The 57,222-nt window shown below is 47.2% G+C and carries 58 protein-coding genes, 2 tRNA genes and 1 rRNA gene (1 of these 61 only partly in view); 28 read left to right on the top strand and 33 right to left on the bottom strand.

From position 1 onward, the window contains the following. Nucleotides 1-18: the end of a PTS glucose transporter subunit IIA gene (gene crr, locus L4D06_RS00315; protein ID WP_429737478.1), read on the top strand. Its footprint begins 492 nt before the window's first position; the window shows 18 of its 510 coding nt (coding positions 493-510); its start codon lies off the left edge, out of view; its stop codon occupies nucleotides 16-18. Nucleotides 19-147: 129 nt separating this feature from the next. On the opposite strand, the gene L4D06_RS00310 is transcribed toward crr, so the two are convergent. Next, nucleotides 148-1,038 carry a helix-turn-helix transcriptional regulator gene (locus L4D06_RS00310; RefSeq protein WP_429737477.1) on the bottom strand — a complete coding sequence of 297 codons (891 nt, stop codon included), beginning with the start codon at nucleotides 1,036-1,038 and terminating at the stop codon, nucleotides 148-150. A 232-nt stretch (nucleotides 1,039-1,270) separates the two neighbouring features. On the opposite strand from L4D06_RS00310, the gene L4D06_RS00305 reads away from it, so the two are divergent. From L4D06_RS00305 to L4D06_RS00290, 4 genes are all read left to right on the top strand, one after another. Continuing rightward, on the top strand, nucleotides 1,271-2,833 hold the full coding sequence (locus L4D06_RS00305; RefSeq protein ID WP_429737476.1) for a PTS fructose transporter subunit IIC: 1,563 nt from the start codon (nucleotides 1,271-1,273) through the stop codon (nucleotides 2,831-2,833). A 5-nt stretch (nucleotides 2,834-2,838) separates the two neighbouring features. Further along, nucleotides 2,839-3,285: a PTS sugar transporter subunit IIA gene (locus tag L4D06_RS00300; RefSeq protein WP_429737475.1), complete on the top strand. Its 447-nt coding sequence runs from the start codon at nucleotides 2,839-2,841 to the stop codon at nucleotides 3,283-3,285. An 85-nt stretch (nucleotides 3,286-3,370) separates the two neighbouring features. Continuing rightward, nucleotides 3,371-6,034: a glycoside hydrolase family 38 N-terminal domain-containing protein gene (locus L4D06_RS00295; RefSeq protein ID WP_429737474.1), complete on the top strand. Its 2,664-nt coding sequence runs from the start codon at nucleotides 3,371-3,373 to the stop codon at nucleotides 6,032-6,034. Nucleotides 6,035-6,088: 54 nt separating this feature from the next. Beyond that, nucleotides 6,089-6,883, top strand: coding sequence for a MurR/RpiR family transcriptional regulator (locus L4D06_RS00290; protein WP_429737472.1), 795 nt, complete (start codon nucleotides 6,089-6,091; stop codon nucleotides 6,881-6,883). Nucleotides 6,884-6,992: 109 nt separating this feature from the next. On the opposite strand, the gene L4D06_RS00285 is transcribed toward L4D06_RS00290, so the two are convergent. The 13 genes from L4D06_RS00285 to L4D06_RS00225 form a co-directional block, all read right to left on the bottom strand. Then, nucleotides 6,993-7,919, bottom strand: coding sequence for a glycosylasparaginase (locus L4D06_RS00285; RefSeq protein ID WP_429737471.1), 927 nt, complete (start codon nucleotides 7,917-7,919; stop codon nucleotides 6,993-6,995). A 10-nt stretch (nucleotides 7,920-7,929) separates the two neighbouring features. Continuing rightward, complete coding sequence (locus tag L4D06_RS00280) at nucleotides 7,930-9,321, bottom strand: M17 family metallopeptidase (RefSeq protein ID WP_429737470.1); 1,392 nt, start codon at nucleotides 9,319-9,321, stop codon at nucleotides 7,930-7,932. Nucleotides 9,322-9,348: 27 nt separating this feature from the next. Further along, nucleotides 9,349-10,341, bottom strand: a complete 993-nt coding sequence (locus tag L4D06_RS00275; protein WP_274163460.1) for an ABC transporter ATP-binding protein — start codon at nucleotides 10,339-10,341, stop codon at nucleotides 9,349-9,351. Between the two features lie 10 nt (nucleotides 10,342-10,351). After that, nucleotides 10,352-11,332: an ABC transporter ATP-binding protein gene (locus tag L4D06_RS00270; RefSeq protein WP_429737469.1), complete on the bottom strand. Its 981-nt coding sequence runs from the start codon at nucleotides 11,330-11,332 to the stop codon at nucleotides 10,352-10,354. Then, nucleotides 11,329-12,348, bottom strand: coding sequence for an ABC transporter permease (locus L4D06_RS00265; RefSeq protein WP_274163462.1), 1,020 nt, complete (start codon nucleotides 12,346-12,348; stop codon nucleotides 11,329-11,331). The genes L4D06_RS00270 and L4D06_RS00265 overlap by 4 nt, the downstream gene beginning before the upstream one ends. A 2-nt stretch (nucleotides 12,349-12,350) precedes the next feature. Next, nucleotides 12,351-13,337 carry an ABC transporter permease gene (locus L4D06_RS00260; RefSeq protein ID WP_274163463.1) on the bottom strand — a complete coding sequence of 329 codons (987 nt, stop codon included), beginning with the start codon at nucleotides 13,335-13,337 and terminating at the stop codon, nucleotides 12,351-12,353. A gap of 138 nt (nucleotides 13,338-13,475) precedes the next feature. Continuing rightward, entirely contained in the window at nucleotides 13,476-15,134 is a 1,659-nt protein-coding gene (locus L4D06_RS00255; RefSeq protein WP_274163464.1) for an ABC transporter substrate-binding protein, read from the bottom strand. Nucleotides 15,135-15,307: 173 nt separating this feature from the next. After that, nucleotides 15,308-17,779, bottom strand: coding sequence for a beta-mannosidase (locus tag L4D06_RS00250; RefSeq protein WP_429737468.1), 2,472 nt, complete (start codon nucleotides 17,777-17,779; stop codon nucleotides 15,308-15,310). 2 nt (nucleotides 17,780-17,781) lie between these two features. After that, the gene (locus L4D06_RS00245) at nucleotides 17,782-18,093 is read right to left on the bottom strand and encodes a PTS fructose transporter subunit IIB (protein WP_429737467.1); all 312 of its coding nucleotides are present in this window, start codon (nucleotides 18,091-18,093) and stop codon (nucleotides 17,782-17,784) included. 282 nt (nucleotides 18,094-18,375) lie between these two features. Beyond that, nucleotides 18,376-19,275 (bottom strand): Dyp-type peroxidase, encoded by a 900-nt coding sequence (locus tag L4D06_RS00240; protein WP_274163466.1) that lies wholly within the window; start codon nucleotides 19,273-19,275, stop codon nucleotides 18,376-18,378. A 123-nt stretch (nucleotides 19,276-19,398) separates the two neighbouring features. Beyond that, nucleotides 19,399-19,794 (bottom strand): hypothetical protein, encoded by a 396-nt coding sequence (locus L4D06_RS00235; protein WP_274163467.1) that lies wholly within the window; start codon nucleotides 19,792-19,794, stop codon nucleotides 19,399-19,401. Next, the gene (locus tag L4D06_RS00230) at nucleotides 19,791-20,270 is read right to left on the bottom strand and encodes a DUF2919 domain-containing protein (protein WP_274163468.1); all 480 of its coding nucleotides are present in this window, start codon (nucleotides 20,268-20,270) and stop codon (nucleotides 19,791-19,793) included. The genes L4D06_RS00235 and L4D06_RS00230 overlap by 4 nt, the downstream gene beginning before the upstream one ends. A gap of 191 nt (nucleotides 20,271-20,461) precedes the next feature. Further along, nucleotides 20,462-20,782 carry a heavy metal-binding domain-containing protein gene (locus tag L4D06_RS00225; RefSeq protein WP_429737466.1) on the bottom strand — a complete coding sequence of 107 codons (321 nt, stop codon included), beginning with the start codon at nucleotides 20,780-20,782 and terminating at the stop codon, nucleotides 20,462-20,464. A gap of 124 nt (nucleotides 20,783-20,906) precedes the next feature. Here L4D06_RS00225 and L4D06_RS00220 point away from each other — a divergent pair, with 124 nt between their 5' ends. From L4D06_RS00220 to L4D06_RS00210, 3 genes are all read left to right on the top strand, one after another. Continuing rightward, the gene (locus L4D06_RS00220; protein ID WP_274163470.1) at nucleotides 20,907-21,245 is read left to right on the top strand and encodes a DUF2956 domain-containing protein; all 339 of its coding nucleotides are present in this window, start codon (nucleotides 20,907-20,909) and stop codon (nucleotides 21,243-21,245) included. Nucleotides 21,246-21,324: 79 nt separating this feature from the next. Then, a complete protein-coding gene (locus L4D06_RS00215) occupies nucleotides 21,325-21,765 on the top strand; it encodes a DUF1499 domain-containing protein (RefSeq protein ID WP_274163471.1) in 441 nt (146 codons plus the stop codon). Beyond that, nucleotides 21,766-22,146: an MmcQ/YjbR family DNA-binding protein gene (locus tag L4D06_RS00210; RefSeq protein WP_429737465.1), complete on the top strand. Its 381-nt coding sequence runs from the start codon at nucleotides 21,766-21,768 to the stop codon at nucleotides 22,144-22,146. Nucleotides 22,147-22,165: 19 nt separating this feature from the next. Here the strand turns inward: L4D06_RS00210 and L4D06_RS00205 are convergent, their stop codons facing one another. Further along, nucleotides 22,166-22,447, bottom strand: a complete 282-nt coding sequence (locus tag L4D06_RS00205) for a winged helix-turn-helix domain-containing protein (RefSeq protein ID WP_028024704.1) — start codon at nucleotides 22,445-22,447, stop codon at nucleotides 22,166-22,168. Nucleotides 22,448-22,545: 98 nt separating this feature from the next. Further along, on the bottom strand, nucleotides 22,546-22,869 hold the full coding sequence (locus L4D06_RS00200) for an ArsR/SmtB family transcription factor (protein ID WP_420791193.1): 324 nt from the start codon (nucleotides 22,867-22,869) through the stop codon (nucleotides 22,546-22,548). A gap of 195 nt (nucleotides 22,870-23,064) precedes the next feature. Between L4D06_RS00200 and L4D06_RS00195 the strand changes: the two genes are divergently transcribed. The 5 genes from L4D06_RS00195 (at nucleotide 23,065) to L4D06_RS00175 (ending at nucleotide 26,819) form a co-directional block, all read left to right on the top strand. After that, entirely contained in the window at nucleotides 23,065-23,415 is a 351-nt protein-coding gene (locus tag L4D06_RS00195; RefSeq protein WP_274163474.1) for an ArsC family reductase, read from the top strand. Nucleotides 23,416-23,454: 39 nt separating this feature from the next. Next, nucleotides 23,455-24,588 carry a succinyl-diaminopimelate desuccinylase gene (dapE, locus tag L4D06_RS00190; RefSeq protein WP_429737464.1) on the top strand — a complete coding sequence of 378 codons (1,134 nt, stop codon included), beginning with the start codon at nucleotides 23,455-23,457 and terminating at the stop codon, nucleotides 24,586-24,588. Further along, complete coding sequence (locus L4D06_RS00185) at nucleotides 24,588-25,259, top strand: M15 family metallopeptidase (RefSeq protein ID WP_429737463.1); 672 nt, start codon at nucleotides 24,588-24,590, stop codon at nucleotides 25,257-25,259. The genes dapE and L4D06_RS00185 overlap by 1 nt, the downstream gene beginning before the upstream one ends. A 2-nt stretch (nucleotides 25,260-25,261) precedes the next feature. Continuing rightward, nucleotides 25,262-25,474: a DUF2897 family protein gene (locus L4D06_RS00180; protein WP_274163477.1), complete on the top strand. Its 213-nt coding sequence runs from the start codon at nucleotides 25,262-25,264 to the stop codon at nucleotides 25,472-25,474. A gap of 241 nt (nucleotides 25,475-25,715) precedes the next feature. Next, nucleotides 25,716-26,819 carry a phosphoribosylaminoimidazolesuccinocarboxamide synthase gene (locus L4D06_RS00175; RefSeq protein WP_429737462.1) on the top strand — a complete coding sequence of 368 codons (1,104 nt, stop codon included), beginning with the start codon at nucleotides 25,716-25,718 and terminating at the stop codon, nucleotides 26,817-26,819. A gap of 113 nt (nucleotides 26,820-26,932) precedes the next feature. Here the strand turns inward: L4D06_RS00175 and bamC are convergent, their stop codons facing one another. Then, on the bottom strand, nucleotides 26,933-27,958 hold the full coding sequence (gene bamC / locus L4D06_RS00170) for an NlpB/DapX family lipoprotein (RefSeq protein ID WP_429737461.1): 1,026 nt from the start codon (nucleotides 27,956-27,958) through the stop codon (nucleotides 26,933-26,935). An 18-nt stretch (nucleotides 27,959-27,976) separates the two neighbouring features. Beyond that, on the bottom strand, nucleotides 27,977-28,855 hold the full coding sequence (dapA, locus tag L4D06_RS00165; RefSeq protein WP_274163480.1) for a 4-hydroxy-tetrahydrodipicolinate synthase: 879 nt from the start codon (nucleotides 28,853-28,855) through the stop codon (nucleotides 27,977-27,979). A gap of 369 nt (nucleotides 28,856-29,224) precedes the next feature. Here dapA and bcp point away from each other — a divergent pair, with 369 nt between their 5' ends. Then, nucleotides 29,225-29,695 carry a thioredoxin-dependent thiol peroxidase gene (bcp, locus tag L4D06_RS00160; RefSeq protein WP_429737460.1) on the top strand — a complete coding sequence of 157 codons (471 nt, stop codon included), beginning with the start codon at nucleotides 29,225-29,227 and terminating at the stop codon, nucleotides 29,693-29,695. 110 nt (nucleotides 29,696-29,805) lie between these two features. Here the strand turns inward: bcp and L4D06_RS00155 are convergent, their stop codons facing one another. From L4D06_RS00155 to L4D06_RS00145, 3 genes are all read right to left on the bottom strand, one after another. Further along, entirely contained in the window at nucleotides 29,806-31,266 is a 1,461-nt protein-coding gene (locus L4D06_RS00155) for an FAD-dependent oxidoreductase (RefSeq protein WP_429737719.1), read from the bottom strand. Nucleotides 31,267-31,383: 117 nt separating this feature from the next. Then, nucleotides 31,384-32,466, bottom strand: coding sequence for an AI-2E family transporter (locus L4D06_RS00150; protein ID WP_274163482.1), 1,083 nt, complete (start codon nucleotides 32,464-32,466; stop codon nucleotides 31,384-31,386). Between the two features lie 12 nt (nucleotides 32,467-32,478). After that, a complete protein-coding gene (locus L4D06_RS00145) occupies nucleotides 32,479-32,700 on the bottom strand; it encodes a sulfurtransferase TusA family protein (protein WP_274163483.1) in 222 nt (73 codons plus the stop codon). A gap of 173 nt (nucleotides 32,701-32,873) precedes the next feature. Between L4D06_RS00145 and bepA the strand changes: the two genes are divergently transcribed. The 4 genes from bepA (at nucleotide 32,874) to L4D06_RS00125 (ending at nucleotide 35,838) form a co-directional block, all read left to right on the top strand. Beyond that, on the top strand, nucleotides 32,874-34,331 hold the full coding sequence (gene bepA, locus L4D06_RS00140) for a beta-barrel assembly-enhancing protease (protein ID WP_274163484.1): 1,458 nt from the start codon (nucleotides 32,874-32,876) through the stop codon (nucleotides 34,329-34,331). A gap of 102 nt (nucleotides 34,332-34,433) precedes the next feature. Further along, nucleotides 34,434-34,784 (top strand): arsenate reductase (glutaredoxin), encoded by a 351-nt coding sequence (arsC, locus tag L4D06_RS00135; RefSeq protein ID WP_429737459.1) that lies wholly within the window; start codon nucleotides 34,434-34,436, stop codon nucleotides 34,782-34,784. Further along, nucleotides 34,784-35,380, top strand: a complete 597-nt coding sequence (wrbA, locus tag L4D06_RS00130; RefSeq protein ID WP_429737458.1) for an NAD(P)H:quinone oxidoreductase — start codon at nucleotides 34,784-34,786, stop codon at nucleotides 35,378-35,380. Before arsC ends, wrbA begins: the two co-directional genes overlap by 1 nt. A 44-nt stretch (nucleotides 35,381-35,424) precedes the next feature. After that, entirely contained in the window at nucleotides 35,425-35,838 is a 414-nt protein-coding gene (locus tag L4D06_RS00125) for a DUF2069 domain-containing protein (RefSeq protein ID WP_274163487.1), read from the top strand. Nucleotides 35,839-35,934: 96 nt separating this feature from the next. On the opposite strand, the gene L4D06_RS00120 is transcribed toward L4D06_RS00125, so the two are convergent. Continuing rightward, the gene (locus L4D06_RS00120) at nucleotides 35,935-37,098 is read right to left on the bottom strand and encodes a DUF2066 domain-containing protein (RefSeq protein ID WP_429737457.1); all 1,164 of its coding nucleotides are present in this window, start codon (nucleotides 37,096-37,098) and stop codon (nucleotides 35,935-35,937) included. Between the two features lie 316 nt (nucleotides 37,099-37,414). On the opposite strand from L4D06_RS00120, the gene L4D06_RS00115 reads away from it, so the two are divergent. Further along, nucleotides 37,415-38,656 (top strand): uracil-xanthine permease family protein, encoded by a 1,242-nt coding sequence (locus tag L4D06_RS00115; RefSeq protein ID WP_274163489.1) that lies wholly within the window; start codon nucleotides 37,415-37,417, stop codon nucleotides 38,654-38,656. 78 nt (nucleotides 38,657-38,734) lie between these two features. Here L4D06_RS00115 and upp read toward each other — a convergent pair whose 3' ends face one another. Further along, nucleotides 38,735-39,361, bottom strand: coding sequence for a uracil phosphoribosyltransferase (upp, locus tag L4D06_RS00110; RefSeq protein WP_028024684.1), 627 nt, complete (start codon nucleotides 39,359-39,361; stop codon nucleotides 38,735-38,737). A 180-nt stretch (nucleotides 39,362-39,541) separates the two neighbouring features. Between upp and purM the strand changes: the two genes are divergently transcribed. Together purM and purN are read left to right on the top strand one after the other, a co-directional pair. Then, entirely contained in the window at nucleotides 39,542-40,585 is a 1,044-nt protein-coding gene (gene purM, locus L4D06_RS00105; RefSeq protein WP_274163490.1) for a phosphoribosylformylglycinamidine cyclo-ligase, read from the top strand. 2 nt (nucleotides 40,586-40,587) lie between these two features. After that, a complete protein-coding gene (purN, locus tag L4D06_RS00100; protein ID WP_429737456.1) occupies nucleotides 40,588-41,223 on the top strand; it encodes a phosphoribosylglycinamide formyltransferase in 636 nt (211 codons plus the stop codon). A gap of 92 nt (nucleotides 41,224-41,315) precedes the next feature. Here the strand turns inward: purN and L4D06_RS00095 are convergent, their stop codons facing one another. Continuing rightward, complete coding sequence (locus L4D06_RS00095) at nucleotides 41,316-42,107, bottom strand: class II glutamine amidotransferase (RefSeq protein ID WP_429737455.1); 792 nt, start codon at nucleotides 42,105-42,107, stop codon at nucleotides 41,316-41,318. A gap of 78 nt (nucleotides 42,108-42,185) precedes the next feature. Next, complete coding sequence (lpcA, locus tag L4D06_RS00090) at nucleotides 42,186-42,764, bottom strand: D-sedoheptulose 7-phosphate isomerase (protein ID WP_274163493.1); 579 nt, start codon at nucleotides 42,762-42,764, stop codon at nucleotides 42,186-42,188. Between the two features lie 287 nt (nucleotides 42,765-43,051). Between lpcA and fadE the strand changes: the two genes are divergently transcribed. Continuing rightward, the gene (fadE, locus tag L4D06_RS00085; protein ID WP_429737454.1) at nucleotides 43,052-45,502 is read left to right on the top strand and encodes an acyl-CoA dehydrogenase FadE; all 2,451 of its coding nucleotides are present in this window, start codon (nucleotides 43,052-43,054) and stop codon (nucleotides 45,500-45,502) included. A gap of 160 nt (nucleotides 45,503-45,662) precedes the next feature. On the opposite strand, the gene L4D06_RS00080 is transcribed toward fadE, so the two are convergent. Continuing rightward, entirely contained in the window at nucleotides 45,663-46,946 is a 1,284-nt protein-coding gene (locus L4D06_RS00080) for a TIGR03503 family protein (RefSeq protein WP_274163495.1), read from the bottom strand. Nucleotides 46,947-46,957: 11 nt separating this feature from the next. Continuing rightward, a complete protein-coding gene (gene dnaQ / locus L4D06_RS00075; RefSeq protein WP_274163496.1) occupies nucleotides 46,958-47,686 on the bottom strand; it encodes a DNA polymerase III subunit epsilon in 729 nt (242 codons plus the stop codon). A gap of 51 nt (nucleotides 47,687-47,737) precedes the next feature. Between dnaQ and rnhA the strand changes: the two genes are divergently transcribed. Next, nucleotides 47,738-48,205: a ribonuclease HI gene (gene rnhA, locus L4D06_RS00070; RefSeq protein WP_429737452.1), complete on the top strand. Its 468-nt coding sequence runs from the start codon at nucleotides 47,738-47,740 to the stop codon at nucleotides 48,203-48,205. Nucleotides 48,206-48,258: 53 nt separating this feature from the next. Here the strand turns inward: rnhA and L4D06_RS00065 are convergent, their stop codons facing one another. Then, nucleotides 48,259-48,993, bottom strand: coding sequence for a methyltransferase domain-containing protein (locus L4D06_RS00065; protein WP_274163498.1), 735 nt, complete (start codon nucleotides 48,991-48,993; stop codon nucleotides 48,259-48,261). A 31-nt stretch (nucleotides 48,994-49,024) separates the two neighbouring features. Here L4D06_RS00065 and gloB point away from each other — a divergent pair, with 31 nt between their 5' ends. Together gloB and L4D06_RS00055 are read left to right on the top strand one after the other, a co-directional pair. Beyond that, entirely contained in the window at nucleotides 49,025-49,783 is a 759-nt protein-coding gene (gene gloB, locus L4D06_RS00060) for a hydroxyacylglutathione hydrolase (protein ID WP_274163499.1), read from the top strand. Nucleotides 49,784-49,855: 72 nt separating this feature from the next. Continuing rightward, on the top strand, nucleotides 49,856-51,427 hold the full coding sequence (locus L4D06_RS00055; protein ID WP_429737450.1) for a lytic transglycosylase: 1,572 nt from the start codon (nucleotides 49,856-49,858) through the stop codon (nucleotides 51,425-51,427). Nucleotides 51,428-51,499: 72 nt separating this feature from the next. On the opposite strand, the gene L4D06_RS00050 is transcribed toward L4D06_RS00055, so the two are convergent. Then, nucleotides 51,500-52,405 carry a LysR substrate-binding domain-containing protein gene (locus L4D06_RS00050; protein ID WP_274163501.1) on the bottom strand — a complete coding sequence of 302 codons (906 nt, stop codon included), beginning with the start codon at nucleotides 52,403-52,405 and terminating at the stop codon, nucleotides 51,500-51,502. Between the two features lie 218 nt (nucleotides 52,406-52,623). Between L4D06_RS00050 and focA the strand changes: the two genes are divergently transcribed. Continuing rightward, on the top strand, nucleotides 52,624-54,078 hold the full coding sequence (focA, locus tag L4D06_RS00045) for a formate transporter FocA (protein WP_429737449.1): 1,455 nt from the start codon (nucleotides 52,624-52,626) through the stop codon (nucleotides 54,076-54,078). Nucleotides 54,079-54,112: 34 nt separating this feature from the next. Here focA and L4D06_RS00040 read toward each other — a convergent pair whose 3' ends face one another. Further along, nucleotides 54,113-54,952 (bottom strand): endonuclease/exonuclease/phosphatase family protein, encoded by an 840-nt coding sequence (locus tag L4D06_RS00040; protein WP_429737718.1) that lies wholly within the window; start codon nucleotides 54,950-54,952, stop codon nucleotides 54,113-54,115. A gap of 193 nt (nucleotides 54,953-55,145) precedes the next feature. On the opposite strand from L4D06_RS00040, the gene L4D06_RS00035 reads away from it, so the two are divergent. After that, entirely contained in the window at nucleotides 55,146-55,673 is a 528-nt protein-coding gene (locus tag L4D06_RS00035) for an HPP family protein (protein ID WP_274163504.1), read from the top strand. 3 nt (nucleotides 55,674-55,676) lie between these two features. Continuing rightward, nucleotides 55,677-56,093 carry a universal stress protein gene (locus tag L4D06_RS00030; RefSeq protein ID WP_429737448.1) on the top strand — a complete coding sequence of 139 codons (417 nt, stop codon included), beginning with the start codon at nucleotides 55,677-55,679 and terminating at the stop codon, nucleotides 56,091-56,093. Between the two features lie 615 nt (nucleotides 56,094-56,708). Here L4D06_RS00030 and L4D06_RS00025 read toward each other — a convergent pair. The 3 genes from L4D06_RS00025 to rrf all read right to left on the bottom strand — a co-directional run bounded on the left by L4D06_RS00025 (nucleotide 56,709) and on the right by rrf (nucleotide 57,119). Further along, a tRNA-Trp gene (locus L4D06_RS00025) sits at nucleotides 56,709-56,785 on the bottom strand. Nucleotides 56,786-56,821: 36 nt separating this feature from the next. After that, nucleotides 56,822-56,898, bottom strand: a tRNA-Asp gene (locus tag L4D06_RS00020). Between the two features lie 105 nt (nucleotides 56,899-57,003). After that, nucleotides 57,004-57,119, bottom strand: a 5S ribosomal RNA gene (gene rrf, locus L4D06_RS00015). Nucleotides 57,120-57,222: the final 103 nt, after the last annotated feature.

Genomic DNA, 57,222 nt, shown 5'->3' with positions numbered 1-57,222 from the left:
CTACGCATCAAGAAGTAATTCTTTCTGTGTAGCAAAAAGCGCAGCCTCGGCTGCGCTTTTTTGTATGTGTCGTTTATGCCCGCTCAGCCATATTCAGCTCGCTTTCGTTACGCGTCCAAACCTAGGCATTACCGCCACAAACATTAATTACGCACTAAAAAGCTCATGCGTAAACGCATGAGAGAAACTCTGCTGTTGTCTGATGTACTGCTGACGATATTGCGTTGGAGTCATCCCTGCTAGTCTTTTAAACAGGCGGCAAAAGTAATCCGCATCCACAAACCCACTTTCTAATGCGACTTGTTTAACTCGCAATCCTTTTTCAATAAGAAGGTGCTGGGCATGGGCAAAACGCTCACGGTTAATGTACTCGTTAAACCCGATATCGCTATGCTGTTGAAACAGGTGAGAAAGGTAACTCGATGAAATGCAAAAGTGCTCTGCAACCGACTCACGGCAAATCGACTCATGAAAATGACAACGCATGTAAGTCAAAATTTGATGGAAGAGCTGCTTTTGTTTCGACACATCCGAGGCATTGGCGCTTAGCGTGCTAGAAATCGCCCGTAGCAACACATCAAGCTTCACATCACCCAATCCCTTCACTTCAGACGTCAAGCCAAACAGCAAAGCATTCAGAGATGTCAGTGGCATAGCCCATTTTGCCAAACTAATGCAACGACCATCTTGCCAATGGTTATAACTCAACCCGAGCTTTTCGCCACGGCAGCAGATGCTCAAGGTGTTGGCCTCATCAGCATACGGTAGATTCCAACCATGAGCCGCAACGCGAAGCACGTCGCCGGGCAACATACGCACTAAGCCTCGCTCACCACTCCCTTGGCTGTATATCATGTCCACAGCCCCTTCAACGACGATCTCCACCCTTTCTTTAGGCGTACACCAGGCCAACAGCGGCATATCACTGCATGGCAATGCGTGATGACATTCAGTATTTAGCTTTCCATCTAGACGACCTGCGATGTCAAAAAGCACCAAATAGGAAAATGTATCGATCTGGGTAGTCGTGTTAAGCATGGGGCACTCTCACTATTAGATGTGAAAATTCATTCACCAGAATAGAAAACATCCTGAATACGGTGAAAAAATTTACAGCTTTCTGAGAATATTTCCATGATGAAGTGCACCCTTTAACTGTAAATATTTACAACAAAATGACTAATATGCGCTCAATCACAGTCTTAAAGTGGAAATATTTTCATCATTCTCCTGCCAAATCCCTGTTTGAAGGTCGTAGAAGGAGAACCTCATGACCAAAAATGTTGTTGCGATTACCGCCTGTGCTGCTGGTATTGCGCACACTTACATGGCAGCTGAAGCCCTTGAGCAAGCTGGCAAAGAACACAATTTTTTTGTGAAGGTTGAAACTCAAGGTTCAATCGGTGCGCAAAACATCCTGACAGAACAAGAGATCAACGATGCAGAGTTGGTGATCATTGCCTCTGACATTGAAATTGATCTTGCGCGCTTTGCAGGAAAACGTGTTTACAAGGCGCGTCCAAAAGCCGCGATTCGCGACGCAATGGCACTCATTAAAGAAGCTGAAGAAAACGCGACTGTCTTTGGTGCGAAAGGCACAAAAGTGGGTAACGTGACCTTGGGTAAAACCACAGAAAACGGTTTTGTTCAGCACATCATGAGCGGTATCTCTTACATGGTGCCTATGGTTATTGCAGCAGGCTTACTGTTGGCCATTGCAAATATCTTCGCCTTCCAGCGTGATGATTTAGGCCGCATGGTCGCATGGGGTTTTGACCAAACCGAACCGCTCGGTTACTTCATGGCGCACCTGTTCAAAGTGGGTCAAATAGGCTTCCTTCTGATGATCCCATTGTTTGCTGGTTTTGTAGCAAACTCCATCGCCGATCGCCCTGCGATTGCTCCAGCGATGCTGGGTGCATACATGGCAAACGACCCAGCATTCTTAGGCACTGACGCAGGCGGCGGCTTCCTATCAGCCATCCTTGTTGCTTTCCTTGTTGGCTACTTCGTGAAGTACCTAAAGAAAATCAAATGGCCGAAACTGCTTCAACCGCTTGTTCCGATCATGATCATTCCGTTGATCGCGACCTTCTTCATTACCGTTGTGGTGTTGTACTTCATTGGTCAACCTATCGCGGGTGCCATGAGTGCACTGTATGAAGGCCTAAACTGGCTAACCAACACGTATGGCGCATCTACCTTCATCATCGGTGCCATTATCGGTGCCATGATCGGCTTCGATTTCGGTGGCCCAGTGAACAAAACCGCACTGATTTTCGGTACGGCAGTGTGGACTGACACCGTTGCAAAATACGGCATTGAAGGCGCTAACTTCGTTCCAGGAACCGCGGCACAAGCTGCAATATCTGTTGCGCCACTCGGTATCTTCTTGGCGTCAAAACTGTTCAAAAACCGCTTCTCTGACACTGAAAAAGTTTCTGCAAACTCTGCATTCGGTATGGGTATTGTTGGGGTCACTGAAGGCGCGATTCCGTTCGCGGCTGCAAATCCTGTTCAAATCATCACCGCCAGTGTGGCTGGTTCAGCCCTAGCCGGTGGCCTTGTTGGCTACCTGGACGTGAAATTCTACGGCGGTATCGGTTCTCCGTTGGGTACGTTCATTGGCTATATCGAGCAGCCTATTCCTTTCGTGACATGGATTGCTTGTACCTTCGCCGGTATCGCGACCACCGCCATGATTATCGGATTCTGGCGTCGTCCTTCTAAACAGCCTGTCGCTGATGCAAAAGAAACGGGCGCAACATCAAGCACCATGCGGCCAGAAACAGCCACACCCGCTGTTGCCACCTCAACCGCAGTGAATGGATAAATCTCATGAACAACGTCTTTAACGTCGAACATATTCTGACGGATGCTCACTCAACCTCTCAGCAGCAAGCGTTTCAGTTTATTGCCGAGCACGCCCATCAACTGGGTTACATCGACAGCGTTGATGGTTTTGCACGTGGATTGCAAGCGCGTGAGTCGCATGACAGTACAGGTTTTCTCGGCGGAATGGCTGTACCACACTGCAAATCCTCCCATGTGAAAACACCGGCGATTTTTGTGGTGCACTTTGCCAACCCTATCGAATGGGACACCATGGACGATGAACCTGTCACCACGGCAGTGTCGTTAGCGATTCCAGAATCAGGGGCAGAAGAAAGCCTAATGATGCTGACGAAGTTATCCCGCGCCATGATGAAACCCGATATTCGAAATACGCTGCAGCAGAACAACGCGCAAGCCATTTTAGACATCATTCAACACGTGATTGCGTGAGTTTACATATCCAATGACATGAAGGTGCAACTCGCAGAGCTGCACCTTCACATTCGACGGATCGCATTCCAAAGCGGACAGGTTTATGAAAAAACAACTGCATGTTATCTCCCATACTCATTGGGATTTTGAGTGGTATTTCTCCGCTCATGAATCGCTCATTCAATTGATCTATCACCTCGAAGAAGTGATGGACGCGCTCGAAAAGGGCGAAGTAGACAACTACTACTTGGACGGGCAACTGAGCATCGTAGAGGATTATTTATCGGCCTGCCCGCAACACAAAGAACGCTTTTGTCATCTGGTCGAAAGCGGAAAACTAAAAATTGGTCCTTGGTATAGCCAAACCGATCAATTGATTATTTCCGGTGAATCCATCATCCGAAACCTGCAACTGGGTATTCGCCTTGGTGAATCACTTGGCGGCTGTGAAATGCTTGGCTATGTGCCGGATTCTTTCGGTCAAAGCATGGACATGCCAAAGATTTATAACGGCGTGGGCATTGATAAGACGGTGTTTTGGCGTGGGCTTTCTATGGATGTTTATCCGCACCGAGAAGGCCAATGGCAAAGTGAAGACGGTAGCCATGTGCTTTTCTATAACATCAAAGATGGCTATTATGTGGGCGGGCAACTGATCTATTCCGACGATGCTATCTCGTTAACTAACCAAGTCGAGAAAGACTGCCTTAGCGATCACGTTGCCCTGCCATTGGGCGGCGACCAACGCTTTGTCGATCGTAATGTCAAAGAGCGTATCGTGCTGTTTAATCAAAAGCTGGCTAACGCCAACATTGATAGTCAACTGATTGAAAGCAGCTACGACACACTGTTTGCCTCGCTTGCCGCACAAGATCTGCCAATGGACACATTGAGCGGCGAAATGATCGACGGGCAAGTATCGAAAATCCACCGCTCCATTTACTCATCACGTGCCGATCATAAGCGCATGAACGATATACTAGAGCGACGCATCACCCTTGAGCTTGAGCCCCTTATGGCGCTCGCGACCCGTTATGGCATCGGCTATCAGCCTGAACTCATTAATAACCTTTGGCGCACCATGACCCGCAATCATGCCCACGACAGTGCCGGAGGTTGCAACACGGACAAAACCAACAAGATCATCGTTGAGCGCTTTGAACAAGTTGATCAAACATCAAGTGCAGCACGAGACTACCTAGTGCGTAAGCTCGCTGATTCTCAACCAGCTCTCGATAACGGTGCGCGCCTGACCTTGTTCAATACCTTGCCAGTTACCCGCGACCAGGTACAGAACATCACACTTTCAACCAAATCACCGCAATTCACGCTAAGCACCTTAGCGGGTGAGAACGTAGCATTTGATGTAACTGCACAAACCCAACACTACAACGGCAGCATTCAACGCAATCCCGAAGACAATGACCCGAATGGCTACTACTACCAAACCGACATCGCCGTTCAACATGCCCTTCCCGCGTTAGGTTTTACGTCCCTTGTTATTCAAGAAGCGCCCGAAAAAGACGTACTGGTGCTGCCAACGGTTCTAGGGGAGTACATTGAAAATGACCGCTACCGTATCGACTATCAAAATGGCGAATTAAACCTCACAGATAAGCAAACAGGTCAACATTGGTCACAAGCCTTCACGTTGCGTGATGGCGGCGATGATGGCGATACCTACGACTACTCGCCACCTGAAAATGATTGGATGATTACCTTGTCATTCAGTCACGCAGAATGCACAACACAATCAGGCCAGCTAAAACAACAAATGACCTTGAAAGGCACGTGGTTGCTGCCAGAAAACTTGAAAGCACGAGCACAAGGTTTCCGAGATACCGTCTGCGAGTACACCTTAAACATAACGCTTACAAACGATGAACAGCCTTTGCAGATCGATCTGAGCATCGACAATCAGGCTGAAGATCACCGCTTGCAGCTCGTGATTGATAGCCCGATCAAAGCGAAAGAAAGCATCGCGGATACGCCATTTGGCTTTGCGCGTCGCCCACTATTCCAAACACAGTTGGCGGATTGGCGTGAGCGCGGCTGGAAAGAAGAGCCTTGCGGGATTTACCCCATGATCAACTATGCCAACCTGCACGATGATCAAGCCAGTTTGACGGTGTTCGCCCAAGGCATAAAAGAGTATGAAGTGCTTATCGAGAGCGCAGAACAGCCAAGCGGCACCCTCGCCCTCACGCTGTTCCGCAGCGTGGGTTGGTTAGGCAAACCCGACCTACTTCGTCGCCCAGGAATTGCATCAGGTCAGCAGTTTAAATACATCCCGACACCTGATAGCCAGATGAAAGGCCACCAGCACATCACACTGGGACTACACATTGAACCGAGCTTCTCGCCAGCAACTGCTGTGCAGCAATGGCAAACGTGGAGTGTGGATACGCCTTACTATCAATCGCAAACGCTCAATCAGTTCACCAATACCTTGAAGTATTTTGTCATGCATCCGCTCGACACTGCCGTTAAGGATGATGACAGCCTGTTTGCCCTTGATGCACCGCAACTTGTTTGTAGCAGCGTGCAATTCGACAACAACGCCATTTGTGTACGTCTTTTCAATCCATCGGAATACAGCATTGAGAACACAGGCACACTCACCGTCGAGCACGCAACAATCAAACACGCCGCCGAGACCAACTTGCTGCTCGATACCCTGAATACCTTGGTGGTTGATGGCAATGTGATTCAACTTGGCGACTTCCGTGCGAAGCAAATCCGCACCATTAAGATCACGCTTGATTAAGAGGAGCGTTCGCCCTACGGTAGTGGGGCGAATGATTGATGGCCTATGGTACTGATGAACAAAGATATTGGATTGCTGTTTGAATATGCACGGAGCAAATTCACCACTACCGACAATAAGATTGCGGACTATTTTCTCGCACGTCGCCCTGTCAAAACCATTGAAGAACTGGCCACGGACATTGGTGTGTCCACGGCTTCCATTACGCGCTTTTGCCAAAAAATAGGGTTGAACAACCTCAAAGAATTCCTGTTTCTTTATCAAGAGCAATTGGACAGCGCAAATCCCCTCTCCAAACCTGAAAACGATGGACTGCATCAAGATTACTTCGATGTTTTACAGCAGCTAAAACACTGCCTAGATACCGATGTGATCGACCAGATCACCCACGCCATTGCAAGGCATCAAATCATCCATGTTTTCGGCACAGGGTTCAGTGCACTCGCGGGGGCGGATTTCAAATTCCGCTTTGGGCGACTCGGTAAATTTGTTGAAGTGGTCCAAGACACTAATTCTATGCAGATGTACCAAGATATTCTGACCATCGATAACCTTGTTATCGTACTCAGTTTGAATGCGCAAAATGATGACATGGCTAAAGTGGTGAAAAACCTGACACGCCGCGGCATTGAAACCTATCTGATTTCGGCGACCCCTAAGTCAAAGATGTCACAGTCAGCAACCGCCACCCTGCTCACCGCCTCGCTGCACGGCGAAGAACGAACGGGCATGATTTCTGCGCAACTGCCCATGCTGATGGCCATCGATCATCTCTATTATCACTATGTGTCGCTGGACCGAAAGACGATCAAAAATTGGGTGTCGACCGAAGCACCATTTGGGAAGTAAGCTACGTTAACGTCTGCAACTCTCAAGTTCTAAGTTCTAAGTTCTAAGCACTAAACAAAACAAAGCCGCTTGCATAAGCGGCTTTGTTGATTTGGGTTTGGTATCGCACTTATCGCGTGAAGATCACTTCTGCCTTACGCTCCTCAGGCTTGTCCATGCCCGTCTGCCAGAACCAATAAGTAATATTACCCGGACAGTTCAGGCTCACCACTTTGTGGTTACCATGGCTGTCAATCGCATGAATGGTAACGCCTTCGGTATATCCGTCTTTAAGGTAATCCAAGTCTTTAATTGCCTCATAAACGGCTTCATCCAAACTCATGCCCATTTTCATGTAAAGCACCACGGCATGTGCCGTCGAACAGCGAATGCTCATCTCACCGGTATGTGTACAGGCACAGGCACCGTAGCGGCTGTCAGCATATGAACCCGCACCGATAATTGGGCTGTCACCCAAACGGCCTGGGTATTTCCACGCCCAACCAGAGGTAGACGTCGCCGCACTGATTTTCTCATTGCTGTCACTACACAAGAACACAGTCGTATCACGCACGCGCTCAGGATCCGTCGCATTGTTAGAAAGCGGAGCCAATGGAACATTAGGGAACGCCGCTTGCTGCTCTGGGGTCATCGCAGCTTCAAGTTTTTCCCACCAAACTTGCTTGGAATCCTCAATCAGGTTTTCACCTGCCACAGCGCCGATTTCATTGGCAAAAATGCCTGCACCTTCACCAACAAGAATCTCGTGATTCAAGTCTGTCATGACGCTATACGCCACTTCTACCGGATGCATGTAGCCTTTCAGTGCACCTACTGCGCCAGTGCGCAGGTTGTCACCATCCATCACGGACGCATCCAGCTCCATATCACCCAGCACGTTTGGCCAACCGCCATAACCCACCGTGCGCACGCGTGGGTCAAGTTCGACTAATTTAATCCCTTCAACCAAAGAGCGAAGCCCTTCCTCACCCGCTTGCAGGCGACGGGCAGATTCTTCAATACCTGGGTAGGCTTCTGAGTTGGCGAGCAAAATCATGGGGTTTTCCTTATTTATCATTATTAGTATGAGAAGCAATGTGTTGGCAAAGTGCGGTTAGCAAAAATGTGCCATAACCAGACGCCGCTTTCGGATAGATCTTGCGGTGCGTCATACCAAGAGACATCGCCGCAGAATCGATATGAATCCATTTTTGCTCTGGCGCTACAAAGTGATTGAGGAAAGTCGCTGCCACACTCGCACCAGCATCGCCATCTTCACTGCCATGACGAACATCGGCGAAGTCGCTTTTCAGCGATGCTTCATAAAGATCGCTACTAATAGGCATTTCCCACAAAGGCTCAGAGCAGCTATGACCCGCCGCTTTTGCCAGCATTTTCAATTCATCACTGTTCCCCATCAAAGATGCATAGGCTTTGCCCAACGATACGCCCGTCGCGCCTGTCAGTGTCGCAATATCAATGAGGTAATCAGGCTTAAAGGTCTGCTGTGCGTAGTGCATCACATCTGCCAGCACCATGCGGCCTTCCGCGTCGGTCGAGATAATTTCGACACTTTTTCCAGACAACATGGTGACCACATCACCCGGCTTAATTGCACAGCCTGATGGCATGTTTTCCACCAAACCACACAGACCAACCACACGAACTGGAAGCTGCAATTGCGCGATTGCATTCAAAGCGCCAACAACCGCCGCCGCACCGCCCATATCCACCTTCATGGTGCTCATACGCAATTGGCCTTTAATGCTTATACCGCCGGTATCAAAGGTGACCCCTTTGCCGACCAATGCAATCGTGGTTTGTGCGCCTTCAGGGTGATAGTCCAAACACAGCATGCGACCGTCTCGATCACTGCCTTGAGAGATACCAACCAGACCACCAAAGCCTTTCTCACGCATTTCTGCTTCGGTCAGAAACGACAAGGCTGTGTTTTCCATCGGCAGATCTTGCACTGCACTGACGAAGGACTCGGGATAAATTACATTACCGGGCTTGTTCACCAGTTCTCGAGCAATAAGCTGACTCTGCGCCAAAATTTGCCCTTCAAAAAACGCCGCGGCTAACGTCGTCTCATCGGTTTTCAGCTCAAACGCATTGATGCTAGGTTCAAGGTGAAAGCTGTCTCTGTGTTTGTAATCGTAAGACGATAACGCCAGCCCTAACGACAGCCACTTAACCCACACATCAGGGGTGTGAAGAGATAGCACCTCATCATCGATGTGAAGCTCAAGGGTTTGTGCTCGCTTAAACGTCGACGCTAACAAGTAGCCTATGTCTTGCAGGTCTGCGACAGAAAACGTCGCCTTCTTGATCTCACTGTTGAACCCATCAACATCCTGATTGAGATCCAGTGAGTTGCCTTTGCCCAAGACCAAATGCAACGTTCTTGTCAGTTGGCACTCGGTATCTTTAACGCGAATAAACGCTAATTGAAACATCCTGATTTCCTCTGTTGTTATCGGGTACTAGTCGAAGAGATAACAACGTACAAAGTGGTTTTCTGATAATTGGGTAATAGGAGGCAAAGCTTCCTTACACTTGGCGGTGGCATGTAGACACCGACCTGCAAACGGACAGCCCACACTGTCAGGTGTCCAAAGCGGTATCTCTCCGCGATTGCCTTTGAGTTTTTCGTGAATCGATTTATTTGGATCGGGCACCGCTGACACCAGCAGTTGAGTATAAGGGTGTTGCGGATCGTGGATGATTTGCTCTACATCGCCCCACTCAACCATATGACCGACATACATGACCGCCAAGTCTTCGGCGATGTAGCGGGCCGTCGCAATATCGTGAGTGATATAAAGCAGCGCCATTTCGCGCTCTACCTTCATCTCTTCCATTAGGTTCAAAACACCTGCACGAATCGAAACATCCAGCATAGACGTTGGCTCATCGGCCAATACGACTTCTGCTCCTACCGCAATATTTCTCGCCAAATTGACACGTTGGCGCTGCCCACCCGATAACTGATGCGGGTATTTAGCGGCAGTCTCTTTGGGTGGCGTCAGGCCAACTTGCTGTAAGAGGTCATAAACCATTTCCTCAAGTGCTTTTTTGTCCCGGCTGTCCACTTTGTTATGGATACAAAGTGGACGAGCGATGTGATGAAATATCGTGTGTGTCGGATTTAGCGAACCAAATGGGTCTTGCCATACCATCTGTACTCCCTGACGATAGAGCATCAGATCATCACGCTTAGTAATCGACTGAATATCACGCCCGAAGTACTCAATGCTCCCACCTGTTGGCGGGTACATCTTGGCAATCATTTTTGCGGTTGTGGACTTACCCGAACCCGACTCTCCCACTACCGCTAAACCACGGCCTTTGTACATTCTGAAAGAGACGTCATTAATGGCGCGCATCTTCGATTTCTGAAGCGAATTACTGCTAACGGCAAAATCTTTGATGAGGTTTTTACCCTCAATAATGAGCTTTCCTGTTGGTTTACTCATAAGTATCTCCTCACCCCTTAACCGTTGGCGAAGTAAACAAATGACAGTTTGAAAAACGCCCCGGCTCAATCAATTTCAACGCTGTAGATTGACTAAAACAGCTCGATTGCGTTTTCGCACAGCGCGCTTGAAAACGGCAACCAGTCGGGATATCAAACAAATTCAATGGGCTACCTGGAATGCCTTTCAACTGGGTTTTAGGGCCTGTTAATGACGGGAATGAACTCCCCAACCCTTCGGTGTATGGGTGAAAAGGTGTCGTCAGGATCTGTTTTGATGGCGCGACTTCAATCAATTCGCCCGCATACATAATGCCGATGCGATCTGAGAACTCGACCATCAGTGAAAGATCATGCGTGATGAACAAAATGGAGAAGCCAAACTCCTCTTTCAGCGCATGGATTTTTTGCAAAATCTCACGCTGAACCACAACATCCAGTGCTGTTGTCGGCTCATCCATAATGATCATCTTAGGGTTGAGGGCTAAGGCAATGGCAATAACCAAACGCTGACGCATGCCACCCGAGAATTGATGCGGATAGTCGGTCAAGCGGCTCGGGTGAATATCGACAATCTCCAACAAACCTTCTGCACGTCGCTTAGCGTGCTCTCGAGTAAAATCGGTATGGCGCATGATCACGTCGCAAAACTGCTCTTCCATGGTCAATACTGGGTTTAACGCGTTCATGGCACTTTGAAATACCATAGACACTTCTTTCCAGCGGAAATGCGACATTGCCTGTTCGGATTTCTTCAGTAAATCGCCATGGCCTTCAAAAAAGACTTCGCCCTTTGAGATATATGCCGGTGGCTTGTGCAGGCGCATCAGTGAAAATGCCACCGTAGACTTACCGCAGCCTGACTCTCCCGCCAAACCAAACACTTCACCTTTACCAATATCAAAACTAACGTCATTCACCGCGCGTACATCACCCGCATCGGTGATGTAGTCCACGCACAAATTGCGTATCGAGATTTGAGGTGTTGTCATGAGTGCGATCCTTCTTCAAACACTGGGCGTTTTGCGTGATCTGCCGATTTTTCCCATTTATTGCGTTTCTTCCAAAGGCGAAAACCTTTCTGTGAACGCAGTTGTGGGTTGGCTATTTCATCGACGGCGAAGTTAAGAAGCGACAGACCCACCGCTATCATGGTCAACGCAAAACAAGGCGCCAAAATTTCCCACCATGCGCCAATCAACATGGATGAAGAGGTTTGAACGTTGTAGAGCATGACACCCCAACTGATGGAGTTAGGATCCCCCAAGCCAAGGAAGGACAGGCTGGCCTCAGTCATGATCGCGAGCAATACACAACCAATGAAGCTAGCACCGAGAATTGACATTAGGTTTGGTAAGATTTCCACGGCAATAATGCGCCACGTTTTCTCACCCAACACTTCAGCGGCACGCACGAATTCTTTCTCTCGTACCGATAACGTTTGGGCTCGAACCACCCTTGCACCCCACGCCCAGGAGGTGATCGCTATCACCACCGCAATTGTCGCGGGGCCCGCCTCGCCGATAAACGCGGCAATGATAAAGAGCAACGGTAACTGCGGTACCACCAACATGATGTTCATGGCAGCCGACAAGTAGTCATCAATCTTACCGCCGAAATAACCCGCCGTTACGCCAATCGCTGTCGCCAAAAAGCACACCAGTACACCAGCTCCAATACCGACTGCCAATGATGTTCTTGCGCCATAAACCAACTGTGACCAAACATCTCGTCCCATTCGTGAAGTGCCAAGCACATGATCAGCCCCTTCAGACATCATCAAACGACGAGGGTTATTCGCGAGGTTTTTCGCTATCCAGCCATCAGGGTTTTCCTGTGCCGCTTTAACAATGAACGCAGGATATTCATGAGGGTTACCCGTGCCCACATCAGGCGCGTGTTTGGTAATGACAGGCGCGAAGATGGCAACCAACGCAAAAATAATGAGGATAATAAGACCAGCAAGAGACTTCTTATTCCCAATGAGTAGGGTCATTAACGCTTTCATGATTATTTACCTCCCTTGCGCAAGCGAGGATCGAGGTAAACGATCATCAGGTCTGCCAAGAAGTTGAAGAACAACATAAACATGGTCATAAGAAGAAGCTGACCTTGAAGCACTTGATAATCACGTGCGTGAATCGCATTCAGCAACACGGTACCCAGCCCCGGGTAATTGAAGATCATTTCGACAATCAATTGACCACTGATAGCTGAACCCAGCGCCATAGACAAAGCGGTGACACTTGGCAGCATGGAGTTACGGGCAGCGTAATTGAACACAACACGGTTTTCACTCAACCCTTTGGCTTTTGCCATGGTAATGAAGTCTTCATTGAGCAAATTGATCATGTTGTTACGCATGCTGATGAGGAAGCCACCAATCTGGGCAATCGTGGCACAAAACAGAGGTAAGACCGCGTGGTAGGCTACGTCTTTATAGAACGCCCAGCTACCCCAGTCGGGATGAGAACCCACGGTATAAGCGTTACCTGAGGGGAACCACTCAAGACCTATCGCAAAGGTGTAAAGCACCAACATGGCGACAACCACTGACGGAATAGATTGCACCACCAACATGCTTGGCGATATGAAGGAGTCGTAGTGACTGCCTCGACGCCATGCGGCAAAAATACCGAGCACTGATCCAATACAGAAAGCCAGAACAATGGCAGAGCCTGTCAAAAACAATGACCAGCCAACCGCACTCCCCAACAGTTCGTTCACCGTAATGGGAAAGTACTTAATGGAAATACCCCAATTACCGGTGAAGATATTGGCTAAATAAGATAAATACTGCTGTGGCAACGGCGCATCAACGAACCCTAGAAGCTTCTTCATGGATTCGATACGCTCTGGCGTGACTTCCGCCGTTGCATTCGCAAACATCATGGTGACAGGGTCGCCCGGCATCGCGCGAGGGAGAATGAAATTCAATGTGGCGGCAAAAATCAACGCCATAAAATAAAATGAAAGTCGTCGAAGAAAAAAGGCCATACCTTATCCTCAGATACAGTTAACCCTGCGCATATAAAAACAGGCTTACCCATTTTTATGACGCTTAGAGGTGTTAATTAACGAAAATAAGGAGCGCACTCGAACATACGCTCCCGAAAAACCTAAATTATTTAGACCTTAAGCTTTAGGTTTCAAATCCAGAACATGTAAGAGACGTTCAGGTACACCCGCCCAAGACATTGGGCGACCTTTCGGATTTTCTTCGTTCCACCAGCCCGTAAAGCGGCTTTCATTGAACTGATAAACATCCACACCGGACATGACAGGTACCGTGACTTGATTTTCAGCGATGATCTTTTGAATCTTATGAGCGATTTGCATCTGCTCTTCTTGCTTGTCCGTTTTATAGAAACTGTCTAATAGGACATCCAGATCATCATGCTTAAAGAAGTGCATCGCATAGCGCGGTGCATTCGCCCCTTCCTGATAACGGGAATGGAAAGCTCGGTTCCAGTAGCGATGAGGGTCAGCACCAATCACGTAATTGGTATAAGCCACGTCATAAGTGCCAGATAGCATCGCTTGGTTGTACACCGCAAAATCTGAAGTACGCGCTTTGGCTTTAACGCCCACTTTTTGGAGTTGCTCTACACCCAATTGAACGGCATTGTTAAAGTCAGTCCACCCCGTTGGCGATTGAAGTTCTAGTTCAATTTTCTTACCGGTAGGCGTTTCAACAAAACCATCACCGTCGATATCGACAAATCCCGCTTCTTTCAGCAACGCTTTGGCATTGTCCACGCTGAATGTGTTGTAGTTTTTGTATTGGTTATAGGTATCTTTGTTTGCCCAAAAATCGAATACCTGACCAAGACCAGACGCGTAATCATTCACCACGCCGTTACCGTAAAATGCGATATTGATGATTTTCTGGCGGTCAATCGACATAGAGAACGCACGGCGGAAATCAATATTGTTGATCGCTTCATTGTTGCCCGCGTGAGGCGTTTTAAAGTTCAGCATGAAGGATTGCGGGCCCGCCGCAGGGTACCAGTATTTGTGATGAGGGCTTCTCGCTGCGTACACCATGTCGACATCAGGAATAAAGTGTCCACTCCAATCCAATTCAGATTTGATGACCTTTCCTAATAACTGATCATTGTTGGCTATCTGAGGGACACGCAAGCAGTCTACGTCGAGATTGTCGTTATCCCAGTAATGCGGGTTACGACATTGGATATAAAGCTGAGGCGTAAAGGTATCTATTTCGGTAAACGGTCCCGACCCGACAGGATTATCATTGGTGAACAACTCAGGTTCTTCAATGTTCTGCCAAATGTGCTTTGGCACAATCGGAATGGTTGAGATTTCATACGGGACATTGGTATTCACCTCTGTCAGGTCAAAAATAACCTTATTGCCATCCTGTCGAACGGATTTGACCCAGTTATCCATGCCTTTAGGATCGAGCTCTGGTTTTTCTTTAATGAGTGCAAATGAATAAACAACGTCTTCTGCTGTGAATGGTGTACCGTCTGACCACTTCACTCCCTCTCGAATTTCAAACGTTACCTGCATCAGGTCTTCTGAAAGATAGTAATCTTTCGCTAGACGCATCACGGGTTTGTTCCCGTGCATCTGGTTAAAAATGACCAGAGGTTCGTAGACGAAATCCGTAGTCGTACGCAGTGTGGTGGACAGGAAAGGGTTGAAGTTTCTGATCATCGTTGGATAAAAATCCGAAACGATGGTCAGCTCGTGCCTTTCTGCGGCAACTGCAGTTGGTGCGGTTAAAGCGGCAAGCACAATGGCTGCAAGTTTCGTTTTGCTAAGCATTGGGTGTCCTTACTTCAAATGACGTTGTTGCTAAATCCCTGCACAAGAAACCTCGAGTTTATACGGTGTTCATTGCCCTGATTAGCCGGAATTTTCGTCAAATTCCCGTTAATCAGGCACACGAAACCGAACCATTGGCGACAAAATCGCCAATGGTTTTTCTACCAGATGCTTTAGTGGGTTGGGGTATAGCTTTGCACTAAGTGATAAATCGAAAGTTTCGAACTCATTTCATCTGCCGATGCTGAACCTGTGTAGGTAAGCGTCACAGGGTTGCATGGCATCAAGGTAAAGCTGGAATCATTAAAACGTCCTTCTCCCTCAAACTCAGGGTGAACAAAGAACGCGGGTTTATCGGTGGTTAACGTGATAGTCAGCGTGCCATTTTTCTCGATGACATTAGCCTCAACCTTGGCACTAGGTAACGGCAAACGCTTATACACATCGTCAAACCATGTATTCGATAACGCGTGTCCATCACAGACCATATCCACGTGGAAGAAACCTTCGTGCTTGCGCTCGTTGATCACGTTGCGATCGCACTGCCAAAGTACTTGATTCCCGTCTTCTTCCAACGTTGCTTCTACTGGCCAAGTATCAATGACTTCACCTTGCCAGTCGTACCATGTCACTTGTCCTTTGGCGCCGAGTTTACGGTGTTCATCATTGATAACATTGAGTTTCAATGTCTCTCCATCATCAATAAACACAGCCAATTGCGGAGCAAAAAAGCGCTTTGCATGATAGTGCAATTGCTTCCAACGCCCGGTGTATTCAATGCTCGACCATGAACTCACTGGCCAACAATCGTTTAACTGCCAATATAAAATTCCGCGACATACGGGCTTATTTGCACGCCAGTATTCACTGGCGGTTTTGATGGCTAACGCTTGTTGAACCTGACTCAAATACAACATCTGAGAGAAGTCCGACGGGAAACGAAAATAGCGCGTAAACATCTCTGTGATGATGCTATTGCCACGGCCGTTTTTTTGGTGTTGCTCAAAGGTTGGAGAGGTCACGTTCCAATCTTCTTCTGACGCGAAGGTTTTCACCGTAGGTAACGACGGCCAAGATTGGTAGCCAAACTCACTACAAAAACGCGGTTTGATGCTGCTGTAAGCATCAAAAGATTTACCGGAATGCCACACATCCCAAAAGTGCATGTCACCTTTGTTGTCGTCATGCCACGCATCGCCAAAGTCCAACTCACCGTTACAGGGAGAACTCGCCCAGAAGCGACGGCTAGTGTCTTCACGCTCAACCACTTCTTGTAGAACACGGCTTAGGCGATCGTAATTCACCACGTATTTCTCGCGATTCGCGCGTGACTCTGGATACCAATTGATCGCACCGATCACCTCGTTGTCACCGCACCACAATGCGAGTGATGGATGATCGCTCAGTCGGCGAACTTGCTCAGTGATTTCCTGTTCCACATCGCGAAGGAAATCAGGCGTCGAAGGGTATAAGGCGCAAGAGAACATCAAATCTTGCCACACCAGTAGACCTAATTCGTCACACAAATCGTAGAAGGTATCGCGCTCATACATGCCGCCACCCCAAACACGGATCATATTCATGTTTGCGGCTTTCGCATCTTCCAACAGACGACGATAATCTTCCGGTGTCTGCTTGCTTGGCATCGCATCCAGTGGGATCCAATTTGCGCCTTTCGCCATGATCGCTTTGTCATTGACGACAAACGTCATCGCCGCGCCCACGTCGTCTTCGCCTGTTTCTAAATACAACTCGCGAAGGCCCAAGCGTTTCTCGATCGTTTGACCGTCCGTTGTCACCGTCAGCGTATAGAGCGGTTGTTCACCGTAACCCGCAGGCCACCAGCGTTTGGGCTGAGTGACACGAAAACAACATTCCACCTCAGATCCCGTCAACGCAATGGATTGCGACATACGCTCTCCATCAGGGCTCACTAAACAACATTCGATCTGAGCAACAGTTCCCAAACTAATGTGTTCTGGGGTAATGCATTCTGCAGAAATGATAGCCGAGACATCGCAGCTACCATCGCTGTGCCATTGCTGCGCCGAACGCACTTGCTGCAGGCGAACATCAGATATAGCTTGCAAGCGAATGCTATCGTAAATACCACTCACCAATAAGCAGATACCCCAATCCCACCCAGAGTGACACTGAGTTTTTCGTAGGGTGTTCATGTGAGGGATTTGATTGTTGCCAACGGCCCACGGTACAGGGAAAGGCAGGCGTTCAGCACGCGCTTTGGCTTCAATGTCTGCGCGCTTAAGCGTCACTCTTAACGTGTTCTCACCATCACGTAAAAACGGGCGAACATCGCGGCGGTAGTGACGGAACATATTGCTGCACAGCAATATGGTTTCATCATTCAATACAATCTCTGCCATGGTGTCGACCATGCTTAAGGTCAGATCGACAGCTTTCGCATCGAGAAGATCGGCATCCACAATGAAGGTTTTCTCTAGCAGCCAATCATGCTCGCCGACCCACTGCACCTTGGTTTCATTACAGCCTAAATATGGATCTGGAATAATATCTGCAGCAAGCAAAGCACTATGCACATCTCCCGGCAACATGATGGGAGCAACAATGCTGGCATCGGTCAGAGAGGTCAGTGCCCATTCACCGTCTAATTTCAACATTGTCATGGTTAAGCCACCGCTACGTCACAGGCTGAATCAAGAATTTCAGCCGCATTCACGACCAGCTTTTTCACCGTTGTTTCAACGATAGCTTTGCCTTCGAAGCGATCCATGCCCACTAATTCAATGTCTGTTGTAATGATAACTGCATCCGCCTTCTGCACATCGCCTGACGTGATTTCGTTTTCTGTGCCAAGCGCACCTTGGGTTTCAACCTTGATAGTCCAGCCGCGAGCAATCGCCGCTTGTTCTAATGATTCGGCAGCCATGTAAGTATGGGCAACACCTGAAGGGCAGGCGGTAATGGCAACAATGTTCATGATCTTCTCCAGCACGTCTGTTTTTATAACGTTATACCCTGAAGATCATCACAGTGAGTGCAGGTGGTCGAGTTAGATTCACTGGACATTTTTATGGTGTGTTGCAAAAGCGAAGCGTGGTCAAACTTAGCAAAAACGATTGTTATGCGTGAGTCACAAATCGAGGAGAAATACCGTCACCAACTAAGACTATTTTCATTGGTTAAGTGCCTTTCACTCAGCACAAAAAAAGCACTGCCTCTTACATTGGCAGTGCTTTCTGTTATTTTGAATGCGTCAAGGCTATGCGATGTGACTGAGTGCATCCATTGATGGCGCGTAGAAGTATGCCCCGGTCACAGGCGTGGTGAAACGCAGCATCATGTCAGTTTTTCCGTCACGTTCGCCAAACATGCTTTCTAGCATTGTTTTGTGAACATGCTGAGTATGGCAATACGCAAGGAACAGTAAGCCGTGATCACCGGACACCGAACCATATGGCAGACTATGACGAACCATTTTTAGGCCTTTGCCATCTTCTTTAATATCGACACGACCTACGTGGGAAGTTGCAGGCACATCTTCCAACTCAATCGAGTCTGGCTTGGTACGTCCAATCACTTTTTCCTGCTGTTTCACCGACAGTGGCTCCCAAGCGTTAAGACGATGTACATAGCGCTGCATCATTACCACACTACCGCCAGCACACTCGCCGTCAGCAATAATCGCCACATCACGACGGTCATCTTCGCCTTCCGGGTTTTCTGTGCCGTCAATGAAGCCTGTCATGTCACGAGAGTCGAGGTAACGATAACCATAGGTCTCATCAACAACGGTAACGTCTGACGCGATATCAGAAAGGAATTTACGCAGCATGAAGAAGTTCAAATCATGGCGAGTTGAGTGAGCGTGAAGCAGAATGTCACAATCAGTCGCAGGCGCTTGGGTATCTCCCTGTCCTAATGCGCGAAAATCAACAAACTCTTCTGGAGTAGCAATACCGTTAGCTTGGCAAAAAGCCGCCGAAAACGACACTGCGGCTTTTAGATTGGCGCCTGGTTGATTGGCATTAATATCGTCAACCAGCGAGTGAATAGCTCGACATTGTTGCAGTACAGTTGATGACGAGCCAGTGACTTTTAGCACTGTGTAAAGTGCGAACGGCCCAGCATCGGCCACGATTGCTGGCTGTGAAACCGCCATTGTTACCTCCAGATAAATACAAAACGATCAGCTCACTATGTCTGATGCGAAGAAAAGTCTAAGCATAATGCCAATATTTTGCTATGACTTTGTCTCAGATCTGTAAAGGTAACTGAGAGGTCGTTAAACGGACGTAATTTCTACTTTAAGTGACGCAAATTCGTCCAATGACTCGTTACTTAGATTTACTGAAGCGGGTGTATTCAAGCCCGCACAAACCACTGGCGACATAATAGTACGCCATGCACCATCATCACATTGCTCTTGCACAACCAGTGAAATTCGAACTTCGTCAGCGGTCACTTCAAGCAATTCGGCTTTTCCGACTAAGGAGCCGCTTGGCATCCCATCATCAAATAAAATGGTTTCTTCGCCAGGGATCAGTGACACAGAGCTTTGAGCACGATGCTGCTTACCTGCGCGATCCATTTCAAAATTCACATCAACTTGCCAATCTGCCATCGCCAACGGGCTTAACATGGCACTAAATAGGACAAGCCCTTTCTTCCACTCGTTCATTTTTCTTCTCTTAAAATCGGGGCTTTAAACAAAAACTGAGTGCGACGGCTCTTAAACAAGTAAATGACCAGCCAAAGCGCAACCAGTAAGGTCACGGCGCCACTCCATTGGAAACGCCAGTGTAAAATCATTAAATGCTTGATTTGCAGTATCAAGTCAGTAAAGAACGCAGCAATAAGCAGCGCTTTCCCCCAGTGCCATATCCGGTCAAAAAATGCCGGATATCGATGAAGATTACCTGCCAGCAACATCAATACAACGGCGGGGAAACCCACACCTAACCCAATATAAAGGGCATTGTGGCTTGGATAGAACAGCGCAAGAAGATCTTGTCCCTGTTCACGGCTTACGCCTGCAATAACAAAAACCAACCATGACCTTGCTAAGAAAAGACAACTTAGCCAAAAAAGAAGGTTCGGCTTTGCATTGCCATGTTTGTCGAAGTAATCAGGTGATTGGTACAAATGCGTATTCATCTATATCTATTTTCATCGAGGCTGGGAGCAATAACACGCTGTCTATCAGCAATAAAACATTGTTCACAACTCGCAGCCTCACTGTCTCAACATTCTGTGTTGGCGGAAAGTACGTGCTCCTATAATTGCGGAGTAACGCAGTAAATTTCGCACCGAGATTCAAGTGACTTCACACTTAAGTACACAGTCGCTTAGCCTAGTGTTACGGCAGTACCACTCACGCTCACCATCAACATGCCACCGTTTGGCCCAACAACCTCGTAATCTAGGTCGATACCAACAACGGCATTCCCTCCCGCTTCAACCGCGCGTTCACGCAACTCTTCAAATGCGATCTCTCGCGCCTTGGCTAACTCACGCTCATACGCTGCTGAGCGTCCTCCGACAATATCGCGAATACTCGCAAAGACATCCTTGAAAATGTTGGCGCCGAGTATTGCTTCACCGACCACCACACCATGGTAATGAGTAATATCTCGACCTTGTACTGTTGGCGTTGTTGTTAAGATCATTTGTTTGCTTCCTTGTTTCTATTGCTAGACCTTTGACACATTTACCCGTTTTGGGTTTCGTGACAATTTGTTATCGCAGTATAATTTCACTCAATGCCCAATGTTGCTAGAAGAATGACAGACCATGACAACGACCCCCTCCTCCCCTGAAACTCAGCAAGAAGCGATGAAAATCGCTAAAGCCACGCAAAAACAGGGGCAGACTAAAGAAGAAACCAAATTAATTGCTCAAGGCATTGAAAAAGGCATCGCTCTCTATAAAAAACAACAAAAAGCCAAAGCCCGTGAGCGCGACAAAGACAAAAAGAAACAGCAACGACAAAAGAACACCGCTGCATCCCCAACCAATACCATTGTGACTGAGGTGCCAAAAACCAAGTCTACGGGTAGCAGTAATCATCTACCTTGGATATTGCTACTACTAAGCTGGATAGGATTTGTCGGGTATCTATTCATGACATAAACCTGATGCCATCAATCGTTGCATGTTAATAACGCACAACGTTTGAACGGACGAAATGAGAATAAATTGAGAGGGAACCATGAACAAAACACTTCTCGCGCTTATCAGTGGCGCCGTATTACTGATGCTTCAAGGGTGCGCACAAGGAGATGAGCCAATGAGTGACAAATCAAGAACGCCGTGTGGCGATAAGCCAAACTGCGTTTCAACGGTAGATACTCGCGAAGAATATGCCATTGCGCCATTTGCACTAGCCTCAGACGATATCACCATGCCACGTATCATTGACGTTGCGCTCACTTTGCCAGGTGCTCGTGTAGGAACACAAGAACCCGGTTATGCACGAATTGAATACGTGAGCAAAATCATGCGCTTTGTGGACGACCTCGATCTTCGCATTGAAGATGGTACCTTGATTGTTCGCTCCGAATCTCGTGTCGGCTATTCTGATTTTGGCGTTAACCGCAAACGCACTGAAGCCTTACGCGCTGCACTTCAAGCTCAAGGTCTTATCAAGTAAATGGACATCAAAGCACTGCATACTCATTGCCAAGCGCTCATCGGTGTTCGCCATGATGTGAAGTGGGGCGGTGTCGATGTCTACAGTGTTCATCAAACCAAGATGGTGTGCATCTTTTTTGACGACAGCAGAATGGCATGTAAAGTGCCTGAAGACTTGTTTGTGATGATGGCAGAGATCCCGGGATGTCGTCCCGCTCCGCATTTGGCCCGCGCAGGATGGATTGAGTTTGGCAGTGCATGCCCGTTGCCCACATCAGAACTGGAAAACATCATTAACCGTTCTTGGCATTTGGTGGTTGATAAATTACCCAAGTATGTACAAAACGCCTTGCGCCCCGTGTTAGATAACGATACTCACAAACACAAAAAAACGCAGTGAACTGACTGCGTTTTTTCTATTAGCCTTCGAGGGTGCAAACGATGTCTCTTTTGCGTTCCTCAACCCATTCTCGTTTGAAGGGTCCCCAATCAGTCAGGCGATAATAGCCATCGTTGTGGCGACGCCCATCTTGAATGAATGCTAATTCAATACCTAAACCCGCTAACGATTTAATCACGTCTTGAATAGTGCGACGCGGCCAGCCTGTCGCTTCAATCAAACGCGGAACATTGGGGCGTTCCATTTCTTCTACCAAGAAAGCGAGATACAGTCTTCTTGCAAAAACCGGATTCAGTTCCATTGAGACCTCCTAATATGACTTCCCCCATTATTCAACGAATTACAAATGAGGTATTGCGCTTGATCAATATGAACGCGCATTCACACTGGAGCGCTCTCTCACTTGAGCGTCTCTTCCGAAGCCAATGGCATTTCACCGCACCAAGCACCTTGAATGGCGTTGATGAGATTTTCAATTCTGGAGTCACCAATTCGGTAATAAACAGACTGAGACTCTTTACGTGTCGTCACCAAACCCGCCTGACGCAAAACAGTTAAATGCTGCGAGAATGCAGACTGACTTAACGTACTATTTTGCAGAAGTGCCGAGACATTACGTTCCCCTTCTCGTAACTGGCAAAGTACAAGTAGGCGCTCTGGATGCGATAAAATCCGCAGTACTTTCGCAGCGTCCGTTGCTTGGTTAATCAACTCTTCTGTCACTACCATTCCTCATAACTGATTCATTGCACGCGATTTAACTAAAGCGATATAAATTAGTCAAATCTAAATTAGCGTTTTTAATTATACTCCGAATAACAAGTGAGGGTTTGTTCTTGTATCCCTGCGCATGCCTTGCTTTCAAAACGTGGCAATGTCAATCTATCGCCAAAGACGACCAGTAAGAGGAAGCCGTCAATGACCACAGTGGTTTACGGGATAAAGAATTGCGACACCATTAAGAAAGCACTGAAATGGCTAGAAACGGAAGATAAGCCTTTCGACTTTCATGACTACCGTAAAGATGGCATTGATCAAGACATGCTAAAACAGTTCGTTGACGTATTGGGTTGGGAGGCGATGGTGAATAAACGTGGCACCACCTTCCGCGCACTGTCTGAAGAACAAAAGAGCAACTTGGATGAATCAAATGCTATCGCGCTAATGCTCGTGCAGCCTGCAATGATCAAACGCCCATTGCTTGTGCATGAAGGCCAATACCACCTTGGCTTCAAGCCCGACGAATACGCGAATATTTTCGCCAAATAAAACCATAGAAACAGATAAGTAGAAAGGACACGCATCCCCATGACAGACAGTGCTGTATTGTCTTTGGCCAAGGATTTAATCGGCCGCCCTTCCGTCACCCCTATCGATGAAGGGTGCCAAGAATTGATGATCTCTCGCTTAGAAGCGATTGGTTTCTCTATCGAACGCTTAGTGTTTGAAGACACAACAAACCTTTGGGCCCGCCGTGGTACAGAAGGCCCATTGTTTGCCTTCGCAGGTCACACCGATGTGGTGCCGTCAGGCCCAGTTGAGCAATGGCATACACCACCTTTCGAACCGACAGTCATTGATGGCTACCTTCATGGCCGTGGCGCGGCTGACATGAAAGGCTCTCTGGCTGCCATGGTCGTCGCTGCAGAACGTTTTGTGGCAGAAAATCCTGACCATAAAGGTTCTATCGCCTTTTTGATCACGTCAGACGAGGAAGGTCCGTTCATCAATGGGACGACCCGCGTTGTTGACACCTTGGTCGAACGTAACGAAATCATTGATATGTGCATTGTCGGCGAACCATCAAGCACACATGCTGTGGGCGATGTTGTGAAAAATGGCCGTCGCGGTTCAATCACTGGCGACGTCATCATCAAAGGGATCCAGGGGCATGTGGCTTACCCGCAACTGGCACGTAACCCTATTCACCAAGCTTTACCTGCGCTTGCTGAATTAGCGGCAACACAGTGGGACCAAGGCAATGCCTACTTCCCACCAACCAGTTTCCAGATCCCGAATGTGGCTTCCGGCACAGGCGCAAGCAACGTTATTCCTGGTGATTTTCATGTGCAATTCAACCTACGTTTCAGCACCGAATCGACGGTTGATGACATCAAATCACGCATTCACTCGGTGCTTGATGCACACGGGCTAGAATATGATTTAGCTTGGACCTTCAGCGGTCACCCGTTCCTGACGGACACGGGCACCCTGCTAGATGCCGTTGTTGCAGCTGTTGATGAAGTCAACCATCAGAAGCCTGAATTGCTGACCACTGGCGGCACATCAGACGGTCGCTTTATCGCGCAAATGGGTACACAAGTGATCGAACTCGGCCCTGTTAACGCCACTATCCACAAAGTGAATGAGTGCGTGAAAATTGCCGATTTAGAAAAGCTCACAGACATGTACCAAAAAGTCCTAGAGAAAGCGCTCGCCTAATGCCTTGGAGTGTCGCGTCGCTTACTGGTCAAAATCAAGAGCACCTTGTCGCTCATGGTGACTTCTTGCTACATGCCGACGTAAAGGCGGATTTTGTCCGCCTTCAATCCGCCGCGCAGGCAAAAGGGTTTGAGCTCGCGATCGCTAGCAGCTTTCGCGACTTTGCTCGTCAGCAACTGATTTGGAACAACAAGTTCACTGGCCTTCGACCTATCCTTGATGATGCCGGCACTGTAATCGACCCATCACGCCTAAGCGATGAAGAGAAAGTACGCGCAATACTTCGCTGGTCAGCGCTTCCAGGTGCAAGCAGGCACCACTGGGGCACTGATATCGACGTATATGCGACGAACCTTCTGCCGCAAGGTGTTTCTTTGCAGCTAGAGCCTTGGGAATACCTGTCAGGCCATCAAGCACCTCTGTTTACTTGGCTTGAAGATAACCTTGAGCAATTTGGCTTTTATCTTCCTTACCGTGAAGACAAAGGCGGCGTGGCTTTCGAACCTTGGCATATTAGCCACAAGGCGACCACGAAAGGATTACTTGAGCAACTCACACCAGAAACGCTGAGTGCTGTGATTGCGTCATCCGACATACAAGGGCGAGAAACTATCCTTCCCATGCTGAATTGGATATATTCACAATACATTTCCAATGTGTGTGAGGCCTGATCATGGATTTTCTAACCAACCCTTATGTGATTATTTTCATCGTGGTTGCGGTTGTGGTCAGTAACATCATGGCGCTCAAGTACACCGCAAATGCAAAGTTTGGGATGAAGCAAAAACCCAAAACTGACGACGCCAATAAACACAGTGATACACAGAAAAAAATGCCCCAAACTAACAAAGAAGATGACGAAGATGATAAGTCATCGTTTTGGTAAGTCGGCGCTTATCCAACTCTTCGCGATTCACGCGATCAAGAGCGACGTATGACGTCGCTTTTTTATTGCCCTTCTCTCCACAATTCGGTGTATCTGTTTTTTTTAGGCAAACGTTTGCTTTTTCTCTAACAGCGAACAAACACTTCTTGGTATGATGCGTTTCAAATGGATGGTAGGCGCAACGTTTCTCCGTTTCCTGCCATCCTCTGTGTGCCGTTCAACAACAGATAGGAATGTCTCAATGAGCCTCGCGGATCAAGTTCTCGCCGTTAACGACGATCTTCCCATTCGTACCCACCAGCCCGTTCACAGTGGAAAAGTCCGCTCCGTTTATTGGCTAACAGAAGCTGACAGCCAACGCCTCATTCAAGAGAAAGGCTACGATGTTGCACCCGATGCGCCACTTGCCATCATGGTGATCAGTGACCGTATTTCAGCGTTTGATTGTATTTGGCATGCGGAAGGCGGCCTGAAAGGCGTTCCAGGCAAAGGTGCTGCACTCAACGCCATTTCGAATCACTGGTTCAAGTTGTTTAAAGAACATGGCTTGGCAGACAGCCACATTCTCGACATTCCTCACCCGTTCGTTTGGATCGTTCAAAAAGCCAAACCTGTTAAAATTGAGGCCATTTGCCGCAAGTACATCACAGGTTCTATGTGGCGCTCATACGCCAAAGGCGAGCGTGAATTCTGCGGCATCGCAATGCCTGAAGGATTGGAAAAAGACAAAGCATTGCCAGAACTGCTGATCACACCGTCGACCAAAGGCATTTTGAAAGGCATCCCTGGCGTTCCGGAAGCGGATGATGTGAATATTACGCGTAAGAACATCGAAGATAACTTTGCCGCGTTTAATTTCTCGTCGGCAGATGACATTGCTCTTTACGAAACGTATCTCAAAGAAGGCTTTGGTGTGATCAGCAACGCACTTGATGCCGTTGGACAAACTTTCGTAGATACCAAGTTTGAATTCGGATATGTCTCCGATGCGTCAGGCCAAGAAAAGCTGATTTACATGGATGAAGTTGGCACACCTGATTCATCGCGTATTTGGGATACAGCCGAGTACGAAGCAGGCAACATTGTCGAAAACTCGAAAGAAGGGTTCCGTCAGTTCTTACTTGGCTACTTCCCAGACCCAGATATTTTACTCAATAAAGAACGTATGCCTGAGCGTGAAGCCTTAGCTCGTGACAACGTATTGCCAGTAGACGCCTTAATGGATATTTCTCGCACCTATGTAGGCATCGCGGAAAAAATTATCGGCAAGCCAATCCATTTGAGTGAAAATCCTAAACAAGAAATCATCGACATCTTGCGCAAAGACTATGATCTGATTGACTGACCCCATAGGTATCAACTTTCAAACATCAGATTTCGAAACAAAAAAGAGGACGCCTTAGCGTCCTCTTTTCATTTCAACGAAATCAATCTGTGGTTAACTAGACAGATAATCAACTAGTTACGATTTAATCGCTCTACAGCCGCGACAAGTGCAGGACTTAAGTTTGCCAGTTGCTCTTCAGGAACAGGCTTGCCAGAACTATCGGTGACGTTAATTGACGTTCGGTTACCCAAATCACCCAGCAGAATGTTGTAGTTTTTACGCTCTAGCTGAAGTGGTTGAACACCCAAATTTTCCCAGAACTCATCGTCTTGCTCTTTAAGAGCAACACTTAACGTGCCTTGAGAACGGTTGCGATCTTCAATCGTGAAGCCTAGTTGATCTAGAATATTCGGGAAACGCTCCCAGAATACATCATAAGGTGCACGAGCGATGATCACTGGCAAACCGCTACGGTCTTTACCCAAGCTGATAGGAATATTCTTTACCAACTCTTGTGCTTTTAGGCGTGCTTCTTCACGTAGTTCTTCATCATAACGAGAGGCAATTAAGTTCGTCATCTGAGCGTTATAACGAGAGCGAGACGCTAAGCTTAAGTTCTCAGCTTGCCCATTACGCTTCCATTCCACCATTTCGATGCGGAAGCCTTCACGACTACGTTCTTGTCGTTGCGTGAGAAGGTAACGACTCTCAATGACTTCTTCGTCATCTTCAATACTCCACACAACCCAATCGGTTTCAATGCTTCCAGCAGAGGCATGACGAACCGGAACTTGAGGGCCTGCGGTCATATCCTCAATGCTTTGCCAAAGGTGCTCGGCCTGCTCGGCACGAGGCATCCAAACCGTCACGCCTTCAGCATCTTGCTCGTAACGAGCGCCTGGAATAAGTTCAAGGATTTGCTGAGGAGGACGTATGTCAATGTTACGACCCACAGGACCGTCAAAGTCACGATCTGGAATACGATAGGCACCAGAAAACTCTGGCTCCTGATCGGGCAATAGTTGCCACTGAGACATAGGCTGAGTATTGAGATACTCGAAGTCATCGGACGCTTGACGGCGTTTATCCGCGCTTGAACAAGCCGCCAAAGAGGCAACCAGTACTCCACTCAAGGCGAGTTTAAAAACAGGTTTCATTGGATCTCCAGAGAAGCGTTACAGCACACCAGCGTCAATCAATGCCTGCTTAACCTTAGGCTGCAACGCGGTGTTGAGCGGGGTCAACGGCAGACGCAGTGTTCCATCCGCAATAAGGCCCATTTCATGTAGTGCCCATTTAACCGGAATTGGATTCGCTTCTACAAACAGATCAGTATGAAGAGGCATGATCTTCTCATTAATTGAGCGTGCTTCTTCAAGCTCACCCGCCAATGCCAATTTAATCATTTTTGCCATTTGCGCGGCAGCAATGTTATTCGATACCGAAATAACACCATGTCCGCCTGCTGCAACAAAATCCAGTCCCGTCAAATCATCACCACTTAAAAGGACAAAATCTTCGCCACAAAGTTCACGGTGAATTCGTACGCGGTCTAAATCGCCGGTCGCATCTTTGATGCCAACGATGTTTTCGAATTCAGATAAACGCGCAACGGTTTCTGGCAACATGTCTGCGACAGTACGCCCAGGCACGTTATACAGAATTTGTGGGAGTTCAGTGGATTCAGAAATCGCTTTGAAGTGTTGGAACAACCCTTCTTGAGACGGTTTGTTGTAGTAAGGCACGACGCTCAAACAACCTGCAATACCAGAACCTGCAAACATTTTGCTGAAGGTAATGGCTTCATGTGTTGCGTTTGCACCTGTTCCTGCAATAACAGGAATGCGGCCGTCTGCGAACTCTAACGTCTTCAGAACAATCTTGATGTGCTCTTCCACGGTGACGGTTGCAGATTCACCTGTTGTACCCACAGAAACGATTGCATCTGTGCCAGCATCAACATGAAAATCTACGAGATTTTTCAAACTGGTATAGTCAACTTCACCAGAGCTATCCATCGGTGTGGCTAATGCCACGATACTTCCTGAAAACATTTCCTTCTCCAAAAATGCGTTTTGTTCCATGGTACGTTTGGCGACATGCAAAAACAAGCGCTGAGACAGCGCTTAAACGCTGGCTTTGCGCGGTTGATCACCACGAAAATGAACGATATTGTCCTGACTAGCGTAATGTTGATTGCCAAACTTGTCTGAACGCATCAAAAAGCGTTATTTTCGCTTTGATATCATCAGTGAGACAGAACGGGCAGCCTTTCATTCAAACGCGAACAAGAAAGGTTTACGCTTATACCCAAACAACCAGAAGATGCAGTAATCAGGTTGCTTAGATAGACATCAAAATGACATTTTTCATGTAAGAATATGAGCGCTCAACAGTGCTACTATTTTCAATAAGGAAGACATATGCAAATGCTGACCGCCGGTGCTGCTGCACCAGAATTTACGCTTCAAGATCAAAACGGCGAAATGGTGTCGCTGAGTCAGTTCAAAGGGAAAAACAAAGTTCTGGTGTATTTCTACCCAAAAGCCATGACACCGGGTTGCATTACTCAAGCCTGTTCATTGCGCGACAGCAAAGGTGAACTCGAAGCACTGAACACTGTGGTACTTGGCTTAAGCCCAGATCCAGTGAAAAAGCTAAAGGGGTTTGAAGAAAAGAAAGAACTGAACTTCACCCTGTTGAGCGATGAAGACCATGCCATTGCTGATGCTTTTGGCGTGTGGGGTCCCAAAAAATTCATGGGCCGAGAATTCGATGGTATTCACCGTATCAGTTTCCTTGTCGGTGAAGATGGCAATATTGAACACGTGTTCAACAAATTCAAAACCAAAGACCATCACGATGTTGTGATTAGCTACCTTAAAGGCGATTAACGCAAACTGTCAGACACATTGACGCCAACTCTATATGCAGAAAACCGGCTTTCGCCGGTTTTTTCACGTTTAAACAAATGCCGAATAAACAAATGCCGAATGTGGGGTGACTAATGCGGAAATGGCAACGCCAACGCATCTGGGTATTTACGACCACGCGCAATGTTCTGAGCACGTTCAACAATCTCATCGTTTTTTAACGAAGCCGTTAGCGGCAATGTCGGGTTTTGCCAGGCATCAGGCAATGAAATCCAGCCACGTTGCTCACAGTGAGCAAGGATACGATCTGCTGCTTGAAGCGCTGACGACGCTTTTACCAATTCAATACGCGCATAACGCTCGCCTTCGAACGTTGCATCCGCTGCGCGCAAACTTGGGTCATCACCTGGGATTTGCTGCGCACCACAAAGCGGCTTTCCTCCAACCTCTGCATGTTCAAACTCAGGTAACCACTGGCTGAAATGAGAAATAGCGCGCTCTGTACGTTCGCGGATTTCAGGCCACTCCCAACCGCCCCCGGCTTTCACCACCATATGTTGCGGTAAATCCGGTTGTGCCGACGCTTCTGTGCTCGCGACCAAGCCACCATCAAACAAGGTAATGTCCTGTGTCATTCCATGAAGCTGAATAAAGCCATTTGCATAGGGGGTTAGCTGTGCCATACCTTGCGGTGTACCACGATCACCATGAACAATAACCTCTGGCCACATCCCGGCTTGCGATGGCCAGTGAGCGACATAGGCGGCTTTGTACTCCACCCAACGCTTGCGAGGGAACGATGCGAGGTCATCAACTGTACCTGTGCGGAAACCACAAGCATTGACGACAAAATCAACGTCATGAGACTGAGCCTTCCCATCACCGTCTATTGACCCAATTCGCCACCCCTCAGAAAGAGACTCGATCTTAGTGATGGTATGTTTCAGGTGAACACTGCAATGAGGTGACTGTTCTAAACCCAGCGCAGCTGTCGCCGCTAAACGAAACACACTCAGGCCATATTCTTGCACAACGACCAACGGGAATTTGAACTTATCATGTGGCATGTATTTAGCCACTGGTATCAACCATTCATCTGGTGTCTGTGGATTTTCTGGCAGTGACTCTTTCGCTAACCGCGCCAAGTCCTGTTCGTTATATAGGGTGAAGTATTGCTCAGGAGTACCGAGCACTTCGTTATCTGCGTCCTGAGCAATAAGAGTTCGGTAATGCTGCGTCAATGTCTCAAGTCGATCCAGAATGGCATCAGGCTGGCCTGAGTCTGTGGTGGGTATTGCTATCACCGTTGGACGACGATTTACCGTATCAGGGTAAGCACGCACGGTGGCGATGGACTGCTCAAGCAATGCGATACACTGCTCGTCAGAAATTTCACGGTATAAGTTGCCACCAGCATGAAGGTGGCAAATAGGAGGGCCACTCACTAAGCTATCGCCCGCTTCAAACAACAGCGTTTCAATGCCAAGTCCTGCCATTTTTAGTGCTGTCGTCGCACCCGCAACGCCACCACCAACAATACCTACTCTAAAAGGTGCTGCCGATATCGCCAGCTCAGTTCGCTCACTACCCAACAAGATCGAAATTCTCGCTCAAAAGTTTTAAAAAGTATCGGTCTGCAAAATCTGCAAAAAAGAAGAGACCGCTAAAGGTCTCTTGTTATTACCTTGCCCATGACGTTAGGGATCATTTTAGTTTGAAGATTTAGACACTGCATCTTCTTCAAGGTCATGCGATGGCAATGCATTCCACACCGCTTTGACTAAAGTCGCTAATGGAATAGCAAAAAATACGCCCCAGAATCCCCAGAACCCGCCAAAAACAAGCACTGCCACAATAATAGCAACAGGGTGTAAATTAACGGCTTCAGAGAACAAGACTGGCACCAAAACGTTGCCATCCAGCGCTTGGATAATGCCGTATGCCAGCATCAAATAGCCAAGCTCAGGACTGATCCCCCATTGAAACAGAGCCACCATGAAAATCGGCAATGTCACCGCTGCGGCACCAATATAAGGAATGAGTACAGACAAGCCTGTCGCGACACTTAACAATGCGGCATAACGCAAATCTAGCAGCGCGAAAGTTATATAACTGGCGATACCCACAATGATGATTTCAGTCACCTTGCCACGAATATAGTTCGAGATTTGCTCATTCATCTCACTGGCAACTCGATTCGTCAATTTGCGGTTTCGAGGCAAAAACGCACTGAAAGATGCCAGCATTTCATCGCGATCTTTTAGCAAAAAGAACAGTAACAATGGCACAAGAATCAAGTAGACAGCGAGCGTGGCCAAACTCACCAACGAGGCAAGAGAGCCTTTTACTGCCGTCTCTCCCAAGCCAAGCACTCGGCTTTGAAGCGTGTCGAGAAAGGCGGTCACCATCTCAGGCTGAATGACATCAGGGTACGCTTCAGGTAAGTGAGAGATATAGAACTGGAAATCGTTAAACATCGTCGGGATGTCAGCGATTAAATTAATCACCTGAGTCCAAATTGTGGGCACTAAGCCAAAACAGGCAAGTAACATGAGTCCCACAAAAAGAGTCAGCACAAAAATGACGGACATCACTCGAGGGAGCCCCAAAGAGACCATTTTAGACACTGGCCATTCCAGCAGATAAGCCAATACAATCGCCACCAACAACGGAGCCAGCAAGTTGCCGAAGAAGTAAATGACCACAAAGCCCATAATAAGTAATGTGATCAAACTGACCGCATGTGGATCTGAAAACCGTCTTTTGTACCAACGGTTAAGCATTTCTAACATGTAAATTCCCGTTTAAAGTTTGGTGACGTAAAACACCGTCGCACCAGACACAACGCTTTGCTCAAAATCAAACCCATTGCCATTTAAGTAGCGGGGAATATCCTTCACTGTACCGCTGTCTAACACGTATAGCGCTATTTGCTCTCCCTGCCCCAATGTTGCACAGGCTCTTTTGGCCATAAGCAACGCCATAGGACAACGATGCTCACGCAAATCAAGGGATTGAATTTCCATTCTTTCTCACTGATCGCTATTATCGACCGCATTGTATACTTAAACGGCGCGGAGATGTAGTTCAGGGTAACCTCGTGCTTCGTTAAGCGACACAGAACCTCTCTACGAGTTTGCTGTCTATCTATAAGATATCGCATCCATATTTCCGCGTGCTGGAGGCACCAACGTCAGTTATGCAGTTGTTTAAAAAAATGACGACAAGTCTTTTAGTCGCCTCTATTTCTCTATCATCCCCAGTGATGGCAACCAGTTACAGCAGCCTCCCAGACATTGGCACGGCAGCAGCAGGGACATTGTCGGTCGAAAAAGAAATTGAATTTGGTAAGGCTTACATGCGCATTCTGCGTGGTAGTCAACCGATCGTTAACGACCCTCTTCTTTCTGAGTATATTTCCTCGCTAGGTGCAACATTAGTTGCAAATGCAAACGATGTTAAAACGCCTTTTGAGTTCATTCTGATCCGCAATCGTGACATTAATGCGTTTGCATTCTTCGGTGGCCACGTCGCGCTTCACACGGGTCTTTTCCTTCATGCTCAAAGCGAAAGTGAACTGGCATCGGTTGTTGCCCATGAGATTGCCCACTTAACACAGCGCCATCTTGCTCGTGCCATGGAAGATCAAGCGCGACAAACACCGTTGACGATGGCAGCGCTCGTGGGCTCACTAATGCTTGCGATTGCCGCACCACAAGCAGGGATCGCTGCAGCACAAGCTACAACGGCAGCGACTATTCAAAGCCGGATAAACTATACGCGCAGCAACGAAAAAGAAGCGGATCGTGTAGGGATTGAAACGTTATCGCGTTCAGGATTTGATGTGAATGCCATGCCGCGATTCTTCACCCGCTTATCTGATCAATATCGATTTGCATCCAAGCCACCACAGTTTCTGCTGACTCACCCAATGCCAGACTCGCGTATTACAGACTCTCGTGATCGCGCACAGCAATATCCACAGAAAACCGTGCCTTACTCGCCAGAATATCAATTGGCTAGAGCAAGGGTAATTGCCCGATATACAGGTTTAGACCACAAAGCGGCGTTGGATGGATTCAATCGCGATTTAAAAAATGCTTCGCCAGCTCAAGCGCAATCCATCAATTACGGAAAGGCGCTTGTCTACATTGATAGCCGTCAGTTTGACAAAGCAGGGGCGTTGCTGGCACCACTGATCAAAGCACAACCTAATAACCGTTTTTTCCTTGATGCGATGACCGATCTGGATGTAAGCCAGAAGCATTTTGATCAAGCCTTGAAACGCTTAAACAATGCGTTGGAAAGCCAACCCAATAATCCAGTACTGCTATTAAACCGAGATTATGTGCTGGTTAAAGCTGAAAGATATAAAGAAGCCACAACAGGACTTACGCGATTCACTCATCGCTATCCGAATGACGTTAATGGCTGGTCTCTGCTTCAAGAATCTTATGACAACCAAGGGATCCGTCATGGAGCACTCGCGGCACAAGGCGAACTGTATGCTCTACAAGCACGCTGGCACAAAGCTATTAACAATTACACACAAGCTAGCCAACTGGTAGAGCTTGGCAGTCTTGATCAAGCTCGTTACGATGCGCGTATTGATCAACTTAGGGTTGAGGAAGCGCGTTTTTCTGCACTTCAACGCTAACGATACAACTATACCTCCAAGCCTGATTACGTTTTCACACACGTCGACGGCTTGGCAATGACAACAAAAACTGCGACAAATAACGCAGTACAAGGAGTTTTCATGTCAGTCACCATTTACCACAACTCACGCTGTTCTAAGAGTCGCCAGACTTTGGCTCTACTTACTGAACGTGGCATTGAACCAGAAATCGTGGCCTATTTAGACACCCCTCCGACGATAGAAATCATTCAGACATTACTGACTCAACTTGGCTTCGATTCACCACGCCAAATGATGCGCACTAAGGAAGATATCTACAAAGCACTCAACCTTGGCGATGCGTCTGTCACCGATGAGCAGTTAATCGTCGCCATGGCGGCAAACCCAAAACTGATTGAACGCCCTATTGTGGTCGCCAATGGTAAAGCGGCAATGGGTCGTCCACCTGAAAACGTGCTCGATATTCTCTAATGACTGAGATATTGGTGCTCTACTATAGCCGCCACGGGGGAACTCAGAAAATGGCTCGCTTGCTAGCAAGAGGGATTGAGTCAACTGGCGCTATTGCAAGGCTTCGTACCGTACCCGAGTTGGCATTTGTGGATGAGGGATGCCCTCATGAAAGCGTGTCCACCGCGAAGTCTGACGACCCTTATGTCACGCTGGAAGATCTCAAAGCTTGTCATGGCCTCGCGCTAGGCAGCCCTGTTCGCTTTGGAAATATGGCTGCACCGCTCAAGCACTTTATCGACAGTACAAGCAAAGCTTGGCTTGAAGGGACATTGATCGGTAAACCAGCCATGGTCTTCAACTCTGGCTCAATGTTGCATGGCGGGCAAGAGACGACGTTGCAATCCATGATGCTGCCACTGCTGCATCATGGCATGGTCATCGTTGGTCTTCCCCACTCAGAGTCAGCATTGCACACCACATCAGGTGGCGGCTCTCCGTATGGTCCATCTCATGTTAACGTTGAAGGTCATCGCCAGCCTGACAATGATGAAAAGAATCTCGCCATTGCTGCAGGTAAAAGGCTTGCAGACATTGCAACCAAGCTTCGGCATTGATTCCAATAGATAGAAATAAGACTTAGATAAAAGGAGTTATCCCGTTGTTCTCTTCTACTTCTCGCCTTAGGGCAGTTGCGCTTTCTTCATACTTAGCACTGTTTGGCTGGGTCGCGTTATGGCATGCCGTTTTATCGCCACATATTCATGTAAACCCTTACGGCGTCACCATCGCCTGGTTACTCCCTTTGCTCTTGCCGTTAAAAGGGATAATTACAGGTAAGCCTTATACACACGCGTGGGCGAACTTCATTCTAATGCTCTATTTTACCCATGCCCTCACGATCTTATGGATCGACCAAGGGGAGCGCTGGCTGGCACTTGTAGAACTCGTACTGACTTCAATCTCATTTGTTAGCAACATCTATTTCGCAAAACGAAAAGGGCAGGAAATGGGGTTAGGGCTGAAAAAATTGTCTCAAGTTGAACGCGAAGAAAAAGCGCGATTTGAAAAGTAGCCTTCAGGCTCAACGTGACGCCATGCATAGCCAGACACAAAAAAAGCAGGTGAATTCACCTGCTTTTTCTTTTTCATGAATGTCGGTTAACGTGATTCAACCCATCCATTGGTAGGTCAATGTCGACGAATTGGCACTGTTTACCTCAGGAGTATCAGTCACGACCGGTGCAATAGCCGGCACAGCGACACCATCAATCACCTCTTGTGTTGCACCATTGACACCAGCATCGACAGGTTGAGTTGGCGCGGGCAGCATCTCAACAACAGGTTCTGGTAACACTTCAACACGACGAAGGCGACGATCAGACATCATCTCATTGTGAAAAATTTCTTCATTCGCTAGCAGGCTGATGCGAAACGTTGCCGTCCCCGCATCAATAGACTCTAAACGAAGAGAAGCAACGGAGTTAAGTCCTTTTAGCGTGCGCTCAACCACAAAGAAGTCTTCAGCATCATTCAAGCCTGTAATGGTCAACGCCGTCGCATTACTATCAGCCACGCCTAAATTAATCGCCAAACGATCTGCGTAATAGTTAGAAATGTCATCAACCATTGTTGCAAATGCTTGTGCTGGCGCACCTGATGCTTGACCCTCTATCGGCGCATCACTGCCAAGGTTTGCCGCATTGGGAAATAATTGCCAACTCAAACGGTTATTGCGTACTTTCACCACCGCGACACCGGTAGGATTATAGCGCGCACTCGCTTGTGAAATTGGCCCCGTAAATCCTCCCCAAAGGTCAGGAATAGATATTGCGACCACATCGTCGAAGTCACCCACTGGCATCAAAACAGGCAGACCACGTCGATCTCCTTCTGATTTCAGTGTCGAAATCAAATCAGAGCCAGACTGCTCCCACACTACATTACGCTGTGATGCGTTGTCTTCCACTAACCAGAACAGAACTTCAGGGCGTGGTAGCCCCCAATACGGTACTTGCGCTTGCGTCAGTAATGTCCGGATTTTGGCATCATCAAATGCCAATACTAAGCTGCGTAATCCTTCAGAGTCCCCGTACCCTAACTGAGTGATGTATTGGTTTACCGAAGGAAGCGCCTTTTGAATCACCGGATTTTCACCCACATTGGCTTGACCCGACATGCGTACCAACACATCAACAAACGCTTTTTGTTTTGCTGCTTGTTCCGTCGCGGTATCACTATCATCCAGCACGACTTCAGTACTGAACAATGAAGAAGCCATTGCACTGGTTTGCCCTAGTGCTAACGCCAAAACGAAAAAAAATATTCGTAACATATATTTGCCAGACAACTCGAATTTTAAACGTTGATCATAAATTGAAGCCACACTGTCAGCAATGGCAAAACATCGAATTTGAGCGATATAACCAAGCGACGCTATTCAATAAGCCACATATGATCAGTCCGTCTCCGCATATCCATGCCCATTGACATAAAAAGTATAAACCTCACAGGCACATTCCATTGACCACGCGTTAAAGAAAAAGTTAGAAACAGACTGTGTAATTCATCGACAAGACAGCGTCAATCACTGAAAAACACCTATTTATTGTGGTAGTATCCGCCGATTTTTCATTTTAGGAAGGAGCGTCATGATGCAATTCTTATTAGGGGCACAAATGTTATTTGTTGCCTTCGGCGCGTTGGTGTTGGTTCCGCTATTAACCGGACTTGACCCTAACGTTGCACTCTTCGGTGCGGGTATCGGTACCTTGCTTTTCCAATTAGTAACTAAGCGTTCCGTTCCCATTTTCCTCGCCTCTTCTTTCGCTTTTATCGCCCCCATTATGTTCGGTGTTCAAACATGGGGTATTCCAGCCACCATGGGCGGCCTAATGGTAGCGGGGGTAGTCTATGTCATCATGGGTGGCATCATTAAAGTTCGAGGTGTGGGTTTTATTCACAAACTTCTACCACCTGTTGTTGTTGGCCCCGTGATTATGGTCATAGGCCTAGGATTGGCACCCGCTGCAGTTAACATGGCATTGGGTAAATCTGGCGATGGCGCATTTCAGCTCGTTGATGGCTCTGTGGCACTTTGGATCTCAGGCGTCTCGTTAGTCACAACGATTGCGATGTCTGTATTTGCAAAGGGCTTCTTTAGACTGGTCCCAATTTTAGCCGGCATTATTTCTGGCTATGCAGTCGCACTGTTCTTTGGCGTAGTCGATTTCTCTCCGGTTCTTAATGCCGCATGGCTTGCTATGCCAGCATTCACGGCTCCAGCATTCAACATCAACGCCATCTTGTTTATGATTCCTGTTGCCATTGCTCCTGCAGTTGAGCACGTTGGCGACATGCTAGCTATCTCAAACGTAACCGGTAAAGACTACCTGAAAAAACCAGGACTACACCGTACCATGGCGGGTGACGGCGTGGCCACGATAGCCGCTTCAATGTTCGGTGCACCACCCAACACCACCTACAGTGAAGTCACAGGTGCGGTGATGCTAACTCGCGCATTTAATCCTGCCATCATGACTTGGGCTGCTGTCACCGCAATTATCTTGGCCTTTGTGGGCAAGCTAGGTGCAGTACTGCAAACCATTCCTGTCCCAGTTATGGGCGGCATCATGATTTTGTTATTCGGTTCGATTGCAACCGTTGGCCTAAATACATTGATTAAAAACCAAGTGGATCTGCACAAAGCGCGCAACCTGACCATTGTGGCGGTAACACTGGTGTTTGGTATTGGTGGTATGGCGTTTGGTATTGGCGAGTTCAGCCTTCAAGGCATCAGCTTGTGCGGTATCGTGGCTATCTTGCTTAACCTCATTCTCCCGCATGACATGGGTGAAACTCACGTTGTCGATAATGCGCAAATGGAAGACTGATTAGTCAAAAAATAGGTAATAAAAAAGGCTTCCATTGGAAGCCTTTTTTATTGTTGCTGCCACAAGCACTAATGGTGCTTATTTAGTACCAAAAATCTTGTCGCCCGCATCGCCCAAGCCAGGAACGATGTAGCCTTTGTCATTCAGTTTTTCATCAATGGCAGCGGTATATAACTCAACATCTGGGTGCGCCTTCTCTAGTGCTTCTAGGCCTTCAGGTGCCGCAACGAGTACCAACACTTTAATGTTGAAACAACCGTTCTCTTTCAACAGGTCAATCGTCGCGATCATTGAACCACCGGTTGCCAACATTGGATCAACCACCAGCGCCATACGTTCGTTGATGTTGCTTGCCAGTTTGTGGAAATAAGGCACTGGCTCTAGCGTTTCTTCATCACGGTAGATTCCTACCACGCTGATACGTGCACTTGGAATGTGCTCAAGTACGCCATCCATCATACCCAGACCTGCACGCAAAATAGGCACAACCGTGACTTTTTTGCCCTTGATCTGATCGACTTCAACAGGACCATTCCAACCTTCAATAGTCACTTTTTCGGTTTCAAAGTCTGATGTTGCTTCATAAGTCAGCAGGCTGCCAACTTCGGTGGCCAACTCACGGAAACGCTTGGTGCTGATATCACCTTCACGCATCAAACCGATTTTATGCTTAACAAGCGGATGCTTAACCTCAACCACTTTCATGACAGACTCCTGCAAAAAAACAAATTAACCGCATTATACACAAGAAATATGGGGGGAATAGTTACAGACAACTAGTTGCGCTTTTTTGCTGCAAATTGGCTGACGCAAACGTTTTCCTTTTTAGAATGGCACTGTTAAAATAGCGCCGCTTTTAAGTCCATAACTTGGTAAGGATCCCCAGTGAGCGATAATAAGTCTTCTCTTAGCTACAAAGATGCAGGTGTAGATATCGATGCAGGTAACGCCCTCGTTGACAGAATCAAAGGTGTAGTTAAGCGCACTCGTCGTCCTGAAGTCATGGGTGGCATCGGTGGCTTCGGCGCACTTTGCGAATTGCCTACAAAATACAAACAGCCCGTACTGGTCTCTGGTACTGACGGTGTAGGTACCAAGCTTCGCCTAGCAATGGATCTGAAAAAACACGACACCATTGGTATCGATTTGGTTGCTATGTGTGTGAACGATTTGATTGTTCAAGGTGCAGAGCCCCTATTCTTCCTTGATTACTATGCAACAGGAAAACTGGATGTTGATACCGCGGCGGATGTCGTCACGGGTATTGGTGAAGGTTGTCTGCAATCTGGTTGCGCATTGATCGGTGGCGAAACCGCTGAAATGCCAGGTATGTATGACGGTGAAGACTACGACGTTGCAGGTTTCTGCGTCGGTGTTGTAGAAAAAGAAGACATCATTGACGGCTCTAAAGTCAGTGCTGGTGACGCAATCATCGCTATCGCATCTTCAGGCCCTCACTCAAACGGTTATAGCTTAGTGCGTAAGATCATCGAAGTATCAAATGCCGATGTGACTGCTGAGCTTGAAGGAAAATCATTGGGTGACCACCTTCTAGAGCCGACTCGCATTTATGTTAAGCCTGTCCTTAAGATGCTAGAAACCTGCGATGCACACGCAATATCGCACATCACTGGTGGTGGTTTCTGGGAAAACATTCCTCGCGTTTTGCCTGAAGGCACTAAAGCTGTTATCGATGGTAACAGCTGGGAGTGGCCTGCTATTTTCAAATGGCTACAAGAAAACGGCAACGTGACTCAACACGAAATGTACCGCACCTTTAACTGTGGTGTTGGTTTGATCATTGCCCTACCTGCAGAGCAAGCTCAACAAGCTATCGACATTCTCAACCAAGAAGGTGAGAAAGCGTGGCTACTTGGCAACATTGCAAATGCATCTGCCGATGAAGAGCAGGTAGAAATCAAGGGGTGATCATGAAAAACGTGGTAGTGCTGGTTTCCGGAAACGGCTCTAACTTGCAAGCCATTATCGATCGATGCCATCAAAAAGATGGCATCAATATAGCAGCGGTAATAGCGAACAAAGAAGATGCCTACGGGCTGACTCGTGCAAAAAGTGCAGGTATTGATGCTGTCGTGGTGCCAAGCAAAGGAATCACCGATCGCAGCGAGTATGACGATAAATTGATGACTGCCATTGATGGCTATCAACCCGATCTTATTGTGCTCGCTGGTTTCATGCGAATCTTAACGCCTGCATTTGTTCAGCATTACCACGCTAAAATGATCAATATCCACCCTTCGTTGCTTCCTAAGTACACGGGCTTGAATACCCACCAGCGAGCCATTGATGCCGGTGACAAAGTGCATGGAACCTCTGTGCACTTTGTGACTGAAGAACTCGATGGCGGTCCTGTTATTCTTCAAGCACAAGTGCCTATCTTTGAACAGGACAATGCCGATACCGTGTTTGAGCGAGTTCAAGAGCAAGAGCATCGTATCTATCCGCTCGTCATTGAATGGTTCTGTGAGGGGCGTTTGACAATGAACGACGGACAAGCACTAATGGATGGCTTGATGTTGGGAGAGGCTGGTTACGCAACCGAATAACTCTCGACTAACCACATGATTGATTTAAAAGAAAAACGCGCCAATCAGCGCGTTTTTTTGTATCTGGACCGTTACCGTTAAAGCCCTTCTCGCTAGCTTTTAAAATCTGCGCGGTTACAAGTGATCACTTCACCAAGATGGAACACGCAATACTCACCAGGCTGCATTTTATGCCACGTTTCATTGTTGGTGAGTGGCTGAGTTGCAATGACAGTCACCACGTCGTTGGGTGTCGTTTCTTCTTGAAAATCGACCGTAACATCTTCATCGATCAAGCTTGCTTTGCCAAACGGCGCACGGCGAGTGATCCAATGAAGGTTGTTAGTACAATACGCCATGACGTAATCACCATCGCTAAACAGCATGTTAAACACACCAAGTTCACGCAAGGTGTCGCATCGACTCGCAATAAATCGAAAGACTTCGGTCATGTCCTCTGGCTTTTCCGGGTAGTAGTGCTCAATTTCATGCAGCAACCAGCAGAACGCCTTTTCACTGTCCGTTTCACCGACCGGTTTGAAGTGCCCTGACGGCATATCTTCATAACCCGTAAGTTGGCCATTGTGCGCATACGTCCAATAACGTCCCCAAATTTCACGGGTAAACGGGTGCGTATTTTCAAGATTCACTTCACCGCGATTGGCTTGTCGGATATGACTGACCACAGCACAGCTTTTTATTGGGTAACTTTGTACGAGTTCAGCGATTTTTGAGTTACAGCTTGGGTTTGGATCTTTGAAGGTACGAAAGCCTTTTCCTTCATAAAAAACGATTCCCCAGCCATCTCGGTGCGGACCTGTATTGCCACCACGTTGAATCAAACCGGTAAAACTAAAACAAATATCGGTTGGCACATTGGCACTCATGCCAAGAAGTTCACACATGTTCCGTCACACTTTCCTTATCAACAGTGCTGAACTGCTGTTCATCGAACCACTCAGCACTGTATGGGCAAATCCCTATTATTTTTCCATTTCTTTTTCAACAAGCTGGATCAAGATGTGGATAATCTTGATGTGCACTTCCTGAATACGGTCAGCATAACCAAAATGCGGCACACGGATTTCAATATCCGCAAGTCCTGCCATTTTACCGCCGTCTTTGCCCGTCAACATGATAGACGTCATGCCTTTGGCTTTTGCCGCCTCAATCGCTCGAAGAATGTTACCTGAGTTACCCGATGTAGACAGACCAAACAGCACATCACCTTTCATACCTACCGCTTCAAGATAGCGAGAGAATACAAACTCGTAACCAAAGTCATTACTCACACATGAGATGTGGCTTGGGTCTGAAATAGCAATCGCCGGATAACCTGGACGATTTTCGCGATAACGACCGGTCAACTCTTCCGCAAAGTGCATTGCGTCACAATGCGAGCCACCGTTACCGCATGATAGAACTTTGCCGCCCGCTTTAAATGCATCCGCCAGATGCTTTGCAGCAGCTTCAATGTTCGCAATATTCTTTTCATCTTTTAGAAACGCGTCTAGCACGCTTGCAGCTTCTGTCAGCTCAGAGCGAATAAGGTCTTGGTACATGGGCTATTCTCTTTTTTTATGTTGAATGGCATGGGGCAAGCCGCCCAAATTTGTCTTGAACCAGTGTACCCGTAAACACCGGAAGCTGTCGATATTCCCATGACGGTTGTGATTGTTGAATGAAAACAATTATCTGAAAAATAAATTAGAGCAATTCACCTAATCAGTGAAAGACGGTGCACATTTTTACGGGTCATTGTTTTACATTCTCGCAAAAACCTGCTTACAATTAAGTGGTATGACCTCTTACCAATTTAAGCTGGGTTGATGGATAAGGAGAACCTGACATGGCAACAACCCTATATCTGATAACGTTCTTGGCAGTACTTGCACTTTTGGCCTATCACCGTGCTGGCCTAAAAATGTTCACTGCCGCAGCAGTAAGTTTGTTAATAGTTGGATCACTCCTTGGCAATGTTGGCCAAATATCGTGGTTGGTTTTCTTTGCTATAGCTATTCCACTTAATGTGCGTGCTTTTCGTGAAAGCTGGCTTAGCAAGCCGGCACTCAAGATGTTTAAAGGTGTAATGCCTGAAATGTCGCAAACAGAAAAGGAAGCCATTGATGCCGGCACTGTTTGGTGGGAAGCCGACCTTTTCCGGGGTGCGCCAGATTGGAACAAACTGCATGACATCCCTGCACCACGCTTGAGTGTTGAAGAGCGTGCTTTCCTTGATGGCCCTGTTAATGAAGTGTGCCGAATGGTCAATGACTACCAAGTGACACATGAGCTCGCCGATCTTCCAGAAGACGTATGGCAGTACTTAAAAGACAACAAGTTCTTCGCCATGATCATCAAGAAAGAATACGGTGGTCTTGAGTTCTCTGCTTACGCACAATCCTTGGTTTTGCAAAAGCTTACCGGCGTTTCTAGTGTGCTATCTTCAACCGTTGGTGTACCAAATAGCTTAGGCCCAGGCGAGCTGCTGCAACATTACGGTACCCGTGACCAAAAAGATTATTATCTGCCCCGTTTAGCAAATGGCCTTGAAATTCCATGCTTTGCCCTGACTAGCCCAGAAGCAGGCTCCGATGCTGGCTCTATTCCTGATGAAGGCTTCGTCACAAAAGGTATGTGGCAAGGAGAGGAAGTGCTCGGCATGTCGATCACTTGGAATAAACGCTACATCACTCTTGCACCCGTTGCGACGGTACTTGGTTTGGCATTCAAGCTCAAAGACCCCGACGGATTGCTTGGTAACGAAGCCGACCTAGGAATTACCTGTGCGTTAATCCCGACCGATCTCGATGGTGTAGAAATTGGTCGTCGACACTTCCCGCTGAACCTGCCATTCCAAAATGGCCCAACGCGCGGTAACAATATTTTCGTTCCTTTGGACTTCATCATTGGTGGTCCAGAAATGGCTGGTCAAGGCTGGCGCATGCTGGTCGAGTGTCTTTCAGTTGGTCGTGGTATTACGCTGCCTTCAAACTCAACGGGTGGACTCAAATCAGCCGCTTTGGCGACAGGTGCTTATGCTCGTATTCGACGCCAGTTCAAGTTACCTATCGGTAAAATGGAGGGTATCGAAGAGCCACTCGCTCGAATCGGTGGTAATGCGTATGTCATGGATGCCGCCAGTTCACTGACCGTGACAGGTATTGATTTGGGTGAAAAGCCTTCTGTTATCTCAGCGATTGTGAAATACCACTGTACGCACCGAGGTCAACGCAGTGTCATTGACGCGATGGATGTTGTCGGTGGTAAAGGTATATGCCTTGGGCCAAAGAACTTCTTAGCTCGAGGATATCAAGGCTCACCCATTGCCATTACAGTTGAAGGTGCGAACATTCTGACACGTTCAATGATCATTTATGGCCAGGGTGCCATTCGCTGTCATCCATTTGTGTTGACAGAAATGGAAGCCGCCTACAATGAAGACGAGCGTGAAGCGCTCAGCTCTTTTGACCAAGCGTTATTTGGCCACGTGGGCTTTGTGATCAGTAATCTTGTTCGTTCTGTGTGGTTAGGCCTAACTGACGGTCGCACCTCTAGTACCCCACGTAAGGATGACACGGCGCGCTATTACCAACAAATGAACCGCTACGCGTCAAACCTTGCACTCCTGTCTGACGTTTCAATGGCAATACTGGGTGGAAACCTTAAGCGTAAAGAACGTCTTTCCGCACGCCTTGGCGACGTGTTGAGTCAGCTTTATCTCGCCTCTTCTACCATGAAGCGATATGCCGATGAAGGCTACCAAAAGGCTGATATGCCATTGGTTCATTGGGGCATGCAGGACGCCTTGTATCAAACTGAGACGGCAATAATTGAGTTTCTAGATAACTTCCCTAGCCGTTGGGTTGCTGCGCCACTCCGCGTCATGCTGTTCCCATTTGGCACTCGTCGCACTAAGCCCAATGACCAACTGGATGGCAAAGTTGCTCAAATTTTGCAAACACCAGGAGAGTCAAGAAGCCGAATTGGTCGAGGGCAGTTCCTTGAAGCATCAGAACACAACCCAGTCGGTAAAATTGAAAAAGCACTTCTCGATATTTTAGCGGCTGAACCTGTCCACAAAAAGGTCTGTGATACGACAGGTCAAAAGCTACCATTCATGTTCCTCGACAAAGTGGCGCAGATTGGTTTGAGTGAAGGTGTGATCACCGACAAAGAGGCGGAAATTCTGTGCATCGCGGAAGCAGGTCGATTAGAAACCATCAATGTGGATGACTTTGAATCCGATGAGCTTGCCGCAGCGAGCAAGGCTTTGGATAAGGTTATTCATGCCGCATAGTCTGGGCTAGCATTACTCGGGGCTCAAAAAAGGAGAAGCATAGCTTCTCCTTTTTTTGTCTTTCATGTGCAGTTCTCAACACATGATCTAAAAACAGAATCACACACCACTTAACCACACCATTTCAACCCGAACAGTCATATAACCAAACAATTAAGCATCACGCAGCTTTATCTGAATCTTCCGGTGGCGGCGCTTCTAACTCTTCTTCTGTTTCAGCCGCGAGCTTTTTCGCTTTGATTTTACGAATGATAAACCAGGTTAATATCGCCAGAACAAGCAGTAAGATGTTACCACCAATAATGGTGATCATTGCCATCTTGCGGTCTTCTTCTCGTTGTATGGCTTGAAGCCGTTCTTCTTCAATGCGCGCACGCTCCGCTTCTCTTTCTTCTCGCTCGAGCTTAGCCTTCTCAATGGCTTCGTAATCTGCCACGGCAAACGTCTGCTCGGGTAAATGAAAGACTAATGAACGCCCTGACAACTTGTCTGTACCGTAAAGCCAAGCGAACCACTTGTGCTGTCCCGGTTCAGCAAAATTATCAATATCTACGTTTAGTGCTGTATATTCTTTACTGGAAACCCCTTGATATACAGAAGTTTTTCCTTTGGGGCCTTTAAATTCAGCATGTGCCGCTATGGATCCATTTTCGATACTGGCAGAGTCTGATTCCACGAGCAGATGATGAGGAAGCGCTTTTTTTCGGCTTTGCTTAAATGTCGCCATCAGAGGCGTTGGATATACGAGAACTTCTTGCTCTAACGTACGAAAAAACACGCCATTTCCAGACGTCACCCGCGCACGGTACTTTCCTGGCGCGGCATTAACTGGCAACTCAACGGTAAAAATGCCATCCCCCGCCACTTCATCCAACCCCGAACCATCATCGATAAATCGACCTAGTGACATTTCCTGTGGACGCTGATCAACGGGGATATCTTCCACACTCTCTAAGAACTCGGTGAACGTCACCGTCAATTCCACGCGATCGAGGAAATCTCGCAGGTTTAATGGCTCGCCTGCCTGCATTAAGCGTGCAGTGAACTTAAGGGTTTCTCCTTGATAGAGCCGATGAGGGAAGGTATCTACCTTCATACTCAGCTCTGACAAAATACGAATCTTATTCTCTGGTGTCACCTTACCTATTGCCTGCCAGGGTCCGGGCATTGGGTCGAAAATCGAGACAATATCCATGTCAGGTTCTTTGTGCCAAGACACGTTGTCAGGGTGACGCCACTCATACAGTTTCGTGCCATCAGGTTGGACGAGAACAACAGGCTTACTTGGATTCTTGCGATAAATAACAAACGCAACCTGCGTAATGGTGGAGTCGATACGAAAACGGTTATTCAACAATCGAATATCACGATCAGATGTCTGCTCCGCTGCGGCGCTGAACACAGTCAACAACGCAAGCAGCACGCCAAACCATCCCATTTTCATATCATCTCCTGTTACCGCCAGAGACAGCTGCCGTTTTTCGCGATAACGTCCAGCTGCGCTTCATGTTCTATTAGTTCATCGGCAGATGCATGAATGATCTTTAATTTTTTTGTTCCCACTTCAACACGTCGAATGGACTCGTCATTGGTATCTTGCCCATTTGAATCCGTTCCGCTAAAGGACAGCGTTGTTTGCCCACCGGTCATCAACAAATAGACGTCGGCGAGAATCTCGGCATCCAGCAAAGCACCGTGCAGTGTTCGGTGTGAGTTATCTATGCCATAACGGTCACAGAGCACATCCAGGTTGTTACGTTTGCCGGGGAAGATCTTCCTTGCCATCGCAAGGGTATCTGTGACCTTGCAATAGTCTTCAGTTTTGCCGATGCTCGGATCAACGGTCTGAAACTCGTTATCCATGAAACTAACGTCAAAGGGCGCATTGTGTGCGACCAACTCAGCCCCTTTAATGAACGCCAGAAATTCTTCATGAATGGCTGCGTATTCCGGCTTACCCACCAAGAATTCATCGGTAATACCGTGAACGGAAATAGCCTCTGGGTCTATCTCGCGATCTGGCTTGATATACACATGAAAGTGTCGCCCCGTAAGCTTGCGGTTAACAATTTCAACGGCACCAATTTCAATAATTTTATGGCCTTCATAAACAGGGCCACCCTCACGGTTCATACCCGTGGTTTCTGTATCGAGAACGATTATTCTGTCGTAACTGGCTTTCATGGCGTCACTTATGTCAGACTTGGCGATTAATTTAAATAGATACTAACAAATATGGTCAAGCAGGTAGAAATTTTCACTGACGGATCTTGCCTCGGCAATCCAGGACCCGGTGGTTATGGGGTGGTTTTACGCTATAAGCAGCACGAAAAAGAGATAAGCGAAGGCTTTGAACTCACCACTAACAACCGCATGGAATTACTTGCCGCTATTGTGGGACTTGCCAGCCTCAAAGAGCATTGCTCTGTGGTTTTGACTACCGACAGCCAGTACGTTCGACAAGGTATCACTCAATGGATTCATAACTGGAAAAAACGTGATTGGAAAACCGCGGATAAAAAAACCGTTAAGAATGCGGATCTTTGGCAAAAGCTAGACAAGGAAGCTCAGCGTCACACCATCGACTGGCAGTGGGTTAAAGGGCATGCAGGCCATCCGGAAAATGAACGTTGTGATGAACTGGCACGTGCTGGGGCAGAAAAACCCACTCAACCCGATACGGGTTACCAACCCAACGAGTAGTCAGCCTTCTTTATTGGATCAACGCTTGGTCAAACCACATACGACCCTAGCATTCAAATATCGCCAGATCCGGTTCGATAATTCACACTGACTGGCGATAAGCGTTTACGCAGTTTCCATTCAGGTTTTATCGGTTTCAATGGGTAAGTACGCTTTCTCGCGACAATAAAATAAAGAGAGCCCATTGCTGGCAATAACCCAGAACACGCGTTTTCGAACCACACTCCACATGTACGGTGCTGCGTTGCAGGGATCAAGCCGAAACACGACATTTCAATGATCTCGTAGTTTAGTAACCCCAGCCAATCCCGAACACGAAGTGGACTGAACATTCTTCCATTCCACGGTAGTTTGTTTTTACGCCACGGAATTAAGCGGCCGATACCCATCAAACTGCTTGGATTGACGCCAGAAAGGACCAAGTAACCATCATCGATCATCACTCTATCAATTTCGCGTAATAATCGATGGGGGTCGCTAGAGTAATCCAATTGGTTAGCGAGAATGCAAACATCGAAGGCTTTATCAACAAACGGAAGCTGATAGCCGTCAGCCTCGACATTTCTTAATGGATTTAACTTATCAATGCAGACTTGATGTTGAATGTTACAATGCCCGCTGGTTAACTCGCAGCTAAGGCCACCAAGTTTGAGCATGTGGTAACCAAAACATCGTGGAAGCCATTCGTCCAATCGAGTCTGAATATGCGAGCACGCCCACTCACCATGGGCAAATTGATCCCATGTGTACGGGTATTCTAATGGACGTTGACTACGTGCTGGCTTCATAGAGTATTTGAGTTATAGCTGGAGAGTAAAAATGCTATCGATATCAAGCATACCCGCATTTAATGACAATTACATCTGGTTACTAAAAAATGATGACAATCATTGTCTTGTTGTCGATCCCGGCGACGCAAAGCCCGTACTCACATATCTGGCAGAGCATGAGCTTATCTTAGACGCAATACTGCTTACTCACCATCATCATGACCACGTTGGTGGTGTCGAAGCATTAACATCTGTCTATTCAAGTGCTGCTGTTTATGGCCCATCCACCGAACGATTCCCACAAGTCACCCACCCTCTTGAAGATGGTGCATCGTTTTCTTTGTTCAACACGCAATTTACCGTTTTACAAGTCCCTGGACATACTGTTGACCACATCGCTTATCATGCAGATGGCAAGCTCTTTTGTGGTGACACCTTGTTCTCTGGTGGGTGTGGTCGCCTTTTTGAGGGTACCCCCTCTCAGATGCATTCCTCTTTGATGCGCCTCGCCGCTTTTCCTGACGAAACATTGGTGTTTTGCACGCACGAATACACACAATCAAACTTGAAATTTGCTCAAGTGGTTGAACCCAGCAATACTGCGCTTGGTGAGTATGTACTCACTGTTACCAATTTACGGGCTATCAATAAAATGACATTGCCGTCAACGATAGGTCGCGAAAAGAGCATTAATCCGTTTTTGCGCGCGAATCACGCTTCAGTAAAAGAAGCAGTGAAACATACTGCGACAGACAGCTCTGATATTGAAACTTTTGCAGCGCTCAGACGTTGGAAAGATGAATTTTGACGCAAGTCACTTGTAAGCAAACGTATAGGCCGATTATTATCATCGACCAATTTTTGAAAGGTTAATCTATTAATGAAGTTCCGTTATGTATTAGTGGGATCGATGTTTCTCGCGGGATGCCAATTAACAGGGCAAGATGACGTCGCAACAACGACTAATACGCCAGATCAACAGGAAACCTTGCAAGCCAAGGAAGCAACAACAGCCCATCAAGTTGAAACGCTTGAACCTAAGGTTGAAGCACCTGTTATTACTCCACAGAATCAGGAGGATGTCTGGAATCGGATTGCCATGCAAATGGACATGCCCGTCCCTGAAAACAAACGAGTTAAGTACTATCGTAATTGGTACTTAAAGCACCCTCAGCATCTCCATACTGTCGCAAAACGCGCAGAGCCTTTCCTCCACCTAATCACTGAAAAGGTAGAAGAACGCGGCATTCCGCTAGAGATTGCGTTACTTCCTGTTGTTGAAAGTTCATTTGACCAATTTGCATACTCACATGGTCGTGCTGCGGGATTGTGGCAATTCGTACCGGAAACGGGTCGCCGCTTCGGTCTCGAGCAAAACTGGTGGTATGACGGCCGTCGAGACGTTGTCGCGTCGACTGACGCAGCATTAGATTTATTGGAGTATCTCCACAAGAAATTTGATGGTGACTGGCTCCATGCACTTGCAGCCTACAATACCGGTGAAGGGCGTGTATTTCGTGCTATTCGCAAAAACAAAGCGGCGGGTAAGCCTACTGATTTTTGGTCACTGTCTTTACCCAAAGAAACCAGTGGCTATGTGCCGAAACTCATTGCTGTTGCCGATGTCGTCAAAAACAAAGAAAAGTACGGTTTAGTGCTACCGAAAATTGCGAACCATTCGGTACTCGAAGTTGTAGAGCCTAATGTTCAAATGGATTTAGCACTTGCCGCTAACTACGCCGGACTCTCATTGTCTAAGTTACAAAGCTTAAATCCTGCTTATAACCACTGGGCAACATCTCCGGATGACAATAACAAACTTCTATTGCCTAAAACCAACGTGGAGCAATTCACAACCAACCTTGCTGAGAATAACAACCAAGGTATTAAGGTCACCCGCTACAAAGTACAAGGCGGCGACTCATTGGGCACAATTGCGCAACGACACAATACAACAATAAAAGTGATACAGCGGGCAAACAGCATCAAAGGAACAAATATCCGTGTTGGTCAACATTTGCTAATCCCTGTGGCACTAAAAGATGAGAGTCAGTATTCACTGAGCGCACCTCAACGTCTTGCAAAAATGACGAGCAAAAAGCGCGGCGATATTAAGTTGACTCACAAGGTAACAAAAGGGGATAGTTTTTGGACTATATCTCGTAAGCATGGCGTCGCTCACAGTGATCTAGCGCGATGGAATGGTATGAGCCCGAAAGACACACTGCGTATCGGTCAAGATTTGGTCGTGTGGAAAAAAGCAGAAGAAGGGGCTCGCATACGTACTATTTTTTACAAAATCCGCGAAGGAGACTCGCTAAGCGGAATTGCCTCTCGATATAAGGTTTCTGTGACTGATCTGATTAAGTGGAACTCTTTAAAGAAAAACGCTTATATCCAGCCAGGGCAACAATTGAAACTCTATATCGATGTAACAAAAGTCAGCGCATAACTTCAACTTAATTGATATATAAAACAAAAAGCGCCTTGTGTTCTCACGAGGCGCTTTTTGCATGAAGAGAAATTACATCACCATTGGATGTCGCTTCATCATTCTAATCCCTTCACGCTTAAAGCAGTCAACAAGTGGGTTTTCTGCCATATCAGCACGCCATACGAACGACAAAGAACGCGCCATTTTAAGCTCAGGAACGTTAAGCGCTACGAGTTTTCCGCTTTCAATGTATGGTTCAACGTCGAGGTACGGGAGACAAGTTAAGTAAGAGCCATTCGCGACTAAGCTTCGAATCACAGGCACATGCTCGTACTCTCGCCAGACATCAAGATCTTCAATATGGTGGCAAATGGAGCTTTCGAATGCCGTTCTTGTCCCTGAACCTTGCTCTCGCAATACCCATTTAGCTTGCTCTAATTGTGCAATACTCACGTGATCATAGCGTGAAAAGGGATGGTGAGCGGAAGCGACAATAGTTAGGTGGTCATTGCACCAGGGTTCCTGATGAAGACGATTGTCATCACAGCGCCCTTCGATAATGCCGAGGTCATAACGATAATCAAGCACACCAGCAATGACTGAACTCGTACTATGAACGCCTAAAGAAATTCGAATTTCTGGAAAGTCACTATCAATAATACTGATAAGGTCTGGCACCAAATGTTCTGCAGGGGTTTGACTTGCTCCCAGTCGAATTTCACCACTGAGCAAGTGCTGCTCATAAATGCCCATTTCAATCTGTTTTGCGTCTCGTAAAAGTCGCTTGGCTTTAGGCCTCAACCAACTTCCCCAATGAGTAAGCATTAACCCCTTACCCTTTCGCTCAAACAGAGGACGTCCTAGCATCTTTTCGAGCTGAGACAATGACATACTGGTTGCAGACTGTGTCAGTGAAAGGATTTCAGCGGCTTGGCTAACGCTTCCCGTGTCCGCTACGGTATCAAAGACCGCAAGCTGTTTCAGTGAATATCTCACCGTGGTATTTCTCCCTAGATAACCAAACAAATAACCCTTTTATTTTTATGTATTCATTGTACCTAGTGCGAAAAAATCATCAATTATTCTGAATACAATTCAAAGAATTATCAATTGTACTTGATGCAGTTCACTCAATTAATCTGATTAGGAAGTCAGGCATTTCGCCAAACACAGTGAAAGGAAAAACACATGAATAATCTTCGGGAGGAAAGGTAATGACAACTGCCTATTCTGATCACGAGTTTGTATCAGTCAAAGGATTTTCGGCATCTGAAATGATGAACGAAGCCGAACGTTACGCAATAAAAAAAATAAGCAAAAAAAGTGGCGCTACTCTTAGCCTTGCCACACTGGCTGGTGCGTTTATCGGCCTTGCCTTTCTTTTCTATATTACAGTGACAACGGGTAACGATAGTACAAACTGGGGTGTTAACCGCTTAATCGGCGGGTTTGCATTCAGTATGGGATTGATACTGATTGTCATCTTTGAAGGCGAGTTATTCACTAGCACCGTTTTATCGAGTATTTCGTGGGCAAATAACCAGGTAAGTGTCCCCAAGCTACTTTCAATCTGGGGCAAAGTTTACCTAGGTAACTTCTTTGGTGCGACGCTGCTTGTTCTCATGGTTACTGCTGCGGGCTTATATCAGCTTGATGGCGGGCAGTGGGGTTTAAATGCGCTCAATATTGCTCAGCACAAATTACACCACACTTGGCTTGAAGCGTTCACTCTTGGCGTGCTGTGCAACATTCTAGTTTGTACCGCAATATGGCTAACGTTCTGCTCAGCAAACCCTATCGTCAAAGCCGCAATGACCATGCTTCCCGTTGCCATGTTCGTTTCTAGTGGATTTGAACACAGCATCGCCAACATGTTTATGGTGCCACTCGGTATCGTCATTGCCCACTTTTCACCGGATACATTCTGGCTTGGGCTTGGTACCAATGCGGCAAACTATGCCGACTTATCTATCAACAACTTTTTAGTTAACAACCTTATCCCTGTCACCCTAGGCAATATCGTTGGCGGTGCAGTGCTTGTAGGCCTAGCCAACTGGGGAATTTACCGTAAACAAATGCAACAACCCGATATGCTGAGCGTTAACACGCCAGTTGCCATCAAAAAAGCAACCAAGGACTCTGCCATGATGAACAATGTGAAAGTAAAAGACCTAATGAACAAAAGCCCTATCGTCTTGAAAGCAAGCGACCGCACGGCTGACGCCATTGATAACTTGCTTTCCAATGGTCTGACTGGTGCCCCTGTATGTGACAGTCAGCAACATGTAGTCGGTTTCTTTTCTGTACACGATGCTATGGTCAATCTTTGGTGTGAAGACTATCTGCCGAATGCGAACTCGCTGGTTGGCGAGTTGATGAGCGATGAAGTAACAGCATTAAGTGCGGATGAAAGCTTAATCGATGTAGCAGAGTTCTTAGTCATGGATAAAGAAAAGGTATTCCCTGTGTCCTCCATGGGCATTGCAACAAGTTTTTCCACTTTGTCACTTAAGGATCGCGTAAAAGAAGCGAAAGTGAGTAAGCCTCATATCTTGCCAGTTATCACAAACGGTCGTTTAGTCGGTGTAATTTCAAGATCTGATGTGCTCCAAGCATTAAGACCGCTGTATGAAAACGAACCTTTAGTTGAAGTGGCTAAAGCCGTTTAATGAAATGAAGGGCAGTAACGATACTGCCCTTCTTCTATTCAGACGGGAATATCAGAGACGCTTCGATAAACGCATGATCAGACGCTGATGTCTTTTTTGACCGCGAATCATCAAGCTCAAGTTCGCGATAGAATAAATGATCCAGCGGATAACCAAATACAGTGAGTCTATCATCACTGCTGTATTGAGCCTCTTTCAGCCCAAGCTCTTCGAGTTCCATTTTGACCACATCCAAGCGCTCTTCGCTCCAAGTGTTAAAATCCCCAGCAATGATAATAGGGCCTTTGATATCTCGCACCGCGTCGACTAATGAATGCAATTGTTCCTTATATTCTTCCACCCCAAAGGTGAAATTTATACTGTGCAGATTGATGACAGATAAGGTTTTCCCGTTTGAGAGCGAAAATGCACTGTAAAGCGCACTTTTGGGCAGACGCAGATAAGGCTCAATTTTGGTATACGCACACACTTTCTTTGGGACGACCTCGGATAATGTCATCACCCCTGCAATTTCACCTTTGATGGCAAAAGCGTAGGCCTGATTACTGTGCCACCCTTCGCGTTCAATGTAGCTGAGAAGTTGAGGTTTAGATTGTGCCTCTTGAAGCAATATTATCGCATTATCTTTCGATAATTCAGACAGTTCAGCCTCCCAACCATCCAACTGTTGTTTATAGATATTCCATACTGCGATATTAAGAGGCCTAGTCACATCAATTGTTTCGTTCGCTGAATAGCCGCGACAACGAACACTTCCTTCTCCTGACGCTAAGCTAGCTTCTTCTGGCACGTCTACAAACGTATAGACCGTTAAAATGCCACAAATCAATATCAATGCGCTGAGAATTACCCAGCGAGGTCTAAACTGTTTAATCAAATAAATGGCACCTTACTGTTAGTTTGAAGTGAGCATGATCCGACAGGTCGAGAATTTTATGTGCTCATGATAAAGATTGTCGATCAACGCATCACAGTCGTTTCAATTGCGGGACTGAGCATCCTAATTACCAGGGGGCGTATTCAATTGCCCCTATACTCTCTCGACTCGCACATTCAGGAGCTCAAAAATGGCTAATGAATCTAAAGGCAACTATTACCGTATTCTACACCCAGCTCAAAAACCTTGGATGATTGCCTTCGTAGCAGCGATTGGTTCTGCTATTTGTATCGCCTTACTGGCTATCATTGATGAAAGCGCAAAGGGTGATTATGTATTAATGGCACCTTTTGGAGCAACGATGGTTCTAGTTTTTGGATTGCCAAAAAGTCCGCTGGCACAGCCTCCAAATGTCATTTTTGGTCATTTAACTACGGCCATTGTCGGCATTATTTTTGCCAACCTTTTTCCAGTCGAATTTTGGTCGTTAGGGTTAGCGGTAGGAACAGGGATATTCTTTATGATTTTGTTCGGTGTCACCCACCCTCCTGCTGGCGGAAATCCATTACTCATTTTACTAGGAGGGCATACAAGCTTTACATTTGCACTTTATCCCGTCCTCGCTGGCGCCTGTGTCATTGTACTTATTGCTTTGATCTATCATGGATTTGTGTCGCGTTTGGAGTATGCATGGGTCAACAAGCCAAAGAAGGTATAGGTTATGTATAACAAAATACTTTATGCACTCGATTTAGACTCTAAAGCCCATTTACAAAAAGCACTCGCTATTGCCGCGCAGCTAAATGCCCAGCTTTACGTGGGGTATGCCACCCATATGGGTGAAGACTATACAGATGATGAGATCTATTTCGGTAAGGCTGATGGCGACATGCTCGTTGATGGCAAGAGAAAAGAATTAGAAGCAAAGCTAGATGTATTACTGCAAGGAACTGAACTATCTAAAGAGCATGTTTATGTCGTCGATGGCCCCGTGGGAAAAGCGATTGATCATCTGGCCCAAACCCTCAACACAGATCTTGTTCTTATCGCCAAATCTCATCGTCATTTCAGCTTGCTGATAAAGCCTGACACATTAATACGATATATGTCGCACTATGACTTGTTGAGTTTCAATTAGCTCAATGAGCTTTTGGGAAAAGTGACAGAAACGAAAAAAGTCCCGACATTGCTGTCGCGGCTTTCGAAAGTGGCAGGTGTGGAGAGATTCGGCCGGGCTGGCGTTCCAGCTCCCAACATCACTTTGGAAAAGTGACAGAAACGAAAAAGCCCCGACATTGCTGTCGAGGCTTTCGAAAGTGGCAGGGGTGGAGAGATTCGGCCGGGCTGGCGTTCCAGCTCCCAACATCACTTTGGAAAAGTGACAGAAACGAAAAAAGCCCCGACATTGCTGTCGAGGCTTTCGAASGTGGCAGGGGTGGAGAGATTCGACGGGCTGGCGTTCCAGCTCCCAACATCACTTTGGAAAAGTGACAGAAACGAAAAAGCCCCGACATTGCTGTCGAGGCTTTCGAASGTGGCAGGGGTGGAGAGATTCGACCGRGCTGGCGTTCCAGCTCCCAACATCACTTTGAAAAAGTGRCAGAAACGAAAAAGCCCCGACATTGCTGTCGAGGCTTTCGAACGTGGCAGGGGTGGAGAGATTCGACCGGGCTGGCGTTCCAGCTCCCAACATCACTTTGARAAAGTGACAGAAACGAAAAAGCCCCGACATYGCTGTCGAGGCTTTCGAAGGTGGCAGGGGTGGAGAGATTCGAACTCCCAACACGCGGATTTGGAATCCGCTGCTCTGCCAATTGGAGCTACACCCCTATAGTTATTTTAAAGACTCAACTCTGTCTGAATAAATGGCGGAGCGGACGGGACTCGAACCCGCGACCCCCGGCGTGACAGGCCGGTATTCTAACCAACTGAACTACCGCTCCACACGGTGATAAACAGTCTCCTGTCTATCCGATACATGTCGTTCAACTCACGTATCTAATCTTTTTGCCTTCATCTTTTCTTAAAAAGATGAAAACGAATTTGAAGCCTGGCGATGTCCTACTCTCACATGGGGAGACCCCACACTACCATCGGCGCTGTTACGTTTCACTACTGAGTTCGGCATGGAGTCAGGTGGGTCCATAACGCTGTGGTCGCCAAGCAAATTTGGTGGTTTTATCCCGCTGGCTATACTGTCCGCTTGCTGCGTTTGTTTGCTTTCTCGCTCAGTCATGTACTTCATACACTTCTTCACTCGACTCACA

The organism is Enterovibrio makurazakiensis (genome assembly GCF_050336585.1).
Taxonomy (GTDB): Bacteria; Pseudomonadota; Gammaproteobacteria; order Enterobacterales; family Vibrionaceae; genus Enterovibrio; species Enterovibrio gelatinilyticus.
This window is presented reverse-complemented; position numbering and strand designations above follow the sequence as displayed.

Bases quoted from the DNA above. Each gene is read 5' to 3' on its own strand.
- L4D06_RS00310 (WP_429737477.1), bottom strand. From the start codon at position 1,038: ATGCTTAACACGACTACCCAGATCGATACATTTTCCTATTTGGTGCTT.
- L4D06_RS00305 (WP_429737476.1), top strand. From the start codon at position 1,271: ATGACCAAAAATGTTGTTGCGATTACCGCCTGTGCTGCTGGTATTGCG.
- L4D06_RS00300 (WP_429737475.1), top strand. From the start codon at position 2,839: ATGAACAACGTCTTTAACGTCGAACATATTCTGACGGATGCTCACTCA.
- L4D06_RS00295 (WP_429737474.1), top strand. From the start codon at position 3,371: ATGAAAAAACAACTGCATGTTATCTCCCATACTCATTGGGATTTTGAG.
- L4D06_RS00290 (WP_429737472.1), top strand. From the start codon at position 6,089: ATGAACAAAGATATTGGATTGCTGTTTGAATATGCACGGAGCAAATTC.
- L4D06_RS00285 (WP_429737471.1), bottom strand. From the start codon at position 7,919: ATGATTTTGCTCGCCAACTCAGAAGCCTACCCAGGTATTGAAGAATCT.
- L4D06_RS00280 (WP_429737470.1), bottom strand. From the start codon at position 9,321: ATGTTTCAATTAGCGTTTATTCGCGTTAAAGATACCGAGTGCCAACTG.
- L4D06_RS00275 (WP_274163460.1), bottom strand. From the start codon at position 10,341: ATGAGTAAACCAACAGGAAAGCTCATTATTGAGGGTAAAAACCTCATC.
- L4D06_RS00270 (WP_429737469.1), bottom strand. From the start codon at position 11,332: ATGACAACACCTCAAATCTCGATACGCAATTTGTGCGTGGACTACATC.
- L4D06_RS00265 (WP_274163462.1), bottom strand. From the start codon at position 12,348: ATGAAAGCGTTAATGACCCTACTCATTGGGAATAAGAAGTCTCTTGCT.
- L4D06_RS00260 (WP_274163463.1), bottom strand. From the start codon at position 13,337: ATGGCCTTTTTTCTTCGACGACTTTCATTTTATTTTATGGCGTTGATT.
- L4D06_RS00255 (WP_274163464.1), bottom strand. From the start codon at position 15,134: ATGCTTAGCAAAACGAAACTTGCAGCCATTGTGCTTGCCGCTTTAACC.
- L4D06_RS00250 (WP_429737468.1), bottom strand. From the start codon at position 17,779: ATGACAATGTTGAAATTAGACGGTGAATGGGCACTGACCTCTCTGACC.
- L4D06_RS00245 (WP_429737467.1), bottom strand. From the start codon at position 18,093: ATGAACATTGTTGCCATTACCGCCTGCCCTTCAGGTGTTGCCCATACT.
- L4D06_RS00240 (WP_274163466.1), bottom strand. From the start codon at position 19,275: ATGGCGGTTTCACAGCCAGCAATCGTGGCCGATGCTGGGCCGTTCGCA.
- L4D06_RS00235 (WP_274163467.1), bottom strand. From the start codon at position 19,794: ATGAACGAGTGGAAGAAAGGGCTTGTCCTATTTAGTGCCATGTTAAGC.
- L4D06_RS00230 (WP_274163468.1), bottom strand. From the start codon at position 20,270: ATGAATACGCATTTGTACCAATCACCTGATTACTTCGACAAACATGGC.
- L4D06_RS00225 (WP_429737466.1), bottom strand. From the start codon at position 20,782: ATGATCTTAACAACAACGCCAACAGTACAAGGTCGAGATATTACTCAT.
- L4D06_RS00220 (WP_274163470.1), top strand. From the start codon at position 20,907: ATGACAACGACCCCCTCCTCCCCTGAAACTCAGCAAGAAGCGATGAAA.
- L4D06_RS00215 (WP_274163471.1), top strand. From the start codon at position 21,325: ATGAACAAAACACTTCTCGCGCTTATCAGTGGCGCCGTATTACTGATG.
- L4D06_RS00210 (WP_429737465.1), top strand. From the start codon at position 21,766: ATGGACATCAAAGCACTGCATACTCATTGCCAAGCGCTCATCGGTGTT.
- L4D06_RS00205 (WP_028024704.1), bottom strand. From the start codon at position 22,447: ATGGAACTGAATCCGGTTTTTGCAAGAAGACTGTATCTCGCTTTCTTG.
- L4D06_RS00195 (WP_274163474.1), top strand. From the start codon at position 23,065: ATGACCACAGTGGTTTACGGGATAAAGAATTGCGACACCATTAAGAAA.
- dapE (WP_429737464.1), top strand. From the start codon at position 23,455: ATGACAGACAGTGCTGTATTGTCTTTGGCCAAGGATTTAATCGGCCGC.
- L4D06_RS00185 (WP_429737463.1), top strand. From the start codon at position 24,588: ATGCCTTGGAGTGTCGCGTCGCTTACTGGTCAAAATCAAGAGCACCTT.
- L4D06_RS00180 (WP_274163477.1), top strand. From the start codon at position 25,262: ATGGATTTTCTAACCAACCCTTATGTGATTATTTTCATCGTGGTTGCG.
- L4D06_RS00175 (WP_429737462.1), top strand. From the start codon at position 25,716: ATGAGCCTCGCGGATCAAGTTCTCGCCGTTAACGACGATCTTCCCATT.
- bamC (WP_429737461.1), bottom strand. From the start codon at position 27,958: ATGAAACCTGTTTTTAAACTCGCCTTGAGTGGAGTACTGGTTGCCTCT.
- dapA (WP_274163480.1), bottom strand. From the start codon at position 28,855: ATGTTTTCAGGAAGTATCGTGGCATTAGCCACACCGATGGATAGCTCT.
- bcp (WP_429737460.1), top strand. From the start codon at position 29,225: ATGCAAATGCTGACCGCCGGTGCTGCTGCACCAGAATTTACGCTTCAA.
- L4D06_RS00150 (WP_274163482.1), bottom strand. From the start codon at position 32,466: ATGTTAGAAATGCTTAACCGTTGGTACAAAAGACGGTTTTCAGATCCA.
- L4D06_RS00145 (WP_274163483.1), bottom strand. From the start codon at position 32,700: ATGGAAATTCAATCCCTTGATTTGCGTGAGCATCGTTGTCCTATGGCG.
- bepA (WP_274163484.1), top strand. From the start codon at position 32,874: ATGCAGTTGTTTAAAAAAATGACGACAAGTCTTTTAGTCGCCTCTATT.
- arsC (WP_429737459.1), top strand. From the start codon at position 34,434: ATGTCAGTCACCATTTACCACAACTCACGCTGTTCTAAGAGTCGCCAG.
- wrbA (WP_429737458.1), top strand. From the start codon at position 34,784: ATGACTGAGATATTGGTGCTCTACTATAGCCGCCACGGGGGAACTCAG.
- L4D06_RS00120 (WP_429737457.1), bottom strand. From the start codon at position 37,098: ATGTTACGAATATTTTTTTTCGTTTTGGCGTTAGCACTAGGGCAAACC.
- L4D06_RS00115 (WP_274163489.1), top strand. From the start codon at position 37,415: ATGATGCAATTCTTATTAGGGGCACAAATGTTATTTGTTGCCTTCGGC.
- upp (WP_028024684.1), bottom strand. From the start codon at position 39,361: ATGAAAGTGGTTGAGGTTAAGCATCCGCTTGTTAAGCATAAAATCGGT.
- purN (WP_429737456.1), top strand. From the start codon at position 40,588: ATGAAAAACGTGGTAGTGCTGGTTTCCGGAAACGGCTCTAACTTGCAA.
- L4D06_RS00095 (WP_429737455.1), bottom strand. From the start codon at position 42,107: ATGTGTGAACTTCTTGGCATGAGTGCCAATGTGCCAACCGATATTTGT.
- lpcA (WP_274163493.1), bottom strand. From the start codon at position 42,764: ATGTACCAAGACCTTATTCGCTCTGAGCTGACAGAAGCTGCAAGCGTG.
- fadE (WP_429737454.1), top strand. From the start codon at position 43,052: ATGGCAACAACCCTATATCTGATAACGTTCTTGGCAGTACTTGCACTT.
- L4D06_RS00080 (WP_274163495.1), bottom strand. From the start codon at position 46,946: ATGAAAATGGGATGGTTTGGCGTGCTGCTTGCGTTGTTGACTGTGTTC.
- dnaQ (WP_274163496.1), bottom strand. From the start codon at position 47,686: ATGAAAGCCAGTTACGACAGAATAATCGTTCTCGATACAGAAACCACG.
- rnhA (WP_429737452.1), top strand. From the start codon at position 47,738: ATGGTCAAGCAGGTAGAAATTTTCACTGACGGATCTTGCCTCGGCAAT.
- L4D06_RS00065 (WP_274163498.1), bottom strand. From the start codon at position 48,993: ATGAAGCCAGCACGTAGTCAACGTCCATTAGAATACCCGTACACATGG.
- gloB (WP_274163499.1), top strand. From the start codon at position 49,025: ATGCTATCGATATCAAGCATACCCGCATTTAATGACAATTACATCTGG.
- L4D06_RS00055 (WP_429737450.1), top strand. From the start codon at position 49,856: ATGAAGTTCCGTTATGTATTAGTGGGATCGATGTTTCTCGCGGGATGC.
- focA (WP_429737449.1), top strand. From the start codon at position 52,624: ATGACAACTGCCTATTCTGATCACGAGTTTGTATCAGTCAAAGGATTT.
- L4D06_RS00035 (WP_274163504.1), top strand. From the start codon at position 55,146: ATGGCTAATGAATCTAAAGGCAACTATTACCGTATTCTACACCCAGCT.
- L4D06_RS00030 (WP_429737448.1), top strand. From the start codon at position 55,677: ATGTATAACAAAATACTTTATGCACTCGATTTAGACTCTAAAGCCCAT.